Source organism: Bartonella sp. AP30XZML (assembly GCF_042195945.1).
Classification (GTDB): domain Bacteria; phylum Pseudomonadota; class Alphaproteobacteria; order Rhizobiales; family Rhizobiaceae; genus Bartonella.
Genome location: NZ_JBHIPJ010000027.1, coordinates 1 through 57,671, shown reverse-complemented (window position 1 = coordinate 57,671; position 57,671 = coordinate 1). Strand labels below are relative to the sequence as shown.

52 protein-coding genes, 2 tRNA genes and 2 pseudogenes (1 of these 56 running past the window's edge) are annotated in these 57,671 nt (G+C 35.7%); 29 read left to right on the top strand and 27 right to left on the bottom strand.

Translation table 11 applies throughout. The features are described from left to right. A protein-coding gene (locus tag ACFIL2_RS01750; RefSeq protein ID WP_375680297.1) for a UbiH/UbiF family hydroxylase crosses the window boundary here: on the bottom strand, positions 1-745 show its 5' portion. Its footprint begins 482 nt before the window's first position; the window shows 745 of its 1,227 coding nt (coding positions 1-745); its start codon is at positions 743-745; the stop codon falls past the left edge of the window. Between the two features lie 185 nt (positions 746-930). On the opposite strand from ACFIL2_RS01750, the gene pcsA reads away from it, so the two are divergent. The 3 genes from pcsA to ACFIL2_RS01735 are packed head-to-tail and all read left to right on the top strand — an operon-like array spanning position 931 to position 3,227. Continuing rightward, a complete protein-coding gene (gene pcsA / locus ACFIL2_RS01745) occupies positions 931-1,749 on the top strand; it encodes a phosphatidylcholine synthase (protein WP_375634087.1) in 819 nt (272 codons plus the stop codon). Positions 1,750-1,770: 21 nt separating this feature from the next. Next, the gene (locus ACFIL2_RS01740; RefSeq protein ID WP_375680296.1) at positions 1,771-2,817 is read left to right on the top strand and encodes an enoyl-CoA hydratase/isomerase family protein; all 1,047 of its coding nucleotides are present in this window, start codon (positions 1,771-1,773) and stop codon (positions 2,815-2,817) included. Beyond that, the gene (locus ACFIL2_RS01735) at positions 2,814-3,227 is read left to right on the top strand and encodes a DUF6163 family protein (RefSeq protein WP_375634091.1); all 414 of its coding nucleotides are present in this window, start codon (positions 2,814-2,816) and stop codon (positions 3,225-3,227) included. Before ACFIL2_RS01740 ends, ACFIL2_RS01735 begins: the two co-directional genes overlap by 4 nt. Before the next feature lie 233 nt (positions 3,228-3,460). Here ACFIL2_RS01735 and ACFIL2_RS01730 read toward each other — a convergent pair. The 9 genes and pseudogenes from ACFIL2_RS01730 to ACFIL2_RS01690 all read right to left on the bottom strand — a co-directional run bounded on the left by ACFIL2_RS01730 (position 3,461) and on the right by ACFIL2_RS01690 (position 12,601). Then, a pseudogene (locus ACFIL2_RS01730) lies at positions 3,461-3,796 on the bottom strand (hypothetical protein). A gap of 108 nt (positions 3,797-3,904) precedes the next feature. After that, positions 3,905-4,714 (bottom strand): MBL fold metallo-hydrolase, encoded by an 810-nt coding sequence (locus ACFIL2_RS01725; RefSeq protein ID WP_375634092.1) that lies wholly within the window; start codon positions 4,712-4,714, stop codon positions 3,905-3,907. Positions 4,715-4,724: 10 nt separating this feature from the next. After that, on the bottom strand, positions 4,725-5,498 hold the full coding sequence (locus ACFIL2_RS01720) for a TatD family hydrolase (protein WP_375680295.1): 774 nt from the start codon (positions 5,496-5,498) through the stop codon (positions 4,725-4,727). Further along, the gene (gene metG / locus ACFIL2_RS01715) at positions 5,488-7,047 is read right to left on the bottom strand and encodes a methionine--tRNA ligase (protein WP_375634096.1); all 1,560 of its coding nucleotides are present in this window, start codon (positions 7,045-7,047) and stop codon (positions 5,488-5,490) included. Before metG ends, ACFIL2_RS01720 begins: the two co-directional genes overlap by 11 nt. 76 nt (positions 7,048-7,123) lie before the next feature. Next, positions 7,124-8,167, bottom strand: coding sequence for a DNA polymerase III subunit delta' (locus tag ACFIL2_RS01710; RefSeq protein WP_375634097.1), 1,044 nt, complete (start codon positions 8,165-8,167; stop codon positions 7,124-7,126). Next, positions 8,164-8,808 carry a dTMP kinase gene (gene tmk / locus ACFIL2_RS01705; protein ID WP_375634099.1) on the bottom strand — a complete coding sequence of 215 codons (645 nt, stop codon included), beginning with the start codon at positions 8,806-8,808 and terminating at the stop codon, positions 8,164-8,166. Before tmk ends, ACFIL2_RS01710 begins: the two co-directional genes overlap by 4 nt. A 28-nt stretch (positions 8,809-8,836) precedes the next feature. After that, positions 8,837-10,000 (bottom strand): D-alanyl-D-alanine carboxypeptidase family protein, encoded by a 1,164-nt coding sequence (locus tag ACFIL2_RS01700; protein ID WP_375634161.1) that lies wholly within the window; start codon positions 9,998-10,000, stop codon positions 8,837-8,839. Between the two features lie 1,090 nt (positions 10,001-11,090). Further along, complete coding sequence (locus tag ACFIL2_RS01695; protein ID WP_375634100.1) at positions 11,091-11,990, bottom strand: septal ring lytic transglycosylase RlpA family protein; 900 nt, start codon at positions 11,988-11,990, stop codon at positions 11,091-11,093. Positions 11,991-12,525: 535 nt separating this feature from the next. Beyond that, positions 12,526-12,601, bottom strand: a tRNA-Lys gene (locus ACFIL2_RS01690). Positions 12,602-13,802: 1,201 nt separating this feature from the next. On the opposite strand from ACFIL2_RS01690, the gene lexA reads away from it, so the two are divergent. Next, on the top strand, positions 13,803-14,507 hold the full coding sequence (gene lexA, locus ACFIL2_RS01685) for a transcriptional repressor LexA (RefSeq protein WP_375634102.1): 705 nt from the start codon (positions 13,803-13,805) through the stop codon (positions 14,505-14,507). A 461-nt stretch (positions 14,508-14,968) separates the two neighbouring features. Beyond that, positions 14,969-16,282: a 30S ribosomal protein S12 methylthiotransferase RimO gene (gene rimO, locus ACFIL2_RS01680; protein ID WP_375680294.1), complete on the top strand. Its 1,314-nt coding sequence runs from the start codon at positions 14,969-14,971 to the stop codon at positions 16,280-16,282. 537 nt (positions 16,283-16,819) lie between these two features. On the opposite strand, the gene ttcA is transcribed toward rimO, so the two are convergent. The 4 genes and pseudogenes from ttcA to ACFIL2_RS01660 all read right to left on the bottom strand — a co-directional run bounded on the left by ttcA (position 16,820) and on the right by ACFIL2_RS01660 (position 20,409). Beyond that, on the bottom strand, positions 16,820-17,695 hold the full coding sequence (gene ttcA / locus ACFIL2_RS01675; RefSeq protein ID WP_375634106.1) for a tRNA 2-thiocytidine(32) synthetase TtcA: 876 nt from the start codon (positions 17,693-17,695) through the stop codon (positions 16,820-16,822). A gap of 268 nt (positions 17,696-17,963) precedes the next feature. Beyond that, positions 17,964-18,581, bottom strand: a complete 618-nt coding sequence (gene rpsD / locus ACFIL2_RS01670; RefSeq protein WP_273722651.1) for a 30S ribosomal protein S4 — start codon at positions 18,579-18,581, stop codon at positions 17,964-17,966. A 170-nt stretch (positions 18,582-18,751) separates the two neighbouring features. Next, a complete protein-coding gene (gene murI, locus ACFIL2_RS01665) occupies positions 18,752-19,579 on the bottom strand; it encodes a glutamate racemase (protein ID WP_375634652.1) in 828 nt (275 codons plus the stop codon). After that, positions 19,572-20,409 (bottom strand): annotated as a pseudogene (locus ACFIL2_RS01660) (RNA methyltransferase). The gene murI and the pseudogene ACFIL2_RS01660 overlap by 8 nt, the downstream one beginning before the upstream one ends. 303 nt (positions 20,410-20,712) lie before the next feature. Between ACFIL2_RS01660 and sfsA the strand changes: the two are divergent. From sfsA to radC, 3 genes are read left to right on the top strand one after another with little or no spacing between them, the layout of a single operon-like run. Continuing rightward, positions 20,713-21,429 (top strand): DNA/RNA nuclease SfsA, encoded by a 717-nt coding sequence (sfsA, locus tag ACFIL2_RS01655; RefSeq protein ID WP_375634651.1) that lies wholly within the window; start codon positions 20,713-20,715, stop codon positions 21,427-21,429. Then, a complete protein-coding gene (gene map, locus ACFIL2_RS01650) occupies positions 21,422-22,252 on the top strand; it encodes a type I methionyl aminopeptidase (RefSeq protein WP_375634112.1) in 831 nt (276 codons plus the stop codon). Before sfsA ends, map begins: the two co-directional genes overlap by 8 nt. Positions 22,253-22,269: 17 nt before the next feature. Then, positions 22,270-23,064, top strand: a complete 795-nt coding sequence (gene radC, locus ACFIL2_RS01645; protein WP_375613419.1) for a DNA repair protein RadC — start codon at positions 22,270-22,272, stop codon at positions 23,062-23,064. Positions 23,065-23,108: 44 nt separating this feature from the next. Here the strand turns inward: radC and ACFIL2_RS01640 are convergent, their stop codons facing one another. From ACFIL2_RS01640 to ACFIL2_RS01625, 4 genes are all read right to left on the bottom strand, one after another. Beyond that, positions 23,109-23,321, bottom strand: a complete 213-nt coding sequence (locus ACFIL2_RS01640) for a DUF3126 family protein (protein WP_375621268.1) — start codon at positions 23,319-23,321, stop codon at positions 23,109-23,111. Between the two features lie 618 nt (positions 23,322-23,939). Beyond that, positions 23,940-24,713, bottom strand: coding sequence for an alpha/beta fold hydrolase (locus ACFIL2_RS01635; protein WP_375634114.1), 774 nt, complete (start codon positions 24,711-24,713; stop codon positions 23,940-23,942). After that, on the bottom strand, positions 24,710-25,222 hold the full coding sequence (locus ACFIL2_RS01630; protein ID WP_375634116.1) for a DUF192 domain-containing protein: 513 nt from the start codon (positions 25,220-25,222) through the stop codon (positions 24,710-24,712). Before ACFIL2_RS01630 ends, ACFIL2_RS01635 begins: the two co-directional genes overlap by 4 nt. 248 nt (positions 25,223-25,470) lie before the next feature. After that, positions 25,471-26,046 (bottom strand): cold-shock protein, encoded by a 576-nt coding sequence (locus ACFIL2_RS01625; protein ID WP_375634118.1) that lies wholly within the window; start codon positions 26,044-26,046, stop codon positions 25,471-25,473. 323 nt (positions 26,047-26,369) lie between these two features. Between ACFIL2_RS01625 and ACFIL2_RS01620 the strand changes: the two genes are divergently transcribed. The 5 genes from ACFIL2_RS01620 (at position 26,370) to ACFIL2_RS01600 (ending at position 31,229) form a co-directional block, all read left to right on the top strand. Beyond that, positions 26,370-27,503, top strand: coding sequence for an ABC transporter substrate-binding protein (locus tag ACFIL2_RS01620; RefSeq protein WP_375634120.1), 1,134 nt, complete (start codon positions 26,370-26,372; stop codon positions 27,501-27,503). A 115-nt stretch (positions 27,504-27,618) separates the two neighbouring features. Next, entirely contained in the window at positions 27,619-28,695 is a 1,077-nt protein-coding gene (locus ACFIL2_RS01615) for a branched-chain amino acid ABC transporter permease (protein WP_375680293.1), read from the top strand. Further along, positions 28,695-29,753: a branched-chain amino acid ABC transporter permease gene (locus ACFIL2_RS01610; RefSeq protein ID WP_375613416.1), complete on the top strand. Its 1,059-nt coding sequence runs from the start codon at positions 28,695-28,697 to the stop codon at positions 29,751-29,753. The genes ACFIL2_RS01615 and ACFIL2_RS01610 overlap by 1 nt, the downstream gene beginning before the upstream one ends. Then, positions 29,750-30,532 carry an ABC transporter ATP-binding protein gene (locus ACFIL2_RS01605; RefSeq protein WP_375611930.1) on the top strand — a complete coding sequence of 261 codons (783 nt, stop codon included), beginning with the start codon at positions 29,750-29,752 and terminating at the stop codon, positions 30,530-30,532. Before ACFIL2_RS01610 ends, ACFIL2_RS01605 begins: the two co-directional genes overlap by 4 nt. Further along, the gene (locus tag ACFIL2_RS01600) at positions 30,519-31,229 is read left to right on the top strand and encodes an ABC transporter ATP-binding protein (protein WP_375639680.1); all 711 of its coding nucleotides are present in this window, start codon (positions 30,519-30,521) and stop codon (positions 31,227-31,229) included. The genes ACFIL2_RS01605 and ACFIL2_RS01600 overlap by 14 nt, the downstream gene beginning before the upstream one ends. A gap of 94 nt (positions 31,230-31,323) precedes the next feature. Here the strand turns inward: ACFIL2_RS01600 and gatA are convergent, their stop codons facing one another. Together gatA and gatC are read right to left on the bottom strand one after the other, a co-directional pair. Beyond that, positions 31,324-32,808: an Asp-tRNA(Asn)/Glu-tRNA(Gln) amidotransferase subunit GatA gene (gene gatA, locus ACFIL2_RS01595; RefSeq protein WP_375639679.1), complete on the bottom strand. Its 1,485-nt coding sequence runs from the start codon at positions 32,806-32,808 to the stop codon at positions 31,324-31,326. Between the two features lie 31 nt (positions 32,809-32,839). Continuing rightward, entirely contained in the window at positions 32,840-33,127 is a 288-nt protein-coding gene (gene gatC, locus ACFIL2_RS01590) for an Asp-tRNA(Asn)/Glu-tRNA(Gln) amidotransferase subunit GatC (RefSeq protein WP_375606898.1), read from the bottom strand. A gap of 147 nt (positions 33,128-33,274) precedes the next feature. Between gatC and ruvX the strand changes: the two genes are divergently transcribed. Beyond that, positions 33,275-33,754, top strand: a complete 480-nt coding sequence (ruvX, locus tag ACFIL2_RS01585; protein WP_375611932.1) for a Holliday junction resolvase RuvX — start codon at positions 33,275-33,277, stop codon at positions 33,752-33,754. Here ruvX and ACFIL2_RS01580 read toward each other — a convergent pair. Further along, positions 33,739-35,358 carry an acyl-CoA dehydrogenase family protein gene (locus tag ACFIL2_RS01580; protein ID WP_375621277.1) on the bottom strand — a complete coding sequence of 540 codons (1,620 nt, stop codon included), beginning with the start codon at positions 35,356-35,358 and terminating at the stop codon, positions 33,739-33,741. The genes ruvX and ACFIL2_RS01580 overlap by 16 nt on opposite strands. A gap of 125 nt (positions 35,359-35,483) precedes the next feature. On the opposite strand from ACFIL2_RS01580, the gene ACFIL2_RS01575 reads away from it, so the two are divergent. From ACFIL2_RS01575 to dprA, 4 genes are read left to right on the top strand one after another with little or no spacing between them, the layout of a single operon-like run. Beyond that, a complete protein-coding gene (locus tag ACFIL2_RS01575) occupies positions 35,484-36,449 on the top strand; it encodes an aspartate carbamoyltransferase catalytic subunit (protein WP_375680292.1) in 966 nt (321 codons plus the stop codon). Continuing rightward, positions 36,446-37,747: a dihydroorotase gene (locus ACFIL2_RS01570; protein WP_375639675.1), complete on the top strand. Its 1,302-nt coding sequence runs from the start codon at positions 36,446-36,448 to the stop codon at positions 37,745-37,747. Before ACFIL2_RS01575 ends, ACFIL2_RS01570 begins: the two co-directional genes overlap by 4 nt. An 11-nt stretch (positions 37,748-37,758) precedes the next feature. Then, on the top strand, positions 37,759-38,391 hold the full coding sequence (gene plsY / locus ACFIL2_RS01565) for a glycerol-3-phosphate 1-O-acyltransferase PlsY (protein ID WP_375634134.1): 633 nt from the start codon (positions 37,759-37,761) through the stop codon (positions 38,389-38,391). Then, a complete protein-coding gene (gene dprA, locus ACFIL2_RS01560) occupies positions 38,348-39,583 on the top strand; it encodes a DNA-processing protein DprA (RefSeq protein ID WP_375680291.1) in 1,236 nt (411 codons plus the stop codon). The genes plsY and dprA overlap by 44 nt, the downstream gene beginning before the upstream one ends. Here dprA and ACFIL2_RS01555 read toward each other — a convergent pair. After that, positions 39,513-39,719 carry a hypothetical protein gene (locus ACFIL2_RS01555; RefSeq protein WP_005773510.1) on the bottom strand — a complete coding sequence of 69 codons (207 nt, stop codon included), beginning with the start codon at positions 39,717-39,719 and terminating at the stop codon, positions 39,513-39,515. The genes dprA and ACFIL2_RS01555 overlap by 71 nt on opposite strands. Before the next feature lie 264 nt (positions 39,720-39,983). Between ACFIL2_RS01555 and topA the strand changes: the two genes are divergently transcribed. From topA to ACFIL2_RS01520, 7 genes are all read left to right on the top strand, one after another. Then, entirely contained in the window at positions 39,984-42,557 is a 2,574-nt protein-coding gene (gene topA / locus ACFIL2_RS01550; protein ID WP_375634137.1) for a type I DNA topoisomerase, read from the top strand. A 3-nt stretch (positions 42,558-42,560) separates the two neighbouring features. Next, on the top strand, positions 42,561-44,837 hold the full coding sequence (gene rnr / locus ACFIL2_RS01545; protein ID WP_375680290.1) for a ribonuclease R: 2,277 nt from the start codon (positions 42,561-42,563) through the stop codon (positions 44,835-44,837). Positions 44,838-45,113: 276 nt separating this feature from the next. Continuing rightward, the gene (locus tag ACFIL2_RS01540; RefSeq protein WP_375634141.1) at positions 45,114-46,286 is read left to right on the top strand and encodes an MFS transporter; all 1,173 of its coding nucleotides are present in this window, start codon (positions 45,114-45,116) and stop codon (positions 46,284-46,286) included. A 102-nt stretch (positions 46,287-46,388) separates the two neighbouring features. Next, entirely contained in the window at positions 46,389-46,556 is a 168-nt protein-coding gene (gene rpmG, locus ACFIL2_RS01535) for a 50S ribosomal protein L33 (protein ID WP_004864083.1), read from the top strand. A 331-nt stretch (positions 46,557-46,887) separates the two neighbouring features. Then, positions 46,888-47,451: a thermonuclease family protein gene (locus ACFIL2_RS01530; RefSeq protein ID WP_375634143.1), complete on the top strand. Its 564-nt coding sequence runs from the start codon at positions 46,888-46,890 to the stop codon at positions 47,449-47,451. Positions 47,452-47,479: 28 nt separating this feature from the next. Next, positions 47,480-48,109, top strand: coding sequence for a uracil-DNA glycosylase family protein (locus ACFIL2_RS01525; protein WP_375634145.1), 630 nt, complete (start codon positions 47,480-47,482; stop codon positions 48,107-48,109). 21 nt (positions 48,110-48,130) lie between these two features. Then, complete coding sequence (locus tag ACFIL2_RS01520; RefSeq protein WP_375608344.1) at positions 48,131-48,622, top strand: Lrp/AsnC family transcriptional regulator; 492 nt, start codon at positions 48,131-48,133, stop codon at positions 48,620-48,622. Between the two features lie 48 nt (positions 48,623-48,670). On the opposite strand, the gene cobT is transcribed toward ACFIL2_RS01520, so the two are convergent. The 3 genes from cobT to glpD form a co-directional block, all read right to left on the bottom strand. Next, on the bottom strand, positions 48,671-49,657 hold the full coding sequence (cobT, locus tag ACFIL2_RS01515) for a nicotinate-nucleotide--dimethylbenzimidazole phosphoribosyltransferase (protein ID WP_375634147.1): 987 nt from the start codon (positions 49,655-49,657) through the stop codon (positions 48,671-48,673). Positions 49,658-50,048: 391 nt separating this feature from the next. Further along, complete coding sequence (gene dusA / locus ACFIL2_RS01510) at positions 50,049-51,029, bottom strand: tRNA dihydrouridine(20/20a) synthase DusA (RefSeq protein WP_375634149.1); 981 nt, start codon at positions 51,027-51,029, stop codon at positions 50,049-50,051. A gap of 697 nt (positions 51,030-51,726) precedes the next feature. After that, positions 51,727-53,256: a glycerol-3-phosphate dehydrogenase gene (glpD, locus tag ACFIL2_RS01505; protein WP_375634151.1), complete on the bottom strand. Its 1,530-nt coding sequence runs from the start codon at positions 53,254-53,256 to the stop codon at positions 51,727-51,729. 345 nt (positions 53,257-53,601) lie between these two features. Between glpD and ACFIL2_RS01500 the strand changes: the two genes are divergently transcribed. The 4 genes from ACFIL2_RS01500 to ACFIL2_RS01485 all read left to right on the top strand — a co-directional run bounded on the left by ACFIL2_RS01500 (position 53,602) and on the right by ACFIL2_RS01485 (position 56,859). After that, entirely contained in the window at positions 53,602-54,474 is an 873-nt protein-coding gene (locus ACFIL2_RS01500; protein ID WP_375634153.1) for a DsbA family protein, read from the top strand. 242 nt (positions 54,475-54,716) lie between these two features. Further along, complete coding sequence (gene accB, locus ACFIL2_RS01495; protein ID WP_375634155.1) at positions 54,717-55,214, top strand: acetyl-CoA carboxylase biotin carboxyl carrier protein; 498 nt, start codon at positions 54,717-54,719, stop codon at positions 55,212-55,214. A gap of 14 nt (positions 55,215-55,228) precedes the next feature. Continuing rightward, the gene (accC, locus tag ACFIL2_RS01490) at positions 55,229-56,587 is read left to right on the top strand and encodes an acetyl-CoA carboxylase biotin carboxylase subunit (RefSeq protein ID WP_375634157.1); all 1,359 of its coding nucleotides are present in this window, start codon (positions 55,229-55,231) and stop codon (positions 56,585-56,587) included. A gap of 196 nt (positions 56,588-56,783) precedes the next feature. Then, positions 56,784-56,859: transfer RNA gene (locus tag ACFIL2_RS01485), tRNA-Thr, on the top strand. A 100-nt stretch (positions 56,860-56,959) separates the two neighbouring features. On the opposite strand, the gene ACFIL2_RS01480 is transcribed toward ACFIL2_RS01485, so the two are convergent. Beyond that, on the bottom strand, positions 56,960-57,328 hold the full coding sequence (locus ACFIL2_RS01480) for a helix-turn-helix domain-containing protein (RefSeq protein ID WP_375679158.1): 369 nt from the start codon (positions 57,326-57,328) through the stop codon (positions 56,960-56,962). A 148-nt stretch (positions 57,329-57,476) separates the two neighbouring features. Further along, on the bottom strand, positions 57,477-57,671 hold a 195-nt coding region (locus tag ACFIL2_RS01475; protein WP_375646039.1), incomplete at its 5' end, for a hypothetical protein.

Sequence of the window (57,671 nt, the reverse complement as noted above, 5' to 3'; positions counted from 1 at the left end):
CGATCATTTTTGCAATTGTTTTTGGTTCTATATTTAATAATTCCTCAGCGCGGGAAGGATGAACAACCCATACAAGACTAGATCTTCGTCCTGGTAGTGGAACCTGTGTAAATGGACCGTGTTCTGTATGAAATTCAGTTGATGTATTTTGATGAGAAAACTCATGAGAAAAGTTGAGAACAAGTGCTTTTTGTGGATAATTCCACTGTTTCACACTTATCCCTGCTGCGGCACGTGTAAGAGAGTGACGTCCATCAGCTGCAACAACAAGTGGTGCTTGAATAATTCTATGATCAGCAAGAGTAATGCATACATGGTTTTTTGTGTGATGAACAGATTTGGCAGCAGAAACAAATCTTGTAATATTGGGCGTATGTGTAACAGCGTCGACTAAAGCACTGTTCAATTTTACATTAGGTATATTATAGCCAAAAGCTTTTTCGCCAATTTCAGTAGAAGAAAAATGCACCGTAGGAGCATGCACAATTCTAGAAGTTATATCTATAATTCTCATGGACGATAAAGCAGCTGCATGTTTTTGAAGATTGTCCCAAATATTGAGTTTTTGAAGCGTGCGTATTGCGGGCATCATAAGAGCCGTTGTCCGTAACTCATCTGTATGAGCAGGGGGTCCAACAAGAAAAACAAAAAGCCCCTTATGTGCAAGACTCAGCGCGGCTAACATTCCGACAGGACCTGCACCAATAACAGCAATATCTTTATGCTCTTCCTTTTCAAATATCAAAACGATTTGAACCTTTATTCATTGAGAAAATATTTTAACATTTCCAAATGATCTCTCTCTTTTTATTATATGAAGCTCTTCTATTATTATAGTATGTAATAAATAATGCGATATAAAAAAGTAACCTTTTTATGATTTTTTTAAATGCTGAGTTATATCATCGTTAAAAAATGGCGTATTGATAGATGGTTGAAGACTTTAAAAACGAGGATAAGAAAACCTTGAAACGTAAATTAACAAAGAAAATCAAAACAAATGCTAAATTATTACGCCATAAAAAAGTAACAATGCCACAAGCAAAGGCCTTTTCCGTTCATTTACTAACAGCTTCGGGATCATTTTTAGCGTTTCTTTCTCTTATATCAGCCTCTCAAAAAGAATGGACAGCTATGTTCTGTTGGCTTGGGCTTGCTCTTCTCGTTGATGGTATAGATGGACCAATTGCACGCAAACTTGATGTTAAATACGTTCTTCCAACATGGTCTGGAGAGCTGTTAGATAATATTATTGATTACGTGACTTATGTCCTAATTCCTGCCTTTGCACTCTATCAAAGTGGTTTCATGGGGGTAGGGTTATCATTTTCATTGAGTGCAATTATTGTTATTTCATCTGCTATTTATTATGCAGATACTAGTATGAAAACCAAAGAAAACTTTTTTAAAGGATTTCCTGTTGTTTGGAATATGATGATTTTTACGCTTTTTGTCGTCAGACCAGGAGAGTGGATTACTTTTATCATTATTGTTTTATCGGCGATTATATCTTTTTTGCCAATTTATTTTATTCATCCAGTAAGAGTCCTTCGTTTACGTAGAATTAATTTTCCCATTTTTCTCTTATGGTGTTTTTTTGGTGTTTCTGCCTTCTTTTATCAACTAGAGGCTCCCTATTGGGTTAAAATAGGAATTTCGGTAACAGGAATTTATATATATTGTATTGGCGCAATCATGCAAACATTTCCTAAACTTGGGGAAAAAAGTATAAAAAAAACAATGAAATAATTGTTTTAAGAAGGGTGTGAGATGCAAATTAATTTTGGAGCAGATGATGATATTTCTTTTACGAAAGAAGGGCGTGCTGGTATTATAAAGCTCACACGTCCTTCAGCATTAAACGCTCTTAATCAACGAATGATTTCAGCTTTAAAAAAAGCTCTCAGAACATGGGAAATAGATGATAATGTTTTTTGTGTCTTAATTGAAGGGGAGGGGCGTGCTTTTTGTGCTGGTGGAGATGTTGTAGAAATCTATCATATGGGGAAAAGTACTGCTGCTTGTCAATACTTTAGGAATGAATATAGTTTAAATGCTTATATCAAACATTTTTCAAAGCCCTACATTTCTTTCTTAAACGGTATTTGGATGGGAGGTGGGGTAGGTATTTCTCTCTATGGCTCGCATCGAATTGTTACAGAAAATACAGTTTTTGCTATGCCAGAAGGTGCGATTGGATTTTTTCCAGATGTAGGTGCAAGTTTTTTCTTACCATCTCTTCCCAATCATTTTGGTATCTATCTTGCATTAACGGGCGCATGTATAAAGTGGGGAGATTGCTTAAATTTAGGATTAGCAACACACGCCGTTGCTGAAACTGAATTCGATATGATTAGAAAAGCTGTTATTGAGCAAGGAGATCCTACTTTAGCTTTAAACGAGCGAGCAATTACAAAAGACTATGAAACAAGTCATGAAATACGTTGTATTATTAACACTTGTTTTAGTGCCCATACCTTAGAAGAATGTCTTGAGTTGCTACATAAAAAAAGCAATGAAGATGTTTTATTTGCTAAAGAATGTTATGATATTTTGCAGTCACGTTCTCCGACAAGTTTAAAAGTTATCTGGAAACAAATGAAACAAAATTCATCTCAAACGTTGGAAGATTGTATGAAAATTGAAAACCGCATAGCGTATCATATGCTTCATTCACATGATTTTTATGAAGGTATACGTGCTATGTTAATCGATAAGGATAAAAGACCTCAATGGCAACCAGATAAACTTTCAAATGTGACAGATGAAATGGTAGATTCTTACTTCCAACCTGTTGAACAAGAGTTATTATTGTGAAAAATAATTCTCACAAACAGATTTCAAAAATCAATTTAATCTATAACTGTTACTTACGGTTTTTGGCACTTATTTGCTTAGTTCTAGGTATTTGTTATTGGATACGCCTTGTTGGTGTTTTTCCAGGTATTCTATGGCGTTTTGATCTTATGCCTTGGCAGTGGCAATTTACATCAGCTATATTGGCTATTCTCTATCCTATTGCCTTAGTTGGACTTTGGATGTATTCACTATGGGGTATCATTGTGTGGTGTATTGCAGCGTTGATTGAAGCAATAACAATATATTATTCCGATTTTATTTATCAGCCATTTGTACCATTATTTCATGGAATATTGTTTTTAGCTTTTATAGTACTACAAATTGTGATTATTTTTTTTAAAAGAGTAAAAAATAAAAAAACATTGTGATTAAAATTTTCGAGCCAGAATAACAGGCTCGATTTTCGATCTTAGTTAACTTAAGTAGCTCATTTTAAAGCTTCGTTCCTCAAAACGCTGATACTAGCTATACTTCCCCATAAAGTTCCATAATATATATTATGCGATAATATGATAAAGAAAACCCTACTTTAAAACATCATCATATAAAATAAAATTTGGTCTTTAAGGTATATACCTTAAAGACCAAAAATTAAGAAAAATTACTGTACTATTTTACAACGCTTCATACGTGCAAGATCACTTAAAACAGCATTACGATTATTTAAAGCCGAAATTTCATTAAAAACAAAGCAGGTACAAATACAACACTTACCGCTGCTAAAGCCACGTTTTTATTTCTTGCTTTAGAACGCTCTGTAATTGTATCATTAATCTGACGTTTATTAGCAAAAAACTCCCGTTGAATATCGGCACAATTCATTGATCCGTCATGTAATGTTGTCGTTGCAATATTTTTTTTCTAAACGCCCCCCACATGCTGTCAAGGAAACCGCTAAAACCACAATACATACACCCCGCTTAAAATTCTTATACATAAAAGCCTCATTTTTGACATAAAAACACTAAATATGTCAAAAATGAAATAAAATAAAGGATAAATTTAAAAGTGTTTTATTTAACTTAAAATATTGCGCATAATAAGCTTACGCATCTGTTTCAAAAGTAAGACCTTGATATGCAGGTTTTACATAGGATGGAACGTAATTTATTACCTTATTGTAATCCAGCGATCTGTCCATATGTGTGAGTATTGCTTGTTTTGGCTTTAAATATTCTATCCACTGTAATGCTTGATCAACAGAAAAATGACTCGGATGGGATTTAAATTGAAGAGCTTCAATGATGAGAACATCTAAATCCATTAATTTGGATAAAGTTTTTTCAGGAAATTTACTAACATCCGTACAATAGGCAACATTCCCAATCCGAAAACCTAAGGAATGAATGTTTCCGTGGTGTTGTAAATGTGTATTGACACTTATTTCTCCGCCCTGCCCCTGAATAATAAATTGGCTATCTTCATTGATAAGATGTTCTTTTAAAATGGGAGAATAAGATGAATCTTTTAGAGTTTGAAAACAATATCCAAAAGCACTTTTGAGATGCTCTAGTGTAAATCTGTCGGCATAGATATCTATTAAACGTTTTTGTGCAAGTGCATAGCTGCGTAAATCATCAATACCGTGGATATGGTCTGCATGAGAATGCGTGTAAAGAGCAGCATCAAGATGGCTTACACGCGCATCGATCATTTGTGAGCGAAAATCTGGACCTGTATCAATAACGATCGTTGTTTTGTCTCCAGAAGGTTTAATACGTTCAACTAATAAAGAACTTCTGTAGCGTTTATTTTTAGGGTTATTCGGATCACATGTTCCCCAATCACCATTAGGTCTTGGCACTCCTGGAGAAGGACCACAACCTAATATTGTAAATCGGTATTGATCACACATATCTTTTGCCTTATTTCATTTTGCTAAATAAACGAAAAGCATTACGCGTTGTTATTTGAGCTATTTCTTCAATGCTTAAGCCAATTGTTTCAGCCAAAACAGCTGCTGTATAACATACAAAAGATGGTTCATTTGTTTTGCCCCGATGGGGATTAGGTGCTAAGAATGGAGCATCTGTTTCCACTAACAAATGCTCATGGGGCACAATTTTTGCTATTTCACGGATTTCAAGTGCGTTTTTAAAAGTAAGAATACCCGAAAAAGAAATATAACCACCAAGTTCAATTCCAGCACGAGCAAGTTGCATTCCAGACGAATAACAATGAAGGATAAAGGGAAAAGCTCCTTCTTTTATCTGTTCACGTAATATTTTCTCCATATCGATATCGGCATTGCGTGAATGTATAACAAGAGGAATCTGTGTTTCTCGAGAAGCAATGATATGTTCTTGAAAAACTTTCTTTTGCTCTTCTGGTGTAGAGTAATCATAATGATAATCAAGGCCCCCTTCCCCAAACGCAACAATTTTAGGGTAATTCGAGAGCTGTATAAGCTTTTCCGCTGTAATATTTTGTTCTTCATGCGCGTGATTGGGGTGTGTTCCAACGGAACAAAAGACTTGATCATAGCTTTGCGCAATGGCTAACAGTTTATCTAACTTATGAACATGGGTTGAAATTGTTATCATACGTTTAACGTCAGCATCTAAAGCCCGTTGGATAACATTATCCAAATCTTGTGAAAAGTCTTCAAAATCAAGATGACAATGTGTATCAATCAACATGATGAGTGTCTTCTTTCTTCAAGATATAACGAGGAAAAATTGGTTCTGGTGGTGGAAGATTAAGCCCTTCTTGAATTTTTGAATGACTTATATGATACAATAACCGATCATCTTCAGCAACCGCAAGGCTATCAAGAAGTTTCGCAGCTGATTGGGGGATGAAAGGCAAAAGCATAATTCCTATTCTCCGCAAGATTTCTACAGTTATATAAAGAACTGTAGAAAATCGCTCTCGATCATTTTTACGTAAACTCCAAGGTTGTTCGTTGGCAAAATAACGATTGGCATCTGCTACAATTGAAAAAATAGCTGAAAGTGCTAAATGCATACTATAAGAACACATAGTTTGGTGTACAGTTTCAAGTACTTGAAGAGATTGTTCTAAAAGCTGTTTATCTTGAGCTAAAAATGAAGCTGGTTTCGGGACTTGTGCATTACAATTTTTGGCAATCATAGACAAACAGCGCTGTGCTAAATTACCAAGATCGTTAGCAAGATCAGCATTAATACGGTTCACAAGGCTTTCATGACTATAACTACCATCTTGTCCGAATGGCACTTCACGGAGAAGGAAATAACGGACCTGATCAAGACCATAATGATCAACCATTTCAAAAGGATCAACGACATTTCCAATAGATTTTGACATTTTTGCACCACGATTAAGTAAAAAACCATGTGCAAAAATATTTTTAGGCAATTCAATTCCAGCAGACATTAAAAATGCCGGCCAATAGACTGCATGAAAACGAATAATATCCTTACCAATAATATGCGTATTTGCAGGCCAAAAATCACGTTTTTTTGAATTTTCATTGAAAAAACCTATTGCTGATAGATAATTTGTAAGCGCATCAACCCAGACATACATCACGTGCTTTGGATTCTCAGGAACAGCAATTCCCCAGTTAAAACTTGCGCGTGAAATAGAGATATCTTTTAAACCTGATTTGATAAAACTTATAATTTCATTACGCCGCTCAAATGGAGCAATAAAATCAGGATGTTTTTCATAATATTCAAGAAGAGCCTTTTCATAATGAGAAAGTCTAAAAAAATAACTTTCTTCTTCATTCCATTCAACTGGAGAGCCTAATTCTTTCTCACGACGGATGTTGTCTGCTCCAATTTCCGTATCTTTTTCTTCATAATAGGCTTCTTGGCGAACCGAATACCACCCCGTATAACGACCGAGATAAATATCGCCATTTGCTTCCATCTTTTTCCAAATTTCTTGACAAGCTTGATAATGGCGTTCTTCTGTCGTACGGATAAAATCATCGTTAGAACAATTTAATACTGCAAGCATTTTTTGAAACACCGCACTATTACGATCTGCAAGTTGCTGAGGTGTCATGCCTAATGCAGCTGCTGTTTGTTGCATCTTGAGACCATGCTCATCTGTACCAGAAAGAAAAAATACATTTTTTCCGTTTAACCGTTGAAAGCGGGCTAAAACATCGCTTGCAATGGCACTATAAGCATGTCCAATATGTGGAGCACCATTAGGATAAAAAATGGGAGTTGTTATGTAATATGTGTCACGCATGTCATACTCGTTGTAAAACGCTATAAATAGAAGATATAATGACATAACGCTTGTTCATCGCATTGTCACGGAAAAACTAATTCTCATGAATGATCTTATGAACTTTAAAAAGTAAGTTAATAACAAACTGCTTTTTATCGAGATTAAACAGTTGTATTTCCTCTATTTCTTGATGAATCTCCTGCCATTTTTCCGCATATTTTTTTGAGAGAAATAAGTCTCCCTTTTCAACGAGCATGATAGCTTTTTTTTGAATTTTATTAAGAATTTCATCACAAAATTGTTGAAATTGGAATGTAGAAGAAGTAGATGAAAATGTTTGTGCAAGAGTATGTACAATTGTTGCGTTACAAACAGGTTTCTCTAGGAGAGCATCAATTGTTTTAATAATTTCAAGACCGCCATGGCAAATAAGTAAAGCGGCTTTTCGAGGGCTTCCTTTAGATTTTTTAATAATCATTTCAATTGTTTTTTCATCAGGTAAATCCTGATCGGCGAAAATATGTATAATAACTTTTTTCATTTCATCGTTATTCAACGGACGAAAAGAAATTTTTTGACACCGTGAATGGATTGTTGGAAGCAATTTTCCTGAAGAATGTGCGATAATAACAAATAACGTTTTTGTAGGTGGTTCTTCAAGTATTTTGAGAATTGCATTCGCTGCATTTCTATTCATATCATCTGCAGAATCAATAATAACAATACGCCATCCATTATCTTGTGATGTTCGGCTTAAAAAATGCATAATATCACGGATATCATCAACGAGTATTCCTGTTTTAAACTTTTGCGTTTTCACATCAAATCGACGTGAAATATACAAAAGACCAGGGTGACTTCCTTGTGTAATTTGGCGCCATGGGGTAGAATAAGGATCGGGTTTCAAGAAAGCACTCTGTTGAAAACTTAAAATGTTCCAAGCAAGATGAAAGGCTAATGTAGCCTTTCCAATCCCATATTCTCCTTCAAATAATAATGCATGATGCAAACGCTCTTCTTTAAGCATTTGTGTCAAAAAATGACGCACATCCTCATGACCAAAGATAACATTGTTCTGGGATGGTGATAAAATTGTATCAATATCATCATATTGGCGTAAGGTATTTAAATTACTCATGAAAGCTGATCCAACAATACCTGATGACAAATATTTTTTATTTGATGAGCAATAGCTTCTACTGAGCCAGTGGCATCAATGACTCGAAATCTATGGGGTTCTTGTTTGGCCAATTGAAGAAAAGCCTGACGCCTTTGTTCTTGAATTTCCAACTGATCTTTTTCAAAATAATCAATTTCTTCTGTTTTTTTTCTTCGCAAATTTGCACGCTTCATACCACACATTGCTGGCATATCTAATAAAAATGTTAAATGAGGCAAAATACCATTGAGCGCAATACACTCTAAAACAGAAAGAAAAGAAGAACTGACTCTATTATTGAGTCCTTGATAAACGCGTGTAGAATCAATAAAGCGGTCACATAAAACGATTTTACCTTTTTGCAAAGAAGGTGCGATAACCTCAGTAACATGGTCGACACGTGCAGCTGTAAACAAAACAGCTTCAATCAACGGTCCATACTGTCGCGCCTGCCCCGACAACAAAATATGCCGGATTGCTTCTGCTCCTGGCGTTCCTCCTGGTTCTCGTGTTGTGACAACATCATAACCTTGGTGAGAGAGAGACTCAGCAAGTAAAGAAATCTGCACCGTTTTCCCTACCCCGTCCCCTCCTTCGAATGTAATAAAATAACCTGACACGTATGATCTTAACCTTATTAGCGCGTAACTATAAATATTTCCGTAACCATCCAATTGTTATTTCATAGAATGCACTTTTTACTTTTGCAAAGAAACTTCCTTCCCAAACATTCATTCCGGCAAAAACTGGTTTTTCCAGAAGAACCTTTTTATCTTCTAAAATTTGAATAACGCCAACTGATTGCCCAGAAACGATGGGAGCTTTCAATGGACCATGATATTTAATTTTTGCTTTAACATTTACTTTTTTTTCATTCGAAAGCATAAAACTTATTGGTGTTTTAACAATGAGTGGAACAAAATTTTTCTTACCACCATAAACAGCAGCACGACCAACTATTTCTCCTTTTCTGAAAATCGTTTTGAGATCAAAAGCCGTCATTCCCCATTGAAGAATGCGTTCTATTTCTTTTGTATATTTTTTACCATCTTGCAAACCATTGATTGCTAAAAAAAGACGTCGATGATTTTTAGAAATAGTGGCAACCATTGAAAAACCTTCTTTTTCACTGTAACCAAAACCAAATCCTTCTACACCAATTTCCTTAGAAATAAGAGGGTTTTTGTTACGTTGAAAAATATTATTCCATGTAAAATGAGACTCACAATAAAGTGCATAATAATCCGGATATTCCTGAACAATATGACGTGCTAATATAATCATATCACGCACAGTTACAAATTGTCCCTCTTCGGGTAGCCCTGTTGCATTAACAAAATGACTCTGAGATAATCCAATCATTTTTGCGCGCTGATTCATCAGTTTTACAAAATGATCTTCATGTCCTGATATTCCTTCAGCAAGAATAATAGCAGCATCATTTCCATTGACAATAATTAAACCACGCAACAGATCAGAAACACTGATTTCTGTTTTTATCTTTGCAAACATAGTGGTTGTACCAGAAGGTGCTCCACCCTTGCGCCAAGCATTTTCACTGACCTTAAATTTCTGCGTACTTTTTAATAATCCTTTTTTTAATTGATGAAATACAACTTCTGCTGTCATCAATTTTACTAATGAAGCAGGAAAAAAAGGAATAGCACTTTGTTTTTCATAGAGTACTGTCTCTGTATCATCATCGAGTAATAACAATTGGTATGCGGGAGTTTGAAAATCTTGTGCTCTCCCCCACGTATCAAATGCCAATACTCCCCATAATATCAATAAGATCCTTAATGCTGTATACATAGCTGCTCCTCCCATCCCAAAGATCAACATAAAGAATCTTATATAGGAAAAAACTTTTTGATTTCTGAAAATTGAGGAATTATTTACAACTCATAAAAAGATTTTATTTTCATTTAGCTTTAGAAAAAATAATATGACACGTTTTTTATCTTCTATATAGGTTCAGTTTAACATTTTAAATGTATGAGAGACAAAAGATTTTTTCATATTTTTATTGATAGTATTTTGATTTGTTATGATAAATTATCATTTTAAAATTGAAGCTAACTCAAAGATACTGTAAGATTCTCTCATCCCCTCTTCTCATATTTAATTCATTAAAAATCGCTTACTTACGGGTCATAAGTAGGGTTCGTATATGGATAAAAATTATTAAAAAAGAGAGTAAAAATACTTCTTATCAACCTCTCAAGTGTTAAGAATTATCGCACAAAACATTGGGGACTTGCAAAGTGTATGATGGTGTCGATTTATATCTTCATAAGTGTAAAGATGCTGATATCTAAAGGCGTTAACAGTTATACCATTCACAGGCGCTGTCGTAAAATAGGCTTGTAGCGTGTTAAAGTATGTCTCTTTTAAATAAGTCCATGAATTGGCAATGTAAGTGTATTTTGTTTGAGACGCTCTGTTTTTCGTGAGGGAACTTACTCCATTAAAGAACATGATAAACAAAAGCATGAGATAATGCATAATCTTTTCATAAGATATTACCGTAGATACTTTAGAAAGATACAAGGACGAATCAAAAGAAAATATTTTTTTACTTGTTAAGCTTTTTATTCCTCTCAAATCGATTGTACAAGTTGTTTTAGAGATTACAAAAACAGACTTATACAATAATCTACCTTCGTCCAGCAAAAGCTATTACAGCAAGAAAAGTACACGCTTTATTAAGCAAGCAATATCATAAAACGACGAATAGGCCAGCAATGGAGTGGAAAGTCCGTACTAAACTTATAATGATAGAACCCAACCACGCTTTTTGAAAAGGACAACGCGCTTTAAGATAAAAATCCTACACTAAATCCGTAATTTCTTACCTTTTTTACTAAAAAATTATATAGATAAAAAATCAATGCATTTTTTCTTAAAATAGTTGTAGCCAATTAACCTTTGTTTTTTTGTTTAGCTTATTTATAGAAGCAACTTGATCGAATGGTATCGGCTTATCAACCATGATAGGACCAATTTCTGGCAATTTAACTGCAACAGTTTTATTACGTTGTTCTTGTTCAACAGCAGCTGCTTTAGCTAATTCTTTTTTGTTCCCTGTATTGCGCTGCTCTTTTAACAAAACAGTTTCTCTTTTTTTCGCAACATTTTCCGACGCTAATGAATATGGGGCAGCATTTCCAGGAGTATAAGAGGACATTAAATATGCAGCATCATAATAGCCAACAGGTGCTTCAGCAATATATTCTACTTTAACATCTGCGACCCCCCTATCTACATACCCCAGTATTGTCGCAGCTTGCCTTGATAAATCAATGATTCTGTCTTTCATAAAAGGTCCGCGATCATTCACTCTAACAACGATTGAAGATCCATTTTTTAAATTAGTAACACGAGCATAGCTAGGTAAAGGCATTGTAGGATGAGCAGCAGTCAAAAGATTCATGTCATAAATTTCACCATTGGCAGTTAAACGTCCATGAAAATCTGAACCATACCAAGATGCTTCGCCAACACGTTTATAAGTTGGATCACTTTGAGGATAATACCACTTTCCTTTTATTTGATAAGGTTTACCAACAATCACTCGTCCACGCTTTTTTTCTTCTGATTGATTCTTCTTATTGGATACTTGTTGAGGTAGTACAGAAGTGTTTACGTTAATTGGTTTATTATGATAGGAATCTTTTATTGAAAAATTCATAGTTTGGCTTGCGCAACAAGATACCAGTGACTGAGAAATGACAATCATAGAAAACAATTGAAGTGTTGGTTTAATCATAAAAGTAATTTTCTTTTTTCTATTTGAAGGCATCTATTCAGTCCACTTATTTCTGTTAAGTACTACTGTAAAAACCACGTCACGCTTTTGTACGCAACGGAAGAATTTACGTTTTTAAATGATTCCCCTCGCGTATATACCACTCTTGAATTGGCCCCTTTTACCAAGGAATTAACGTATTGTTAATCTTTTTATGGTTTTCATACGAAATAAATGTAGTCTAGTAGATATTAAAAAGATTAAAAGTTAAACAAATCAACATCTTATAGAAAATTCATTTCATAATATAAGTGTGAATAAGTGGTGATTTTAGCAACTGTTTTGCGAATCATGTAATGCAGTGGATATTAAAAAAAACACCTATGGATTGAGAAAATTAGAAACCACATGTGCTGCCAACGCAGGTACAACCCTATCCATAAGCTTAAAGCTCTTTTTTGTTGGAAAGGAGACAGCATAACATCGCTCTATTCCAAAACAGCTGATAAAAATAGAATCAATAAAAACTTCAAAAAGAATCAAAAAAAGATTCTTAAATTTTTTATAGCCTATTGATATTACTTAAATTTGGTGAGCGCGCAGGGATTCGAACCCTGGACCTACTGATTAAAAGTCAGTTGCTCTACCAGCTGAGCTACGCGCTCTCACAAAAGCTATCTAGTTTGCATACTATCTAGTTTGCAGAAAGTGAAGAGAACATACGGTTGACTTTCCATTTGGTCAACACCTTTTGAAAAAAAATATTATTATTTTCTTCAGTTATCAATAATTTTCCGTTTTCGCCCCTTTACTTCATCATTGTATAAGTACTCTTTAATCTTCTTTTTGAAGTTTCAATAAAGGAAAAATTTCACTGCAAAATATTGCATAGATTCGAAGCGTTAAAATTATGAGAAATACCCCCTTCCCCTCACATGGGTTGTTGAGCATAATGGGTAGAGAAGAAAAAATACCTTTTATTATAATATTATTTTTATATCTTAGTGTTCAATTTTCAAATATGAATACAGCTTTATAAGATAATATATTGATTTATAATAATTTATCATTTTTCACTTGAGTGAAAAGTCTCAAATAATGTAAGTTTTTCTCATTTCAAATCTTTTTTATATTGAAACAATAAAAAGCATTTTCTTGACCGATATAAGTGAGAGAATAAAACTATAAAAAAGAAATGAAAATACCTTTTATGCCTCCTTTTAATAACCAAAAATTATCGCAACATTAGGGGTCATGAAAATAGTATATAGCGGTTGACACGTTAGACTTGAAAATGGAACAATGAGCAACAATGGCTTTGAGAGTATGATTTTTGTTCATGTATAATGAATAATAACGAAAGCCAATTTATCCTATAGAATAAAGTAGATATGAAGCAAAATTTAGTCTCATTGAAAATATCCCGAATGACTATAAATTATGCTCACTATTAGAGCTGTAGATAATTTTACTAAGAATAAAAAAGCAGAAATAATATGCAGTATGCAAAATGATTTTAAGTGTTCTGAATATATAGAATGCCTTCTAGTTAACTTTTTTATATTAAAATTTACAAAATACGTAGATATATTTTTAGAAGAAAAGGATAATACTAGTCACAAAATTTAGTATTGGATAATTCAGTCAGAACTATAAAGTATATTTATACATTATTTAATATTAATGTATATATACAGTATATAAATAACAATTTAAATATATCTATAAATAAAAATATTAATTTATTAAATTGATAAGATCAAAAACAAAGAAAATAATTTTGATTTGGCGATAAAAATTGTAAAAGTGCTATATATAAATGTATTTTTACTTTACTAATTTTTATTATTTTGATTGGAATATTGAATGTTAACATGTAAACAATATGAGCTACTCTTGTTTATTCATAACCATATAAAAGAAACTGGTGTTCCTCCTTCTTTTGAAGAAATGAAAAATGCATTAGAACTTTCTTCAAAGTCTGGTATTCATAAGCTCATTATAGCCTTAGAACAACGAGGTTTTATACGTCGCTTGCCCAATCGTGCTCGTGCTGTGGAGGTGATTCGACTCCCTGAAAAAATAACATTTAACCTTTCTTTAGCACGTAAAATTTCTCCCAGTATGATAGAAAGAAAGAAAAGAGAAATATCAAAAAGTTTGAGTCCCTTTGATGAAGAAGAAAAAAAAAATATCACCATTCCTATTATGGGACGTATTTCTGCAAGCGTACCCGCCTCTGCTATACTGCAACAAATAAACAGCCTTTCTCTTCCACTCGATATGGTTAATACAGGTGAGCACTACGCATTAGAAGTTAAAGATGATTCTATGATGGAGGCTGGTATCCTTGATAAAGATACGATCATTGTGAAACGTCAAAATACAGCAATAACAGGTGAAATTATTGTTGCGTTTATTGATAAAAAAGAAGCCACATTAAAACGTTATCGACGCAAAGGAGCTTCTATTGCATTAGAAGCTGCAAATCCTCATTATGAAGTACGGACATACGAATCCGAGCGTGTAGAAATACAAGGCAAACTTACCGGTCTTATTCGAAAATATTAAAAAATAAACCTTATAGTACGCGATAGATATCGCAGTAAGAAACTGTTGAGCATTTTTTTATTGTGCCACACGCAATTGACTTCTTCTCCACAGCCAAAGGATGCCCCCAATTAGGTTTATAAACAATCCAGATCCTTATCGAGCGGGTTTCACTTTCCCCTTCCTCTCCATGTCCTTCTCTTACGCAAGGCTTGACAAGTAAGTTTTAAAATATTCACCACGTACTTTGAAAAGAACTTAAATGCTTTGAAGGAAGCAGCCTTATATCATCATCCTCAATGACGGAATTTTACGATATAATAAGACAAAATTGTATGCATGCATAAAAACATATAAAATTTTGTAGAAAAAAATCAAATAACTTTGTAACAGATTGTATTGCATAGGTATAAAAATAAAGAACATTATTTTTAAGTTAATAAAAGCGTAACTCAATCATTCATAGTAATTGTAGGATCATTATGGTAGCACCTCGTATTAGTTTTGTCTCCCTCGGATGCCCAAAAGCACTCGTAGATTCTGAGCGAATTATTACACGCCTTCGCTCTGAAGGGTATGATATTTCACGTCAACATCAAGGAGCTGATGTCGTTATTGTGAATACCTGTGGTTTTCTTGACTCGGCAAGGAGAGAATCATTAGCCAATATTGATGAAGCTCTTAAAAAAAATGGAAAAGTTATTGTAACAGGGTGTCTTGGTGCTGATCCTGATGCTATTCGCCAAACATATCCTAATGTATTGGCTATTACAAAACCGCAAGCTTATGAAAGCGTTATAGAAGCTGTTCATATAGCAATTCCTCCTGTTCATGATCCTTTTCTTGATTTAGTTCCTCCCCAAGGTATTCGTTTAACACCTCGCCATTACGCCTACTTAAAGATTTCTGAAGGATGCTCTAATCGGTGTAGTTTTTGTATCATCCCTACTTTGCGTGGTGATCTCACTTCACGTCCCATCAGCGATGTTCTTCGTGAAGCTGAAAAACTCGTGCAAGCGGGTGTAAAAGAACTTTTGGTTATTTCACAAGATACGAGTGCTTATGGTATTGATCTTAAATATCTCGAAAATTCTTGGAAAGATCGTACAATCAAAACGAAATTCTTTGATCTTTGTCGTGAACTAGGCGATATGGGTATTTGGATACGTATGCATTACGTTTATCCTTATCCCCATGTTGATGAAGTTATCGAACTTATGGCTGCAAAAAAAATTCTTCCTTATCTGGATATACCTTTTCAGCATGCATCACCGACTGTTTTGCATCACATGAAGCGTCCCGCACTTATGGAAAAAACAAATCGTAGAATTGAAAAATGGCGGAAAATATGTCCAGATCTTACTTTGCGATCAACATTTATCGTTGGTTTTCCTGGTGAAACGAATGAAGATTTTAATATACTTCTAGAATGGCTAGAAGAAGCAAAAATTGAACGCGCGGGGTGCTTTAAATATGAAGAAGTAAAAGGAGCTGCCGCAAATGATTTGGGATTAGAAAATATTCCTGAAGAGGTGAAAGAAAACCGCTGGCATCGTTTTATGGCAAGACAACAACAAATTTCTACACATCTTTTAAAGAAAAAAATTGGAAAAAGACTCCGAGTGCTTATCGATGAAAGTCAAGGAAAAGTTGCCAAAGGACGTAGTCAGTACGATGCTCCAGAAATAGATGGTGTTGTCCATATATCATCACGACGCCCACTGCGTGTTGGTGAATTTGTCACCGTTAAAATCGAACAATCGGATGCCTATGACCTTTATGGTATAGCAGTTTAAAAATTTAACTCCTTCCCTGTCCTCAATGATGAAGATTTCTATTAGCATCGGTTTATAAAAAGATCAGCTACTCACAATCGAACTTGATCACTTATATAGCTCACTTCATGAGAATTTACGAGCAATCCTTGCTCTGAATGTTTGCTATACACTCCCAAAATACAAAGCAGTTATATATTCTCTTAATTTAATGCCTTAAATGAGCTTTAAATGGCGGTGACAGCGGCGCAAAAGAATAAAATCCACAAGGTTCACCATTTTTAATTAACAAAAGAGCAAATCGACAACCGTACTATTTTCCCATTTTTCATATTACGACAGTCATTGGTTAGTGAAAGGAAACTTTTTTCAAGAGTGTTTTATGCACACAAGAATTTCCTTTGTGATATGCAGGCAGATGTTTTTTATAGATGCAATATAAGAGAATTTGAAACAAAACAATCTGACGGTATTTAAATTAAAAAACAATAATTATCATTATAAATAAGTATCTTATCGTAAATTCTTTGAACTTATTTTTTTAATATCTAATTTTTATTAACACGTTTTAAAATCAAAGAATTTCTTATCAAGCAAATGACTTGGGCGTACATTTGTTAAAGCGCGAATCATCGTATCTTTACGTCCTGGCATTTGTCTTTCTATATTTTTCAGCATTTCTTTCATTGCATTACGTTGTAATCCATCTTGACTACCGCAAAGATTACAAGGAATAATTGGAAATTGCATTTCTTGAGAAAATTTTTCCATATCTTCCTCAGCAGCATAAACAAGAGGACGTAACACAAAAAGATCTCCTTCATCATTTTTAAGTTTTCCAGGCATAGCAGCTAATCGACCACCATGAAACAAATTCATAAAAAATGTTTCTAAAACATCATCACGATGATGACCTAAAACTAATGCAGAACATCCCTCTTCACGTGCAATACGATAGAGATTACCACGTCGTAATCGAGAACAAAGTGAACAATATGTCTGCGACTCTGCCAATTTATCTGTAACAATGGAATAAGTATCCTGATATTCAATACGATATGGAATTTTATAAGAACTTAAAAAATCTGGAAGAATATGCTTAGGAAATCCTGGTTGCCCTTGATCAAGATTACAGGCAAGAATTTCAACGGATAAAAGACCTCGCCACTTTAAGTCTAAAAGAAGCGCTAATAAACCATAAGAGTCTTTTCCACCCGATAAAGCAACAAGCCATTTTTTCCCTGTAGAGAGCATAGAAAAATCATCCAAAGCTTGTCGCATATGACGTAAAAGTCGTTTGCGCAATTTATTAAATTCTACGCTTGAAGGAGCAACACGAAACATTGGATGACAATTATCTGCTTCGCTTATTAAAGGATCATCTCTCCCTTTGTTTTCTTCTATTGCCTGATATTCAACTGAAACATCATTCATAATACCATATCCTGCACAATAAACGGCTCGTTTTGCAAAGATAAAAACAAATATTAAAGCAAGCTTACATTTATGTTTTTTGAATTTATAAATTAGATACATAAAAAAGAAATGGAACTATACAAATTTATGACTATAAAAACATAGCAATAAACTTAATATAGAACCATTTACAAAAAGAACTTATTAACTTCAAATATTGTAAGAATAACACAATATTTTGAAGTTATCATAATAGAAGAGAGAAATAATTTCTCTTACAGAAAAATTATCGAGAATAAAATTCAACAACCAAATTAGGTTCCATTTGCACAGCATAAGGAACATCTGCAAAAGCAGGAATACGTGTAAAGGTTGCTTTCATCTGTTTATGATCTGCTTCAATATAATCAGGGACATCACGTTCTGCCAATTGCACTGATTCTAACACTAAAACAAGTTGTTTCGATTTTTCCCGAACCTCAATAACATCACCTGGTTTACAACGATAAGATTGAATGTTTGTGCGCCGCCCATTGACATTAACATGACCGTGATTGATAAATTGGCGAGAAGCAAAAATCGTAGGTACGAATTTTGCACGATAAACAACAGCATCCAAACGTGATTCTAACAGACCGATAAGATTTTCGCCAGTATCGCCCCGTCGACGAGCTGCCTCTTCATAGGTTTTATGAAATTGTTTTTCTGAAATATCTCCATAAAACCCTTTCAATTTCTGTTTAGCGCGCAACTGAACCCCATAGTCAGAAAGTTTTCCTTTACGACGCTGTCCATGCTGACCTGGACCATAATCACGACGATTGACAGGAGATTTTGGACGCCCCCAAATATTTTCTCCCATACGACGGTCAATTTTATACTTTGTTGTTTCGCGTTTACTCATCGCATTTCCTTATAAAATAAAACACGAGATCTTAAGACCCCAAGGAAACGCGCCCTCCTCTGCCTTTAAATACTAAAGACTGACAGAATACCTTAACATATCAATATGCAAAGTTATCCACGGGACACGTCAATTAATGCTATTTTCTTGAAAAAATAGCTAGATCATCATTATTGGTCTCGTAACCCAAAGTCAACTCCTTTCATGAGTTTTAAGCCAAATCCTTTAAACAAATTCTCCGTTAAAGAAGTGATATTTTTCGATGTCAACAACGCAAAATCTTGATATTTCTTTATATATTGATGGTGTATCTTTCCCGACAATGGTAATAAAGATCTGATATGTTTGGCGATCGCTTTCGCCGGATCAATCCACTCAACGGACCATAAAGCATGTTCACGAAAGAAATTAATCAAAAAAGGATAATGTGTGCAGGCTAAAACAATAACATCCGTATATTGTCCATTTTTTTCCACAAAACATGGCAGGATTTCTTTTCTTAACTCTTCTGAATCGATAGATTTTTCCCGTAAATAATCTTCAGCAAGTCCAGCCAGCTTTTTACTTCCTACAAGCTGAACATGACACTGTCTAGCAAAAGAGTTAATTAATTCATTTGTATAAGCACGTTTAACTGTTCCAGGAGTCGCTAATACGGAAATAAAACCAGATTTTGTTTGTTCAGCAGCTGATTTAATTGCAGGAACCGTTCCTACAAAAGGGATATGAGGAAAATTCTGTCGTAAATCTGCTATCATCAGTGTAGAAACAGTGTTGCAAGCAATCACACATAAAGCTGGATTGTAACGTGTTAAAAGATTTGTAAAAATCTTCAAAATACGCTCTTTCAAAATATTTTCTTTCCAATTTCCATAAGGAAATCCTGCATCATCAGCAACATAGATAAATTGCATGTCAGGGATAAGAACACGCGCTTCCCTGAACACTGTTAAACCACCAATACCGCTATCAAAAAAAAGAACAGGTCGTTCATCCATTAGTTTTCACACTTATTTTTAATTTTTTTACGATCACGCTCTTCCGGTGCTCTACTCCCCCGTGGATATTGTGGCGAAAAATGATCCAAAGAAGATATAATGCCTCGCAATAAACGAACCTCAGGTTCACTAAAGTTAGCGCGCGTAAAAACAGAGCGCAAATTTGCAAGCATTACTTCTTTACGTTCTGGTGGTCTAAAATACCCACGGATATTCAAAGCCTCTTCTAACTGAGATAAAAAACCATGGAATATTGTTTTATTTGCAGGTTCCATCTCTGCTGCACGAAATGCCGTATCGCTGACATTCTCTAAACCAGTTTTCATCCATTCGTAAGACATTAAAAGAACCGCTTGCGCAATATTAAGTGACGCAAAAGCAGGATTAACTGGAAAAGTAATAATTTCATCAACAAGGCTGATTTCATCATTTTCTAGTCCCCATCTCTCTCTTCCAAAGACAATCCCGGTCTTATGTCCGATACTTTCACGCTGACGTAATACGCTTGCTGCTTCGACAGCACTTTTTACAGTTTTAAATCCACATCTTTCACGTGCTGTTGTGGCAAAAACATAGTGTAAATCTGCAATTGAATCACGCAATGTGTTAAAAATTACAGCATTGTTAATGACATGATCAGCTTTACTTGCAGCAGCTCTAGCTTTTTCATTTGGAAACATTTCTCGAGGTTTGACTAATCGAAGCTTAGAAAGCCCAAAATTTGCCATTGCCCTTGCGACCATACCAATGTTTTCAGGAAGCTGCGGTTCAACTAAAATAATAATGGGACCATTTGTTAAATTTTCACGATTCCTATTCGTTCCTGCCATCAATTTTACCTAGTTTCACTTAAACTATCTCCCTCTCCACTGTTTTTACGAAACCTTTTTCACAATACTCTAATGCTGTTTAATAATAAATTATAGATAATCTATCTTTTCATTCAAAGATAATAGTTTCTAAACCTAATAATAAATTTTAAAAGCCATTAAAGTGAACGATGGAATTTATAACAATTTATATAAGATATCGTAGCGTTTTTTACATCAATTTTATCTTTTTTTAATAGGGAACAGCCCCTGTAAATCATAATCTCAGTTGAATTATGAAATCATAAATCCTAAAAAAGGGATATGCACTTTATTCCCAAACTTTTTCCTGCAAAGCTTATCCGTCGTTATAAACGTTTTCTTGCGGATGTTCAACAAGATGATCAGCATGTCCTCACCGTGTCTGTACCTAATACAGGATCAATGCTTGAATTAACAGCTTTCAACACCAATATTTGGCTTTCTTATCATAACAACATCAAACGAAAATATGCCTATCAATTAGAAATTATTGAAGCCGATAATACTTTGGTTGGCATTAATACTTCTTTACCCAATAAACTTGCGTTAGAAGCAATTCAAAACGGATTACTACCAGAATTAAGTGGATATAAAACAATTTTAAAAGAACAACGCTATGGGACACAATCACGAATTGACTTTCTTTTACGTGATGACATTCTTCCTGATTGTTACCTAGAAGTCAAAAATGTTCATTTTATTCGTCAGAAAGGATTAGCAGAATTTCCTGATAGCGAAACAAAACGTGGTGCACGTCACCTTGATGAGCTCGTAGGAGTTGTACAACAAGGAAAACGAGCTGCTATGCTTTATATTATTCAACGAGAAGATTGCTCAGCTTTTACAATTTGTCATGATCTTGATCCACTCTATGGACGTAAGTTTGATTTAGCATTAAAATCAGGAGTAGAATGTTATGCTGTAAAGTGTCATGTAAGTGTAGAAGGCATTTTTCCGATTCAGAGAGTAAAAATAGAAAATAGAAGAAACAATGACTGAGTATATCGAATATAATAAAATCCCTTTAAAATTTAATGGAAAAATCCGCATTTTCGATGATTATGCTTTTGCTAAAATGCGTGAAGTTGGTCGTATTGCTGCAGAATGCCTTGATGCGCTTACAGATATTATTAAGCCGGGCGTTACTACGCAAGAAATAGATGATTTTGTATTTATTTTTGGAGCTAAGCGAGGAGCACTTCCTGCTGATCTAAATTATCATGGATACAGCCATTCATGCTGTACATCTATCAATCACGTTGTCTGCCATGGCATTCCCAATAAAAGACCTTTGCAAGAAGGTGATATTGTAAATGTTGATGTAACCTTTATCCTTGATGGTTGGCATGGGGATTCAAGCCGAATGTATCCTGTTGGAAAAATTAGGCGTGCAGCAGAACGCTTGCTAAAAATAACCTATGAAAGTCTTATGCAAGGAATCGCTGTCGTTAAGCCTGGAGCAACGACAGGTGATATTGGGGCAGCCATTCAACAGTATGCTGAATCTGAACGCTGTTCAATTGTGAGAGATTTTTGCGGACATGGTATCGGCCAGCTTTTTCATGATGCTCCCAATATCCTCCATTATGGAACCCCTGGAGAAGGAGTTGAATTAAAACAAGGTATGATGTTTACAATTGAGCCTATGATTAACCTTGGTAAACCACAAGTTAAGATTTTATCTGACGGTTGGACTGCTGTTACCCGTGACCGCTCTCTGACAGCACAATATGAACATACAATTGGTGTTACAAATGAAGGGTATGAAATATTTACACAATCTCCTAAAAATATTTTTTATATTCCAAATTCGCATACCTAACGCAATGTAGAGATGTTATGGCTAAAAAATTAAATCAAAAGGAAGATACTCAAAGTAATCACTTTGCATTAACATCGAGTTCTCCACTCACCCCAGTATCAGAAAGAAAAAGTGAAGAGCCTCAGAAAAACGCACAGCTTCATAAACATTATCAAGGCCATCGTGAACGTCTTCGGAAGCGCTATTTAAAGTCAAAAGGAAATGCAATTGAAGATTATGAATATCTTGAATTATTGCTTTTTCGCACAATACCCCGTGCAAACACAAAACCCATAGCTAAAAATTTGATAGCACGTTTTGGTTCATTAGCTGATGTGTTGGGAGCGGATATTCACCGACTTCAAGAAATTCCAGGATGTGGTCCCGCCACTGCAGTTGATTTAAAAATTATTTCAGATGTTGCTGGACGTCTTGCTCGTGCGCAATTGTTTAAGCGCGATATTTTTTCATCATGGGATAAAGTGTTAGCGTATTGTAAAGCTGTTATGGCTCACGAAACACGTGAACAATTTCGTATTTTGTTTCTTGATAAGAAAAACGGCTTACTTGCTGATGAGGTACAACAAACTGGAACCATTGATCATACCCCTGTTTATCCTCGTGAAGTTATTTCTCGAGCTTTAGAGTTATCCGCATCAGGACTTATCTTAGTCCACAATCACCCTTCTGGCGATTCCACCCCCTCTAATGCAGATATAACAATGACATATAGATTAAAAGATGCAGCAAATGCATTAGGAATTATTATCCATGACCATCTTATTATTGCACGAAATAACCATACGAGTTTTAAAGCGTTAAAACTTATATAAATCTTATGGGATAAAAAAGACTTCATTCAACTATGAATAACGAATCAATTTTCTAAATCAATATCTAATATAGCCATTGAGAAATTATAGGAGAGCTCATCTTCATCTTCATCTCGATAGATAATGCCTAAAAACTCATCTCCCATATAAACCTCACAAGAATCACTCTTTTTAGGCCGTGCTCTGACTTGCAATGCTGAGTTTTGGAATATATTTTTAAAATAATTATCAAGTTTTTTTATTTCATCAGCATTCACTATGCTCTCCTGTTTTTTGAAACGATTAAAATAATTGCGTGTCGTGCAAATAAGACACTCTTATGATTCTGTAACGTCAGTAAAAAAGCATAATCTGAATATTTACTTAATATTACATATATTCACAACGTTCTTTATGCATTCATAAAGAACGTTTACAAAAGGAGTCTATCATTATTAAATATACCCGTATAGATTAAAAAATGGCAAAAAAAACTGTATATTTTTAATAATTTTACTTTATCTCCAATTTTAGCATCTGTATTTAAAACGCATATTCGTAAAAATAAATTGATCAATAATTTATAATTTTGTTTATTTTATAAAAAATACAAATAAAAATATTTTTTTATTTAAAACTACATTTTTTAGCAAAAAATATTTATTACATCATTCGAAAATAATTCTTTTTAATAACCTTTAAATTATAATTATCTAATCTTAGAAGAATTACGTCTCTGGAAAATATACAAAATAAGCTAATAAGAGTTTATTTTTCTTTTCATTTTTTATAAAAACTTATGTCACAACAGAAAGATTTTTTAATAAGCTTTTTTCAATTTATACGAAATAAAAATATTGGGTATTTCTGTAAATTCTAAAAGCTATGAAGAGTTCTTATTTTATAGGATAACGAGAAAGAAAATCGATAACGCCTTTTTTATAAACTTTATCGCCTACAGCAAACATATGATCTCGATCAGGAATTGATAAAGCTTTACCACAAGGCAACAAGGCTGCCAATGGCTCTGCATCACCGCCAATTTCATCTAATGAACCAACGGCAACAAGTGCTGGTTGTTTGATTTTGTAAACTTCAGACACCGTTAACTCCTGTTTTGATGTAATGATACAAGCAGCAAGAGCACGCCTATCGCTTTTCGTTTGATCTGCAAATTTACGGAACATTAAACCGCGCGTATTGGTAATAGTGGAAATATCTTCTGTTAAAAGGGCCTCAGCAACAGGCTCCCAATTTCCTGCTCCCGTCACCATACCAATACCTAAACCACCAAAAATAACACTGTGTACATATGTTGGATGCAAAAGAGCCATGAAAGCACTAATACGAGCCCCCATAGAATATCCCATAACATGGGCTTTAGATAACTCTAAATGCTGCAGTAACTTTACTGCGTCGCCAGCCATAGCTTGAGGTGTATAAAAGACAGGATCATAACTTTTAACTGAATCTCCGTGACCGCGATTATCAAGAGCAATAACACGATATCCTGCTTCAGTGAGAATACGAAACCAACCCGTTGCATACCAATTCACCCGTGCAGAAGATCCAAAACCATGGATCAACAAAATAGGCGCGCCCTGCCCTTCTTCTCGATAAGCAAATCGCAAACCATTATATTCAAAAAAACGAATATCTTCAGCGGTCATTTTTTATTGCACTTTCCACAAAGTACAGGATGAATAACACGTTGTCCTTTTTGTATCTTTTTTTTAGAAACTTCACCAGCGTTAATTTCAAGTGCAAAAGCTGCAGGAACTTCTGATGAAATGGTATTTGTTGAAAGTGGAGAAGTATTTTCAATAATCGATACAATAATTCCCTCAGAGTTTAAGAAAATCATATCTAAAGGTAAAGGCGTATTTGCCATCCACATAAAAATTTTCTGCTCATCTCCCGATCGAGAACTTTTTAGCTGCTTAAAGAGCATTGCACGATCGCGTGGAAAATCAGTTCGATACATTAAACCAGCTGCTGCTTGAGATGGCGTAAAAGCAATCTCTACCTTATAAAAAACCGAACCTTGCTTTGTATGTATTTCTAAAGGAATTGGATGCACAGGAATCTCTATGGGCTCCTTTGCTACAACAACACGCATATCTAACATAAAAAGCATCACCAATAAAACAATATGCCCCTTTTTAAAAGGCTTTAACATTCTTGTCTCCACCACAGAAAAATTTTAAATTTTGTTTCTAAATAAAAGGTACCAGAGTTTAAAAGTCAAAAAAAGAGGATTGCTTCCTTGTTATTTTCTAGTTTCTTTCAACGTAATATGCGAAATTTTCTTCATTTGGTTTATGGATTCACGAGAGCCATATTTTCTTTAAAAATCTACCTCTATAGCAATTTACGGAACAACAATCTTTAAAAATATAGAAAACATACTGATTTCACTCGTGAAATTCAATGCGTAGCTAAAGGAATGCCTATGTCCGGATAAATCTCTGCTGTCATTAAACCTTTTTCTCCTTTACCAAAACGTACAAGAACAACTTGGCCAGAACGAAGCTCTGCTAAACCAAAACGGCGCAATGTTTCCATATGAATAAAAATATCTTCTGTTCCTTGCCCACGGCTAAGAAAACCGTATCCTTTGTCACGATTAAACCATTTAACAATTGCTCGTTCTAGTCCACTTTCTGGAGTAACAACAACATGGGTACGGGCAGGAACTTCTGATGGATGAATTGCTGAAGAACAATCTATGGATTTCACCTGAACACACTTTAACCCTCGTTCAGTTTTTTCCACAGCACAAATGACTTTAGCTCCCTCTAAAGCTGTTTGAAAACCATCCCTTCGCATTACCGTAACATGCAATAATATATCGGGAAAATGAGGTAAATCAGGTACAATAAATCCATACCCCTTACTACCATCAAACCACTTAATGACACCACTGATTTCGATAATCTCCCCACAAGCACCTATACTATCCTCAGATGGGGAACAACCCTTTAATGCATCCTTACTCGTCATAATAACGTGATCCTGTAGCTTATAAATTGTACGATATTGATTCTCTAAGTTTAAGTAAACATTGCTCTTGTATCAACACGCAAGCCCCAAGATAAGATTTCCCCACATTGTCGTATCTTCTATGTTAATGTCAGAGAATATCAACATGAATATTTATAAAACTATTTGATTGTACACTTAACATACCTTACAAGGGGTGCCCTACAAAAGAGGTCATATAAAAGTTTTTTTACATAATGATATTTTGATTAATGTGTAACTTGCATGATGAAGAAGTTCAATATAAGGTGAAAAAACGACAATTCAATTAAGGAAAATGCGCAATGCAATTGAAGAAAATCCTTACGATAATCGCAGCATTTATGGCATTTACAGCAAATGTTTATGCGAGTGAACCTATTAAGATTGGTGTTTATCTTCCATTAAGTGGTCAAAATGCATTTGGAGGTCAGCTTGAAATTAGAGGTATAGAATTAGCCCATAAAAAAGTTCCAGAAATTTTAGGACGTAAAGTGGAACTTGTTATTATTGATAACAAATCTGATAAAGTAGAAGCGGCTAATGCTGTTATGCGTTTAACAGCAAGTGAAAAAGTGAGTGGAATCATTGGTAGCTATGGTTCTTCACTCTCGTTAGCAGGTGGTGAAATATCTGAAAAGGCAAAAACTCCAACCATTGCAACGTCCTCAACAAGTCCCCTTGTTACACAGGGTAAAAAATATTACTTTCGTGCTTGCTTTATTGATTCCTATCAAGGAGTAGGAATCGCAACTTATGTAAGCCAAACTTTACACGCAAAAAAGGCTGCTATCCTTAAAGATATTTCAAGCGATTATGCTATTGGTCTTGCAAGTTATTTTACGCGTGCTTTCAAAAAATTAGGTGGTGAAGTTATCTCAAATTTAAATTATAATTCTGGAGATCAGGACTTTTCAGCTGTTCTCACGCAAATTATCGCCCAGAAACCTGATATCTTATTCATTCCATCTTACTTTTCTGAAGGTGCTATCATCATGAAACAAGCACGAGAATTAGGGGCGAAGTTTCAAATTATGGGTGGAGATGCTATGGATAATCCAGAAACCATTACGATTGCAGGAAAAGCTGCAGAAGGTTTCTTACATACGACACTTCCCTATAGTGAGTATATGCCAAATATGTCAGTAGCTGCGCAAGAATTCACAAAAGAATGGAAAAAAGCTTACCCGGACAAAGAGCCAAATATCAATTCTGTTTTGGGATACACGAGTTATATGATGTTTATGAAGGCTATTGAAAATGCTGGTAGCACTGATCGTGAAAAAATTACTATCGCACTTAGCAAATTAAAAGATTTTCCTACCCCCTTTGGGGATATGTCAATGGATGAAAATCATAACCCTAAAATTCCTATTGGTATCATTAAAATACAGGATGGAAAACGTGTTTATTTAGAAGAAGTTAAACCTGCTTTTTAATTAAAAAGTTTTATTTACTAAAATGCAAGAATTGGTTGAGGATTTTTTTTCTCAACCAAAAACTTAGAAATTTCTTATTATCCTATGTAAATTAACAAATGTGGAAGGATGAGAGATGAGCACTGAAATGTTCATCCAGTACTTTTTTAATGCACTGGCATTGGGATCTCTTTATGGGCTTATTGCTATTGGCTACACCATGGTCTACGGTATACTGAGACTCATTAATTTTGCTCACGGTGATATCTTTATGCTGGGAGCATATTTTGTTTTCTTTTCCACAATTGGCTTTATGCCTGCTTGGGCAGCTTTTCTTCTTTTGTTTTTTGCTGCTCTTGTTTATTATTCGGTCTTTATAGGCTTTAAAAGGCGTCCTCCAATTTATTGGATTGCTGCTTTTTTAATTCTTGCGCTAGGATTTGTTTATTATTTTAAAATTTCCCCGCAAGACTTTACACCGATTTGGGTTTTAGCTCTTTGTTTTTCCATTTTTATTACAAGTGCTGTGGGTGTTGCTGTTGATCAATTTGCTTATAAACCTCTACGCCATGCTCCGCGTATTTCGGCACTTATCGGTGCAATTGGTGTTTCTTTTTTTATTGAAAATCTTGCTACTGTACTCTTTAGTGGTGTTCCGAAAGGTGTACAACAGCCAGACTTTCTTGTAACACCATTTTTATGGCATCTAGGATCAGGAGCAGATGGTATCATCAGAATTGCTCCCATGTCTCTGATCGTTCCCTTTGTGTCATTAATTCTTATTTTATTACTATTATGGATTATCCATAAAACAAAACCGGGTCTTGCTATGCGCGCAATCTCCCATGATATTGAAACAACACGTTTGATGGGTGTGTCTGTCAATAAAGTTATTGCGTTTACATTTGGAATAGGCTCAGCTCTTGCCGCCATAGCAGGCATTATGTGGTCTTTACGTTATCCTCAAATTCAGCCTTATATGGGTGTTCTTCCTGGTCTCAAAGCATTTATTGCTGCTGTTATCGGAGGTATTGGTTCGATACCAGGAGCAATGTTGGGAGGATTGTTATTAGGGTTTATTGAAATTATGATTATCGCATTTTCCCCCGCGCTATCTGGATATCGAGATGCCTTCGCTTTCATTTTATTGATTCTGATTCTATTGATATTGCCCACAGGATTAATGGGTAAAAGAAATCAGGAGAAAATCTAATGGCAAAGTCAGCGACAACTGTTTTATCGTGTATAAGTGTTTTAGTTCTCATAGGTTTTTTATTTTATGCTGATAGCCATTTTAATGACTATACGCTTCGTATCATCAATCTGATTGCTATTAATGCGATATTGGCAATTTCGCTTAATTTGATTTACGGTTTCACAGGTATGTTTTCTCTTGGACATGCTGGATTTATGGCTATTGGTGCTTATGTTTGCGCAATTTTACTTCTTTCCCCTGAACAAAAAGAAATGATGTGGATTCTTGAGCCTATTGCTGAACCATTATATCATTTGCAGTTACCTTTTTTTATCGCTGTTGTCGTAAGTGGTTTGTGTGCTGCTGTTGTAGGTTTATTAATTGCTTTACCAATATTGCGTCTTGGTGGCGATTATCTTGGAATTGCAACATTAGGTTTTGCGGAAATTATTCGCATTGTCATTACGAACGCAACATCGCTCACAAATGGCTCTTTGGGAATCAAAGGAATACCTCAAAATGCAACATTATGGTGGAACTATGGTTGGCTAGCATTTACAGTTCTCTTTATTGTCCTCTTACTGCAAAGTAATACTGGTAACGTATTACGTGCTATTCGTGATGATGAAATAGCTGCGAAAACTATGGGAATTAATGCTTTTTTCTACCGTAGTTTTTCCTTTACTGTTGGAGCATTTTTTGCAGGTATAGGTGGCGCATTAATGGCGGCTCTTATTTCAACCATTGATCCAAAAATGTTTAATTTTCTTCTGACTTTTAATATTTTAATGATTGTTGTTGCTGGTGGTCTCGGTTCAATTACAGGGAGCATTATTGGCAGCATTATTATTACAGTCATGCTTGAATGGCTTCGTATTATTGAAAGTCCATTTGACTTAGGTTTTATACATATTCCAGAAACCCCAGGGCTTCGTATGGTTGTTTTTTCTCTTTTATTGCTGGTAATTATCTTGTTTTGGAGAAAAGGGTTAATGGGACAACGAGAATTTTCATGGAATGGAATTTATAGCTTTTTGACACGCAAAAAGCTTTCTAATACTGAGGGAAAGCTATGAACGACAATATCCTTTCACTCAATAATATTGTAATGCGTTTTGGCGGATTAGTTGCTGTAAATAATGTTAATATGGCAATTAAACGAGGAAGTATTACTGGATTAATTGGTCCCAATGGTGCTGGAAAAACAACAGTTTTCAATATGATTTCTGGATTTTATGCTCCTACAAGCGGCATCATTCTTTTTGATGAGAAAAAAATTTCTGGAGCGTCTCCTTATATTATCTGTAGAAGCCATATTGCCAGAACATTTCAAAATATTCGTCTTTTCTCAGGGTTAACGGTTTTGCAGAATGTTATGGTAGGAGCGCATGTTCGACAAAAATATCCTTGGTTTTCTTCAGCTCTCTTTTTTTCAAAAGCAATAAAAGAAAAGAAGGAAGTTTATAAAAATTCCTTGGAGCTCCTTGAACAGCTACAACTTGATCATCTTGCCAATCAATCGGCAACAGCTTTACCTTATGGTGTGCAACGACGTCTAGAAATTGCACGTGCGTTAGCCACAAAGCCCAAATTGCTTCTTCTTGATGAACCTGTTGCTGGCATGAATCCACAAGAAAGTGAAGATCTTAGAAAATTCATAGCAAAAGTGCAAAAAGACTTTGATCTTACAATTCTTCTTATTGAGCACGATATGAAAGTGGTTATGGGGCTTTGCCAACATATTTTGGTTATGGAATATGGCTGTTGCATTGCCAGTGGTACACCAGATGAAATTCGTAATAACCCTAAAGTTATTGAAGCTTATCTTGGCGGAGATGTTTATGGATATTCTTAAAATAAAAAATCTTTACGTTCATTATGGCGCCATTAAAGCTGTCCAAAATCTTTCTATGTCCATAAAGCGGGGCAGTATTGTCACTTTAATTGGAGCCAATGGTGCAGGAAAAAGCAGTATTGTACGTTCTATTACAGGGCTTAATCGCTCTGTTTATGGAGAAATTACCTATAATGGCAAATCTATTATTAAAAAATCACCAGAAGAGATTTTGCGATTAGGGATTGCTCTAAGCCCTGAAGGACGACGTATCATGCCCCATCTCACTGTTTTAGAGAATCTTCATCTAGGCGCTTATATTCGTCACGATAAGCAGGGAATTTCCCGTGATATTGAATGGATATTTGACCTTTTTCCGCGCCTACGTGAAAGAACAAAACAGTTGGGAGGAACAATGTCAGGTGGTGAACAACAGATGGTTGCTGTGGGCCGTGCACTCATGAGCAATCCTGATATGGTCATATTAGATGAACCCTCGTTGGGGTTAGCACCACTTCTCGTTCGAGAAATTTTTTCGATTATTCGAAAAATTAATGATATGGGGAAAACTGTTCTTCTTATTGAACAAAATGCATTTGCTGCACTTTCCATAGCTGACTATGCTTATATTTTAGAGGTAGGACATATTTTATTTCACGGTGAAGGAAAAACTATGCTCTCTGATTCGCGTGTTAAAGAAGCCTATCTTGGTGGGTAAGACTACGAATTAAGGAAATAGAGCTCATCCCTCCACCATTTAAAAAAGCATTTCTCATTAAGTATGAGAAATGCTCCTTTGTGAATTTTGACTATTACATCCACCATTTTTCTGCACTGAATATTCCTGCTTCTTGTTCAATAATGTGCGCTATCTGAAAAATGACTTCTTCAGAAAAAGGTTTACCAATCAATTGCAATCCTAGAGGTAAACCATTTGATGACAGACCAGCAGGAACAGAAATTCCTGGTAATCCAGCCATATTAACTGGTACAGTAAAAATATCATTAAGATACATTGCTACAGCATCATTTTTTATTTTTTCATCAGCAATACCAAAAGCAGATGTTGGTGTTGCTGGTGTCAAAATAGCATCAATGCCTGAAGCAAAACATTGATCAAAATCACGTTTTACGAGTGTTCTTACTTTTTGAGCTCTTAAATAACAGGCATCATAATAACCTGATGAAAGAACATAAGTCCCAACCAGAATGCGCCGTTTGACTTCATCACCAAAACCAACAGAACGCGTATTTTCATACATCTCAATGATGTCTTTCCCAGGCATGCGCAAACCAAAACGCACACCATCATAACGCGCTAAATTAGAAGAGGCTTCTGCAGGAGCTATAATGTAATAAGAAGGTAGAGCATATTTTGTATGGGGCAAAGAAATATCTTTAATCTCAGCACCTGCTTCTTTTAACCAATTTATTCCTTTTTGCCAAAGCTCAATAATTTCTGGAGACATTCCATCCACATGATATTCTTTTGGAATACCGATTTTCATTCCTTTGATTGATTGACCAAGATAACTTTCATAATCAGGAACTGGTAAATTGACGGAAGTAGAATCTTTTTCATCAAAAGAGGCCATTGATCTGAGTAAGATAGCACAATCACGAACATCTCTAGCAACAGGTCCAGCTTGATCAAGAGATGAAGCAAACGCGACAACGCCCCATCGCGAACAACGTCCATAAGTTGGCTTTATTCCTACAGTTCCAGTAAAAGCTGCTGGTTGACGTATTGAGCCACCTGTATCGGTTGCAGTTGCACCAGCACAAATTTGTGCAGCAACAGCGGCTGCGGATCCCCCCGAAGAACCACCGGGTACGAGTTTTTCATTTGAGCCTTTTTTTCTCCATGGACTAATAACGGGACCATAATATGATGTTTCGTTGGATGAGCCCATAGCAAACTCATCCATATTAAGTTTTCCTAACATCACAGCACCATCTTGCCATAAATTAGCCGTGACAGTTGATTCATAGTGCGGTTTAAAACCATCAAGGATATTTGAACAGGCTTGAGTATGAACACCATAGGTTGCAAAAAGATCTTTAATCCCCAAGGGAATTCCTTCCAAAAGCCCTCCTTGCCCTTTCGCTAAGCGACTGTCTGATTCAGCAGCCATTTTCATTGCCTGTTCTGCTGTTATTGTTACATAAGCATTCAAAGTTGGATTCGCCAACTCTATTGCTTGTAAATAAGCTTCCGTTAATTCTATTGCTTTGAGATTTTTCTTTGTTAGAGCATCACGAGCTTGCGCAATTGTGAGAGTTGTTAAATCAGTCATATTGGTTCTCAAATTTCAAAAATATAAAAAGTTACTCAACAATTTTTGAGACAAGAAAAAAATTTTCTTCTGTAACAGGGGCATTGGCTACAATATCTGCTGCTTTATCGCCATCTGTCACACTATCTTCACGCATTCGTAGTGTCATCGGCATCACAGATGTTAATGGCTCAACTCCACTGACATCAACTTCATTCAATTGCTCTACAAAACCTAAAATAGCATTGAATTTTTTTGTCACAGGTTCTATCTCATCATCGTGGAGGGCAATCCTTGCTAAATGTGCTATCCGCTTGACTGTCTCTTGATCAACAGACATACTCTTTACGCCTTTCTGCTTTTTTGTTTATTTATTGATCTTTATTCTGGCTATACAAGGCTGCACTTGTAAGTGCAAGAATATTAGATAACATGAATAAAGAATATAACTATAGATCTGAAACATTAAAAAACGTATTATACCTTTATGACTGTTATTAATATAGATGAAGTTATAAAACATCTTTTGCCTAGACAAACAATAGCAGGCTTAGATTTAGGGACAAAAACTATCGGAATTGCGATTTCTGATATGGGGCTGACTGTCTCAAATCCGCGTCCTGTACTACAGCGAAAAAAATTTACAGAAGATGCTTACACACTTATTAAAATTTTTGACCGTGAAAATGTAGGCGTTATTATCATTGGCTTACCTCTTAACATGAATGGAAGCAGTGGCTCTCGTGTTCAAGCAACCAGAGCTTTTGTGAGCAATATGAAAGCTTATACAAAAATTCCATTTGTTTTTTGGGACGAACGTTTATCAACAATTGCTGCGGAACGGTCTCTTTTAGAAATGAATGTATCGCGCGCTAAAAGAGCAAGCCGTATTGATTCGGCAGCCGCCGCTTTTATATTGCAAGGTGCTCTCAATAGAATTCAAAACTTTCATCATATGGAAGGATAGAGGACATTGAGCAAATGCCCTGCATTATATCGTGCAATGAGCATCCCGTAAGAAGATCTCCATTGTCCCCCAAGGCGGCTTTCCATATAGGCATTCGCAACATGTTCTATGTCTGTAGAACGTAATGCTGCTGCTGCTGCTGCATAAGCTACTTGTTCAACAAAAAATCTTCCTGCACCTTCATTTGCTGATGCCATATCACCTGCTGACTTAATAATTTCAATTGCTCGGGGTCCCGCTGGTCCAATATCAAGAGCAATTTTTTCCAACAATTTCTGAAACAATCCCGGTGCTTTTTCAGCAATAAGAATGGCATCCTTTACCAATTGATTAGCAGAACTATTTCTCACAATTCGCGCAGGCCCATTATGCAACATTTGTGATAATGGATTATTCTCTATAAAACTTTCAATACCAAGTTGTGCAATAATTTCACCAATAATAGGCACAACCAATTGACTTACATGATAAGCAATAATAGGTGTCATAATGCGGGCAAAAGCTGCTTCAGAACGATCATTTGCTGCATTGTCAAATGCTCTCGCTAAACGCAAAACCAATGCTTGTGAGGCAGCTATATCTAATGCAATATCTGCAAAAATACGTTCTGTCAGTGGAGGTAAAGGCTGATTGGGCATTTTTTTCCGGAAAAAATCCATACCAAATTGAAGAGCCGCTCGTAAAACACCTGCCGATATGACAGATTGATCGAAACGCATCATCGTCTCGATATCTTTAATAACTTTAAGCCCTTCTCCAGCATTTCCCAAAAGCCAGCCATAACTGCCTTGGAAGTCGACAACCCCCTCTGGTGTTAACAGTTCTCCAGAACGCTGAATTAAATGACGAATCGATATAGATCCATTTAATGCGCCATTTTCTTGTATGCGTGGAATAAAAAAACAACTTAAATGACCATCTAAATCTGCACTAACAAGATATCCGTCAGCGGTAGGATTAATAACGTTGGTTTTTACAACATTTAAACGATATAGATCACGTTCCATACTTTCATCGAAAGAAATTTTCTTAACACTTGGAAAATTGAAAGCGTATTTTTCAATATCGTCAAATGCACAAGTTAGAGAAGCTGCCTTTTTATGATGAATAGGCTTTGATGAGGAATCATATTGGCGTGATAAAAGTACATTTTGCCATTTTTTGAAGAGCTCAATATCACTAATTAAAACAGCAATAGCTGCACTCGTTATGATAACTTCATTCAAATGTCCTGTTTCTAAACCAGCAGATAAAGCTAAACGAATCGCACGTGCTTGATAGCGTACTCCATTTTCTGAGCTCGTATTTTCCCAAAGCGAGGTAACCAAACCTGCTTGTCTAGAATATTGTTGAAGAGCTTGATAGGAAGAATGGATCTCTAATCTTTCTGTTGGTTGCCCCCATTCATCATTATAGCATAGTAAAGGCTTATAATGATTCGCTAAGCAAGAAAGTTTCCATGCTTCTCGACTCGCGGCAAAATCCCCTATTTCTTCAAAACTTGCTAACAAAAACTTAGGCAAAGTAGAAGCAATACGAAACATAAGCGTATCGCTAAGAAATGTATTTTTTCGACGAGTATTTTGCGCAGATACAGCACTCATAGGTATATTCCTACATTCAAATCATTCATATCATAGACTATTTGTCTTTTTAGAGTTAAGAAACATTTATCATATTCAAACAAATGCTTGTTTAACCTGTTTAGAGAGAGATAAAGAAGAATGCTATGATGCAAAATAAATTTTTTCCACTTTTCCCTCATCAACATCTTTTAGCTATTAAAGATCTGAGTGTACAAGATCTTAATACATTGCTTGATCGTGCAGAAGCAAATGTTATCCTTTCTAACAAAATTGATAAAATAAAATCTACTTTGCATGGACGGACTCAAATTAATCTCTTTTTTGAAGCCTCTACGCGAACACAATCTTCTTTTGAATTAGCGGGTAAAAGGCTAGGTGCACACGTGATGAGTCTTGCGATCGGCAACTCATCTGTAAAAAAGGGAGAAACATTACTTGATACTGCTACAACTCTCAATGCGATGAAGCCAGATATACTGATTTTTCGCCATAACAGTGCAGGAGCGGCAGCTTTATTAGCGCAAAAAGTTGATTGTTGTGTTATTAATGCAGGTGATGGTGCCCACGAACATCCAACCCAAGCTTTATTAGATGCTCTAACCATTAAAAAGGCAAAAGGTCGTATTGAAGGATTAACTGTTGCGATTTGCGGAGATATCTTACACTCACGTGTTGCCCGTTCCAATATCCTGTGTCTCAATGCTTTGGGTGCTCGTGTTCGTGCTGTTGCTCCCTCAACACTCTTACCCGCAGAAATCGCTCATATGAGTGTTGAGGTTTTTAACACGATGAAAGAAGGTCTTAAAAATGCTGACGTTATCATGATGTTGCGCTTACAGCATGAACGGATGACAGGCTCTTTTATTCCTTCTACGCGTGAATATTTCCATTATTTTGGCTTACATAAAGAAAATTTAGCCTATGCCAAAAATGATTCTATTATTCTGCACCCTGGCCCAATAAACCGTGGTGTAGAGATTGCATCCGATATAGCAGATGGACCACAAAGTATGATTCATACGCAAGTAGAAATGGGAATTGCAGTGCGTATGGCTGTCATGGAGGCTCTATTAGATTCACGCGCAAAGATCAGTGGAGAAAAAAAATGATAAAACCAGTTGTTTTTCAAAATGCTCGTATTATTGATCCTTCGCGCGCAATCGATGAAATTGGTACAGTTATTGTTGAAAATGGACGAATTATAGCCGCTGGAAAAGAAGCTCTGAATCAGGGATTCCCTGAAGAAGCAGAAGTTATTAACGCACAAAACAAAGCAATTCTCCCTGGACTCGTTGATGCGCGCGTTTTTGTTGAAGAATTAGGGAATGAACATTGTGAAACAATTACATCAGCAAGTTACGCGGCCGCAGCAGGTGGTATTACTTCCTTTCTTATGATGCCAAACACGCATCCAGTTATTGATAATGTAGCACTCGTTAAATTTATTACGCATACAGCACAGGAAATGTCATTGGTCAATATTTATCCCGTTGCTTCAATCACACAAGGTTTCAACGGACAAGAAATAACCGAATTTGGTTTGCTCAAAGATGCTGGAGCCGTTGCCTTTAGTGAAGGAAAAAAAACACTTCAAAATTCATCTGTTATGCGGCGTGCAATGACTTATGCACGTGATTTTGATGTTCCATTGATACATGAAACGCAAGATAAAGATCTTACAGGGCAAGGTGTGATGAATGAAGGACTGCTTGCCAGTTGGCTTGGTCTTTCTGGCATCCCTCGCGAAGCAGAAGTTATCCCTCTTGAAAGAGATCTGCGATTAGCAGTATTAACGCAAACACGCTATCATGCTGCTCAAATATCGACAGCACTCTCTGCTGATGCACTTCGTTTAGGTAAAAAACGCAGTGAGAAAATTTCAGCGGGTGTATCTATTAATCATTTATCTTTCAATGAAAATGACATTGGTGAATATCGCACCTCTTTTCGCTTAATGCCCCCATTGCGTACAGAAGAAGACCGTATAGCAATGATTGAAGCAATAAAGGATGGGATTATAGATGTTATTGTCTCTTCTCATGATCCTCAGAGTATCGACACAAAACATTTACCATTTAATGACGCGGCAGTTGGCGCTATTGGTATGGAGACCTTATTGAGCGCAGCCTTACGCCTTTATCATAATGAGAGCCTATCTCTTCTACGGATAACGGAACTTTTGTCAACGGCGCCTGCAAAGCTCTTTGGACTCAATGCAGGAACACTCAAAAAAGGGGCTCATGCAAACCTTATTGTGGTTGATCTTGAAGAACCATGGGTTGTTTCGAAAGAGAAGCTCTATTCACGTTCAAAAAATACCCCTTTTGAGAATGCACGTTTTCAAGGACGCGTGCTCCAGACCTTTGTGAAAGGGAAAAACGTTTTTAAACTTGATCAACAAATTTAATGAGATTCTTAATGAATGAAGCAGAAATATTTTTTCAATCCACTCCATGGTTTATTTTCCTCATATCTTATCTCATTGGCTCGATTCCATTTGGTCTTCTTTTAACGAAATTGTTCAAAATTGGTGATATAAGAACAATCGGTTCCGGCAATATTGGAGCAACAAATGTTTTACGAACAGGAAATAAAAAGCTTGCTGCTCTAACACTTCTTTGTGATATGTTGAAAGGAACTATCGTTGTTTTCGTTATAAAGTTTTTTAGTGATCCGCTAGACAATAGTATCCTTGTTTCTCTAGCAGGCTTTTTTGTTTTCTTAGGACATCTTTTCCCCGTATGGCTTAAATTTAAAGGTGGCAAAGGTGTTGCTACCTATCTAGGAGTCTGCTTAGGAATCTATTGGCCTGCAGCAATTATTTTTATTATTGTATGGATAACGATTTTTCTCCTCATGCGTTATTCTTCATTATCTGCGCTTATTGCTGTTACGATCACACCGATATTTGTTTTTTATTTTTCCGCTTCTTATTTCTATTGTATGCTGATTGTGATGAGCGTATTTGTGTTTATAAAACATTCTGCAAATATCGGTAGATTATTAATTGGGGAAGAAAGTAAGATTGGCACGCAACACGGAGATAAATAAAGGAATCCTGCTTACTGATCGTCAACGTCTAAGCTGGTTACGGTTATTGCGTAGTGAAAATATTGGAGCTGTTAGTTTTCGCAATCTCATTGATCATTATAAAACAGCAGAAAAAGCTCTGGCAGCACTGCCAGAGCTTAGTAGAAAAGGTGGTGGTTCTGCATCTATTAAAATAGCAAGCTTAGAAGATGCAGAAAAAGAAATACAAAAAGCTAAAAAATTAGGTGTCCGGTTTATCGGTATGGGAGAACCAGATTATCCAGCTTTTCTTAAGATTACAGAAGCCCCTCCGCCGCTTATTGCTATCAAAGGTAATGTTTCAATTTTTCAAAAAACTTCTATTGGAATTATAGGTTCTCGAAATGCTTCAGCTGCTGGAAAAAAGCTTACGGCTCAATTTGCACGTTTTCTCGGAGAAGCAGACTTTGTAACAATTTCTGGGCTCGCTCGTGGAATTGATAGCGTTGCGCATCAAGCAAGTTTAAAAACAGGAACTGTTGCAGTCATGGCTGGAGGAATTGATCATATCTATCCTCCTGAAAATAAAAAGTTGCATGAAGATATTATTGCCAACGGTGGAGCCATCATCAGCGAAATGCCCATTTCTTGGAAGCCGCGTGCTATCGATTTTCCAAGAAGAAACCGTATTATTGCAGCTCTATCACTTGGTCTCTTGGTTGTAGAAGCAGCCCTGCGCTCAGGGTCCTTAATTACCGCACGTCAAGCAGCTGAAATGGGACGGTTAATTTTTGCCATTCCCGGTTCTCCACTTGATCCAAGATCTGTTGGTACAAACAATCTTATCAAAGACGGTGCTCTACTCACCACACATCCTTCTGACATTATAGAAACACTTACGCCATTAATTTTACCGCTTCCAAATTCGCAACTCAATTTTTTTGAGGAACCATCCTCTTTACAACTTGAAAAGGAGAATTTTAATTTAGCAGATGAAAAAAACAGCAGCCTCTCTTTAGCAGATGATGATGATACAGCACGTGCAGCAGTTTTCTCCGCTCTTTCAACAACGCCAATCGACTTAGACACACTCAGTATCCACTCCGGTGTTTCACTCCCAACTCTCTACCTCTTGTTGGTAGAACTCGAGCTTGCTGGAAAGCTTATTCGACACTCTGGTGGTTGTGTGTCATTGTCGAATCTTGATCTTCCCCAAGAGCCTCAGCACTATTAATAATGCTTTGCCCTTCTTTGGCAACCATATCCAAAAGCAATGCTAAAAGCGGACTGTGCGCCTGACGCGCCATCTGATTCATTTGCTTTGACATGTCTGTAATATATTGGATAACTTTTAAATGATTTATAAACATAATCCTCTATCCTTGAGCATTTCCCCTCCTACCTCTCAATAGACGTTATCTTAGTATTTCGCCGTATGTTTTTGTAATAACAGTGGAAAATAAATCGTGTAATTCTATATAGGGTGTACTCTAATAATGACAATCATAAGTTGTACAATATTCATGTTTTTTATATGGCTAATATTTTTTTATGTGCTCTTAAGCAATTGGCATTAGCTATTCGCGTAAAAGGCGTTTATAAAAAAATTTTTATTTCAATATTTGGGTAAAATTATGAATATCGTTATCGTTGAATCTCCAGCAAAAGCAAAAACAATTAATAAATATCTTGGGTCTCAATACAAAGTTGTCGCATCATTTGGACATGTTCGTGATTTGCCTGCAAAAGATGGTTCTGTTTTACCGGATCAAGATTTTTCTATGAAATGGGATATAGATTCTGCTGCCGCTAAACGTTTAAATGAAATAGCAAAAGCCGTTAAAGAAGCTGATAGCCTTATATTAGCAACAGACCCTGATCGTGAAGGGGAAGCTATTTCATGGCATATTCTGGATGTTCTCCGTCAAAAAAAAGTTTTAAAAGATAAACCTATTAAAAGAGTTGTCTTCAATGCCATCACCAAAAAGTCTGTGCTTGATGCTATGAACAATCCACGTGATATTGATACATCACTTGTAGATGCTTATCTTGCACGTCGCGCTCTTGATTATCTCGTTGGTTTTACACTTTCACCTGTTTTATGGCGTAAACTCCCTGGTGCGCGTTCAGCAGGACGCGTTCAATCGGTTGCTTTGCGTATTATTTGTGATCGTGAATCAGAAATAGAACATTTTATCAAAGAAGATTATTGGTCCATTACAACACAGTTAAAAACCATCCGAAATGATAGTTTCCAAGCAAGATTGACAATGTTTAATCAAAGAAAAATAGGCAAGCTTGATATTCAATCTCAAGAACAAGCAGACCAAATTCGCTTTATGTTGGAGCAAGCCCAATACCATACACTCAGTGTTGAAGCAAAACCTACAAAGAGAAATCCTTTTCCTCCATTTACAACCTCCACACTACAACAAGCAGCTTCTTCAAAATTAGGATTTTCAGCTTCTCGCACTATGCAAATTGCCCAAAAACTTTATGAAGGCATTGAAATTAATGGTGAAACGGCAGGGCTTATTACTTATATGCGTACCGATGGTGTGCAGATAGCACCTGAGGCTATTGATTCAGCAAGAAAAGTTATTCATGAAACTTTCGGAAAAGACTATATTCCTGAAAAGCCACGTTTTTATTCAACAAAGGCAAAAAATGCACAGGAAGCACACGAAGCGATCCGTCCAACAGATTTTCAACGCAATCCTAGTCAAGTCCGTAATTTTCTCGATAGCGATCAAGCAAAGCTCTATGAGCTGATATGGAAGCGTGCTATTGCCAGCCAAATGCGCTCTGCTGAAATTGAACGTACAACTGTTGAAATTGAAGCACAGACAGGAGAAAACTGTGCAAATCTACGGGCAACAGGATCTGTTATTCGCTTTGATGGCTTTATTTCCGTCTACACGGATCAACGAGACGAAGAAAATAATGAAGAAAATGAAACAACACGTTTACCACAAATAAACACTGGTGAAGCACTTACAAAAGAAAAAGTTGAATCTGTACAACATACCACAGAGCCCCCTGCTCGTTATTCTGAAGCTTCATTAATTAAAAAGCTTGAGGAGTTAGGAATTGGTCGTCCTTCAACTTATGCATCCACATTGGCGACATTGTGTGACCGTGGATATATTGTCATTGATAAACGAAAGCTTATTCCCGATGCCAAGGGACGTATTGTTACAGCCTTTCTTGAAAATTTTTTTAATCGCTATGTAGAATATGGTTTCACAGCAGATCTTGAAGAAAAGCTGGATCTTATCTCTGATGGCAAACTTTCTTGGAAAGACGTATTGCGAGATTTTTGGGATGGATTTAATGCATCTATTATCAATATCCAAGAACTCCGTATAACTAATGTTCTTGATGCTTTAAATGTAACATTAGCACCTCTCGCCTTTCCTGAACGCGAAGATGGAAGTGATGTACGTTCCTGTCCTCTTTGTAAAAATGGTCAATTATCATTAAAACTTGGGCGTTATGGTGCTTTTGTTGGCTGTTCCAATTATCCCGAATGTAAATACACACGCCAACTTGGTACAGATACTGGAGAAGAGAATGAAGCTGTACGCAATGATGAACCTGTTATACTTGGTATTGCCCCTGAAACAGGAAAAGAGATCTCTCTTCGTAATGGCCGGTTTGGTCCCTATATTCAACTTGGTGAAAGCAAAGAAGTTAAGCGTGCAGGATTACCAAAAGAATGGCAGGCAGAAAATGTAACCCTTGATAAAGCCTTGGCTTTACTATCCCTTCCCCGTGAAATTGGCATTCATCCTGAAACTGGAAAAACAATCACGGCTACGATTGGACGATATGGTCCCTATCTTAGCCATAACGGAAAATCTGCGCGCCTTCTTCATGCAGATGAAGTTTTTGATATTGGTATCAATCGCGCTGTTACAGTATTAGCAGAACAACAAGAAAACAAAACCAGGCAAAGCAGAACAACACCTGAAGCATTGGCAACATTAGGAGAGCATCCCGAAGGAGGAACCATTACCGTGCGCAACGGGCGTTATGGTCCTTATGTCAATTGGGGTAAAATTAATGCAACATTGCCAAAAGATAAAGATCCCATTAGTGTAACTCTTCCAGAGGCACTAGAACTTATATCGGCTAAAGCATCGAGTAAAAAAACAACTTCAAAAAGAGCTTCTTCTAAAACAAAAGCAAAAATAAAAGAGACATAAATTTTGGCTAAAGGTGAAAAAAACATAAAATATCTCTCTTCATTCAAGGGGAAAACTTTTCCCAATAAGGAAGCAATCCTTTCCTTTATAATTGAGAATCCTAACCACTCAAGTAAACGAGAAATCGCTAAAGCTTTTAACTTAAAAGGCGATTCTCGTATCTGGCTTAGAGATATGTTACGTGAGTTAAAGGATCAAAATCTCATATCTAAACACCACAAAAGAGCAATAAACAAAGGAAAATTACCCCCTGTTACTTTAGTGAAAATTAGTGGACGTGATAAAGATGGAAGTTTTATTGCACAACCTCTTGAATGGGAAGATTCTCCAAAGCCCAATATTGAAATACACTCTTTTCATCACATAAAAGGAAGTAATATTGGTGTTGGAGATCATATTCTTGTAAAAGTTTTTCGAAATAAAAATTCTGAAAGCTCAAGTCATCCTTATACGGGACGAATTATTCGTAAAATTGACGTATCTCCCAAAAGCGCATTTGCTATTGTACGAAAATTGGAAAATAATCAATGGCGCCTTGATCCTATAGACCGCAAAACCAATGAACTCATTGTTGAAATGTCTCCAGAAATGAAGATTCAAATTGGTGATCTCGTTGAAGTCGAAATAAAAAAAAATACTGGTTACGGATTAAAGAGCGCAAAAATAAAGAATGTTTTAGGGCACATTAAGAGTGAGAAAACACTCTCAATGATAGCGCTTCTTTCGAAAGGAATTCCTTATATTTTTCCTGAAAGTGTTCTTGAGCAAGCCAAACATATCAAAGCTGCCAATATGGATAATCGTGAAGATTGGCAACAATTACCCTTTATTACAATTGATCCACCAGATGCAAAAGACCATGATGATGCAATTTATGCAACCAAGGATAAGGATCCAGCAAATAATGATGGTTGGATTATTATTGTAGCCATTGCAGATGTTTCTTATTATATCAAAACAGGAAGCGCTTTAGATAAAGAAGCATTGAAACGTGGAAATTCTGTTTATTTTCCCGATACCGTTGTGCCAATGTTACCTGAACGCCTTTCTCATGATTTATGTTCTCTGCGTGAAGGAAAAGAAAGACCAGCTTTAGCCGTTCGTATGATTTTTGATGCAAACGGTAATAAACGAAAACATAGTTTTCATCGTACTATGATTCGTGTAAGAGCCAAACTTTCTTATCAAGAAGTACAATTGGCAATTGAAGGTAATATAAATGAAAAAATAGCTCCTCTTTTTGAGAGCATTTTGCACCCCTTATGGGAAGTCTATGCATGCCTTAAAGCTGCGCGAAATCGTCGCCAACCACTAGAATTAGAAATTGCAGAAAAAAAGATTATTCTTGATCAAAATGGATGCATAAAAGATGTTGTGAGTGAAACACAATTAGAAGCGCATCGTTTAATTGAAGAGTTTATGATACAAGCCAATATTGCAGCTTCTGAAACATTAAAACAACATCACCAGCCGCTCATTTATCGTATTCATGAAAAACCTTCTCTTGCTAAGCAAGAAATACTTCGGAGCTTTCTTCAAAGTTTGGGGATACCACTCTCCCGCGGAAGCGAACTTACCTCAGCGCGCCTTAATAGAATTTTAGAAAAGGTCGCTCATACTCAACAACAAGAACTAGTCAATCAAGTTATTTTGCGTTCACAATCACAAGCAGAGTACAACCCTAAAAATAGTGGCCATTTTGGTTTGAATTTGCAGAACTATACACATTTTACATCACCAATCCGTCGTTATGCTGATCTCATTATTCATCGAGCACTCATTAAAGCTCTCAAATTAGGAAATGATCAATTAACAGATACACAAGAACAAAATCTTGCAGAAATTGCTACGCAAGTTTCTTTATACGAACGCCGTGCAATGATGGCTGAAAGAGAAACGATAGATCGGCTTGTTGCTCACTATTTAACGAATAAAATCGGTCGTATTTTTACAGGCCGCATTTCCGGAGTTACAAAAGCAGGTCTTTTTATCTCACTTGATAAACTCAATACAGATGGTTTTGTCCATATTTCTACACTTAAAAATGATTATTATCATTTTGATGAAGCACAACATGTTCTTGTAGGACAGCGTAGCCATAAAGGCTATCAGCTCAGTGATGTTGTAGAAGTAAAACTTATAACGGTACAACCTTTTGCTGGCGCTTTATGCTTTGAACTGTTAACAAAACCTCGTCCAATAAAATTTTCACCGACATCCTACCATAAAAACAAATTAAAAAAACAAAAGTATACTCTTTATGGGAAAAGAAAAAATTAAGCTTCTTGCCCTCAATTAAATAGAATATGAATAATAAATTCAATTTAAGAAATGACTTATATTATATAATATTTATATTATTTTATATATACAATATTCTTTCTCTAGTATACAAGAGGATAAATTTTATTATTAAGTCTATAATAACCATATAAAAATCTTGCAGTTTTTTATACTTAGAAAATGAGAGAAACTGCAAAGGATAGTTTTGGCTTCCTTTCATTTCAGCTCATCTTTTCATTGTTTAAATAAACAAGAGTACCTTAAGCCATTCTCATGAAAAAAAAACCTTTTGACTCTCAAAATAATTCTTTGCGTGCAATTATTGCCGCTATTGCAACCATTGGCACTGTTGGAACAGCATTGGCAATGGGAACACAACTTGTTTCTCTTCTTATGGCAGAGAAAGGACTTTCCAACAGTACAATCGGCTATAGTGGAACAGTTGGTGGAATCGCCACAATTATTGCAGCTATTTTTACGTCTCGAATCGCCTTATGCTTAGGAATCGCTCAAACAATATTGTTTATGATGGCGATAGGATCTTTAAGTTTTTTAGGATTCTATTTTTTTGATCCCATATGGGTTTGGTTTATTTTAAAGTTTATATTACATTTCAGCATGACAGTTATGTTTATCCTGTCAGAGTTTTGGATCAACAGTTATGCTCCCCCCAAAAAACGCGGTTTGATCCTTTCTATTTATGCTATTGTCTTAGGATTAGGGTTTATAATAGGTCTAACGCTGCTAGCAAAAGTGGGAACACAAGGATTTATTCCTTTTGCTGTTGGATATAGCCTTATTATGCTTGCTACTATACCAATTCTTACCGCTTGGAAATTAAGTCCAGAATTTCAAAAAAATCAATATATGCCATTTTTTCGTTATCTTTTTCACGTTCCAAGTGCAATGATGGCGGTCCTTGTTTACGGGGCCATTCAAATGGGCGTATTAACTCTTATAATACCCTTTAGTTTATCCATTGGTTATAATGAGAATGAAGCAGCACATTTTATGGCAACCCTTGCACTTGGGAATATTTTCCTCTTAATTCCTATCAGCATTATAAGCGACTACGCCAAAGATCGACGCTACCCACTGATGAGTTGCGCTATTCTAGGTTTTATAGGAACTTTTATAGTACCATGGATTCTTCAATATCCATGGATTCTGATGCTTGATTTGTTTTTTCTGGGTGGTGTATCAGCGAGCCTTTATACAATTAGTCTTGCACATTTAGGAGCCCGTCTCAAGGGGCAAGAACTTGCTGCTGCTAATTCTGCTTTTATTTTTTGTTATGGAATTGGTATGCTCATCGGACCGACCTTTATCGGAAAATCCATGGATATCTTTAAACCCTTTGGTTTTTCAATAGCCATGGCTGTTTTTTTCGGTTTATATGTCATTTTGGTGTTTGTCCAACTTATGAGAAAATTAATCAGCTCTTGACTTTTTTGAGAACATCCGTAGTGTTGCCGGAAAATCTGATGATGTCGGAAATAAATTTTGACAGAAATAATATTTTTTCAGTATAAATAGGGTATTTACATTATGGCTAAAGCAGCAACCATTAAGATCAAGCTTTTATCAACTGCAGATACTGGTTTTTTCTATGTAACAAAGAAAAACAGCCGTACAATGACAGATAAAATGAGCAAGCGTAAATATGATCCAGTTGTAAAAAAGCACGTTGAATTTAAAGAAACAAAAATTAAATAAATAAAATTATTATTAAATTGATAGATTTTATACTCCAAAAGAAATGTGGGAGTATTGCTCTTCAAAGTTATTTTTTGAGGGGTGTTTTTTTATTTCCTTAAGTTTAAAAAGTTTACTTTAAACTTTGTATGTTTTGTACGGATTTGGATAAGTTGATTTATTATTTAAGTTGCTTACATATATTTTGCATGAGTATTTGATTATTGTGATATCTAACGAAAATTTTGTCATTAAAACGAGACATTGTTTCGTCATATGAATAAAGCTTCTCGGATGAATTATAAACAATACTAAAATAGAGTTATAGTAATGTTAGCAGTTTCTTTATTTCATGAAAAAATCTTTTTCTCATTTTGATCTAAGAATCTTTAATCTAAAAGTTATCGGTTTCAGTATTTTTGTCGCTGCTAGCATTCTTATCATTATGTCAACTTATTTTAAGCAGACTCAACGGTTGCCTCAAAAAGAAAATTTTTCTTCTCAAAACTCTGTTAAAGGAAATGCTTTAATCATTGATGGCGATACCATTATGATTTCTTCAATTAAGATTCGACTAGCTGGAATTGATGCTCCTGAACTCCACCAATTTTGTGGAAAAAAGGAAGCACGCTACCCTTGTGGGCTTGAAGCAAAGAAATATTTAGAACTATTATTAAAAAATCAAATTGTTACATGTCACTGGCAAAAAACAGATAAATATCGCCGTATTCTTGCAACATGTAAAACAAAACAAGTTAGCAATATCAACGCAACACTTGTACATAATGGTTGGGCTGTAAATTATTATGAATACCCCAAAGAAGAGCAAGAAGCTAGGAAGAAAAAGAAAGGAATATGGGTATCAAGTTTTCAACGACCAAAAGAATGGCGCAAAGCAAATCCTCGCACAGAATAAGAAAAATATTTTTTAATTTTATTTACTAATGAAACAATGTAGCCCAATTATCAAACTTGAAAAAGAGATCTATTCCTGTCGTGTTTGCGTCCAACAACCCCATTATTTTCCTCCTCTTCCTCATGAACCAAACCCTGTCGTTTATTTATCCGATACTGCTTCGATTGCAATTGCAGGCCAAGCACCAGGGTTGCGTGTCCATGAAACTTCTATCCCTTTTAATGATCGCTCTGGTGAAAAATTGCGTAATTGGCTGGGTGTCACGAAAGAAGAATTTTATAATAAATCTCTTTTTGCTATTGTTCCTATGGGATTTTGTTTTCCAGGTTATGACAAAAATAAAGCTGATTTACCACCAAGACGGGAATGTCGAGAAATATGGCATGAAAAGATATTTCAGGCAATGCCTCAAATAAAGCTTGTTCTTGCTATTGGCAGTTATGCGCAAAAGTGGCACATTACAGAATTAAAACATAAAACCGTTTCTGCAACTGTTGGTGATTGGAGAAATATTCTTTCCATTCCTCAACCTCGAGGCTATAATGTTATGCCTTTGCCTCATCCGTCATGGCGAAATACTTCTTGGTTACAGAAAAAACCATGGTTTAACGATGAGCTTATTGTATATCTGCGTCGTTTAGTGCGTAAATTTTTATAAATTAAAATATTGAGAAAAAATATGGATCGTCTTGACCGAAAAATTTTACATCTTTTGCAAGAAAATGCGACACTTTCTGTTGCTGATATTGCTAAAAAAGTGGGGCTTTCTACCACTCCTTGCTGGCGTAGAATTCAAAAACTTGAAGAAGATGGCGTCATTCAACGTCGTGTTGCTGTTCTTTCTCCAGAAAAAGTAAACGCACACGTCACTGTTTTTGTGTCTATTCGCACAAATACACATAGTCATGAATGGTTTAAGCGTTTTTCAAAAATTGTGCAAGAATTCCGTGAAGTCATTGAATTTTATCGAATGAGTGGAGATATTGACTATTTATTGCGTGTTGTTGTGCCCAACATTGAAGCTTATGATCTTTTTTATAAAAAATTAATTTCTAAAATTGACATCCGTGATGTCTCTTCTTCTTTCGCAATGGAACAGATTAAATATACAACAGAACTTCCACTTAATTATATTAAATTACACGACAAGACGCATGAACAAAGCTCTTAAGATTTTTTATATCCGTCTTATGATCTTTTAGGCATTCAAACTTTCTTGTTAAAAAACCACCATTTGTGCATGTGTTAAAACAGCAGCTTTGACAATACCAGCTGCTATAGCTGCTCCTGTCCCTTCACCAAGACGCATCCCCAAATCTAGAAGTGGTTCTTTGCCAATTTTTTTTAAAAGTTTACGATGAGCTGTCTCAGAAGAAACATGTCCAACAAGGGTATGATCAAGAGCTTTTGGATGCATTTTATAAAGAACCGCTGCTGCTGCTGTTGCCACAAAACCATCTAAAATAACGGGTATTTTTTCTATTCTTGCTGCTAAAATAGCACCAACCATAGCAGCAATCTCACGTCCTCCTAAGCGACGCATTATCTCAAAAGGATCATTAAAATAATCCTTATGCAAAGAAATGGCTGTCTTAACCGCTGCAATTTTACGCTGATAAAAATCACCTTCTGATTCCATACCATTTCCTGTCCATTCTTCCACTTCCCCTCCAAACAATGCTAAGCATAAAGCTGAAGCTATTGTTGTGTTTCCAATTCCCATTTCTCCAATACATAAAAGATCTGTCCCACCCGCAATGGATTCCATTCCAAATGCCATTGTAGCAGCCGCACTCCGCTCATCCATTGCGGCATCCTTCGTAATATTCATTGTTGGATATTCCAATGCTAAATCAAAAATTTTTAATCCAAGATCATAAGCAATACAAATTTGATTGATAGCAGCTCCACCAGAGGCAAAATTTTCTACCATTTTTTGTGTCATAGATTGTGGAAATGGTGTAATATTCTCCTCTACAATACCATGGTTTCCAGAAAAAATAGCAACCAAAGGTCGCGTTACGATAGGTTTTTCTGTACCCCTCCACCCCGCATACCAAACAGCAATATCTCCTAGTTTTCCCAATGTTCCTTGCTCTTTTGTTAAGTTTTTTTGCCATTTTTTTGCCAAAATTATAGAAAACTCATCAGCAACAGGTAAATTTGTAAGCAAAGCACGAAAATCATCAAATGGACTAGCGATCATAAGGATACCTTTTAAAATCTACAATGTTTATGAAAATCACGTCATATATACAGGATATGAATAATTTATTGTTTTTTTAACAGTGCTTTAAAAATGTTAAATACTATGAAAGCAATAATTTCTACATTCTATTTTCTACCCCAATAACAAACGTGCAAGATTCAAAATGTTATTAATATCTTATGACTACTTTACAGTGATACCCTTAAGCTATTTTTTATTTAATAGGCATAATCAGCATGCCGTTTAATATATAAATTCTAACATTCTTATTCATAATAAAAGTTATAAACTTTCAAAAACTTATAAAATTGAAGGGATCAAAATTATCGCAAAGAAATCAAAACGCAAAGGATCTCAACTTTAATATATGTTAATTGTCTGACTGTTATTAAATGAGAGCATAAAAAGCTTCTTTTAAAGTACATATATCTGCGTTTGGTTTTGTCGCATCATTTGATAGTATTTGCCGCCATCGACGTGCACCACCCCGCCCATGAAATAAACCAATCATGTGACGCGTCACATGAGAAAGCCGTCCCCCCGATGCAATATGTCGAGCCGCATAATCACACATAACCTCAATAAGATCACTCTCACTTAGACTATTCTGCGACTCACCATAGAGTTCAAAATCAATATGTTTTAACAAAGTTGGATCATGATAAACTTGGCGACCAACCATGACAGCATCACAGAAAGTTAAGTGTTCTTTGATCTCATCAATCGATTTAATTCCACCATTTATCCCAATGAATTTATGAGGATATTGACCTTTTAATTTGTAAACCCTTTCATAATTAAGGGGCGGAATATTGCGATTTTCTTTCGGACTCAATCCTTGTAGCCATGCCTTGCGTGCATGTATCCAGAGCGCATCACATCCAGCATTCCAAACCTGATTAGCCAAAAGATCTAACGCTAACTCTTCATCTTGTTCGTCCACTCCAATCCGACATTTGACAGTTACAGGTATAGTAACCTCTCGTTTCATTGCTTCTACTGCATTTGCCACAATGTCTGGATGTAGCATCAAACAAGCTCCAAAGACCCCTGCTTGAACACGATTTGATGGGCAACCAACATTGAGATTTATTTCGTTGTAGCCAAAATCCTCAGCAATTCGTGCAGCTTCTGCTAACTTTTTCGGATCTGCCCCCCCTAATTGTAATGCAACTGGACGTTCTTTGTCGCTAAAAGCCAACAATTGTTCACGAACACCATGAATGACAGCATCTGCTACCATCATTTCCGTATAAAGGAGAGCTTTTTTCGTTAAAAGACGATAAAAAAACCTGCAATGTCGGTCTGTCCAGTCCAACATTGGTGCTACTGCAAATTTTATAGGCGATGGAAGGTTGTAAAATATCATGAGGGTATTACTCTCATGTCCCTATAGCTCTCTCTTTATACATAAAAAAATACTTACTTTTAGTTTACGGAAAATTTTATTCTCTTATACTATCATGAGTATAATAACAGCTCATTATTTCCAATTGATATCAAGGTTTACTACAATCAATCATGCCAAAACACAATATCGCATTTCTCATAGATTAGTGTTCAGGTATATAAACATGAAAAAAGAAGATTTTTACTATAATATAAAAATCTCATTTATAAGTTCTTCTTACGCTCTTCAAGCCTCTCCCCTTACATGATTTAGTACAGCGTTTAAGATAATAAATGCTAAACTAACACATTATACAATTTTTCATGATCGATTTAATTTTCTTTAGATTTTTTTAACTCATTGTGCAAATAAACGATACAGAAAGTAGCTTTATCTTCTCCTAAAGAAGAAAAAACCTTATTTCACACGAATCTAATTATAAATTATTTTTTATCAATGAGTTCTTTTTGGTGATATTCTTAGATTTCACTTTATAAGATAGACAAATTTCATCTTAAATATTCTATCTAATTTTGCCATTTTGTGATTCTTTCAAAAAAAAACTAAAATCAGGGTATAGACAACCATTGCCTTTTTAATATCTATAACTAATATCAGTATCTCTCGAAGGAAAATATTTTACAATATTGCAGATACAATTTGTAAAATGAAATGATCATAAACGTTGTTCAATCTCTTGTTGGCTTTGCATATAGGAAGAAAGAGTATCAACCTCTTGTTCATTAAATAGGAGCCCCAGTTTTGAACGACGCCATAACACATCTTCACATACTTTAGCCCATTCTTTTTCCATCAACCATTTTACTTCTACTTCATAAAGCCCATGTCCAAAATTTTTTCCTTTATTTGCCTTACCATGTGCAAAGATCACCAATGCTTCCGTACCGTAGGAGCGTGCAAGCCTGCGATGTGTAAAAGCATCTAAATCTGGCATTAAAAGAGCAATCCTATTTTCGATTGTATCTAATTTGTTATAGGGAAAATCACCCCCTGGAAGTACTGCCTTAGCCGTCCATGATGCTCCCTTTTTACCAAGCTCTTTTTCAACAAATTTCATCGCATCTTCAGCCAACTTACGATAAGTTGTAATCTTTCCACCATAAAGATTAAGTATCTTTGGTGTCGTTCCTGTTCCCATTTCTTTTAAAACATAATCGCGCGTAATTTTTTGTGCTTTTGAAGCTCCATCATCATAGAGTGGACGAACTCCAGAGTAAGACCAGACAATCGTTTCAGGCAACACTGGTTGTATGAAATATTCACTGGCTGCTGCACAAATATAATCAATTTCTGTATCAGTAATATGAACGTCAGCCGGATCTCCTTGATAATTACAATCTGTTGTTCCAAGTAAGGTAAACTCTTCTTGATACGGAATAGCAAATATAATACGCCCATCACCATTTTGAAAAATATAAGCACGATCATGAGTATAAAGCTTGGGAACCAAAATATGAGAACCTCTAACAAGCCGTACTGGTGGATGTTCTTTACAATCTAATATGCTTGCCAAAACATGATCAATCCAAGGTCCTGTCATATTCGCGATATAAGAAGCTGTGACACTATATTCTTTGCTACTTAACTTGTCTTGAAGAAATATATGCCATTTATTGTCTTCTTTTTTTAAAGAGAGAACTTCTGTTCGTACTTTTATATCAGCTCCCCACTTTTCTGCATCACGAGCATTGCCAATAACTAAACGCGCATCATCTACTCTTGCATCAGAATATTCAAAACCTCTCTGATATTCTTTCTTCAGTGTAGAGCAAAATTTTTGTGAAAAATTAATCGTTTTACTGCGCCACAATTTCTGATTCCAATTCCCTAAATAATCATAAATAAAAAGTCCAAAACGCAACATCCAAGCAGGGCGCAATTCTTTATGATAAGGAAGGAGAAAACGCAAAGGACGCACAATATGTGGAGCCATACGTAAAATGATCTCGCGTTCTTTCAATGCTTCACGAACAAGTTTGAACTCATAGTGTTCAAGATAACGAAGCCCACCATGAATAAGCTTTGTTGACGCACTTGAGGTCCCAGATGCAAGATCGTTCATTTCAGCCAATCCCACTTTAAATCCGCGTCCTGCTGCATCTCTTGCCAATCCACAGCCGTTTATCCCTCCTCCAATGATAAACAGCTCATAATGTGTTGTAGTTTTCATAATTTCACTTTTCATTATTTAATTTTGTTTCTCAGTATTCAATAAAGCAACAGGAAAAAATAATACAAGTGTTCTTCATTGTATTATCAACGTACTTTTTCTTAAAATAAACACGCACAAAAAGCTTTTGATATCCTTATACATCAAAACAACATTTGACAAATTAAAGAGAATTTTTTTATCTTTTACAAAACATAATCCTTGCCAAGCCAAGGTTCATCATATGAAATCTTTTTAGAGAAAAATTGATGTTTTTTCTCATTCTTAAAGATACACTATAACTAAATGCTTCATTGCACATAGATAGCACTTTTCATATAGTTCACTCAATGACACCCTAGAAAATGTGAAGGTATCCAAATGAATTATCACTCTCAAAACTCGAAAATAACACTTCTTTCAAAAATTTTAGTCATAGTTATGTCGAGTATTTTAATCTTTTTACCTTCTTTATCAAACGCAACGTCACGCTCAAAAACAGCAAATGATTTAAGCTTAGAAAAGCTTAAATCACAACTTTTAGAAGATTCTAGCTTTTTATCTAAGCTTAAAGAAAAAATGATACCACATACTGATTCTCATCATATTCAACAAATCGTCAGAGAGTATCTTCTTACTCATCCAGAAATTATGATTGAAATGCAGCTTATTCTTCAAGATAAGCTGGAAAAACAGAATGAATACGAAAACCAAAAACAAACTTCAGTCATTCATTCATTAGAAAAAGAGATTTTTCATTCTCCTCATGACGCTGTTTTGGGAAACCCAAATGGTAAAAGAGTGCTTGTCAATTTTTTTGATTACAACTGTGGATATTGTAAAATTTCCTATTCAAATATAGAAGACTTGATAAAAGAATATCCAGATTTAAAGGTTATTATCAAGGACTTACCAATTTTAAGCTCTGATTCTATGGCAGCCCATACTGTTGCCTACGCATTTCGAAAACAATTTCCAGAGAAATATCCTCAGTTTCACAAAACGCTTTTAATGTATCAGGGTCGTGCAAATGAAGCTAAAGCTATTAAAGTAGCTGTTTCATTAGGAGCAGATGAAAAAAAACTACATAATGCAATACAAGATCCCACTCTGCAAAACGCTTTTAAAGAAAACATTCAAATTGCCTCTGCACTTCATATTACGGGAACACCTTCTTACATCATTGGTGATAAAATATTCATCGGCGCTGCCAAACAGGATATTCTAAAACAAGCGATAGATAATACACAGTGAATACCTGATCCGTTTTAGGAAGAATACTGTAAATGAGGTAATTTTATGCTTTCTCTTTTTTGATAACAGGCTTATAAGTGCAATTTTGCGTAAAGCAGATACAAGTTTTAAATTGCAAAGTATAATGATTTAAAGGAAATAAAAATCTTTAAAGCCTCAAAAGATGTCATCCCTAATCTAGAGATATTCGGTCATAAAATGAGATAATGACGATCTTCATTGATCAAGGAGTTAGAAATAAAATGGCAACAAAAAAAATGGATTCGGCAAAAAACGCAATTGATACGAAAATTATTCGTGATCTTGCTGAAATTTTGAATGATACAAATTTAACGAACATTGAAGTTGAACAAGGGGAGCTTCGTATTTGTGTCTCACGCCAAAATACCTTAACTTCTTCTGAGCAAGCAATCTATGCTCCTGTTTCTACTCCTACTTTTTCTGTAACATCTTCTCCAGTTCCAACAGCTGAATCTCCTATACAATCTATCCAAGAAGATAGATCAAAAAACACAATAACCTCTCCAATGGTTGGAACAGCTTATCTTGCACCTTCACCAGGCGCGCAACCTTTTGTAGAAGTAGGGCAAAATGTTTCTGAAGGGGAGACATTACTTATTATTGAAGCCATGAAAACAATGAATCAAATTTCATCACCGCGCTCAGGTACGGTAACCACTGTTCTTGTCAAAGATGGTCAACCTGTTGAATTTGGTGAACCACTTATTATTGTTGAATAAAGCGAGGGGCAACCATGATTCGAAAAATCCTCATTGCTAATCGAGGAGAAATTGCTCTTCGCGTTTTACGTGCATGTAAAGAACTTGGCATAAAAACCGTGGCTGTTCACTCTACCGCTGATGCAGATGCAATGCATGTTCGTCTTGCTGACGAAAGTGTTTGTATTGGCCCTCCTCCCGCTCGTGATTCTTATTTGAGTATTCAGCAAATTATTGCTGCTTGTGAAATTACAGGAGCGGATGCTGTTCATCCAGGTTATGGCTTTCTTTCTGAAAATGCAAAATTTGCAGATGTTCTAGAAGCCCATGATATTACATTCATCGGTCCAACAGCTACTCACATCCGAATCATGGGCGATAAAATCGAAGCAAAGAAAACCGCCAAAAAACTTGGTATTCCTGTAGTTCCCGGTTCAGATGGAGCAGTCACTGAAGAATCAGATGCTTTACGCACTGCTCGTGAAATTGGTTATCCAGTTATTATAAAAGCTTCTGCAGGTGGTGGTGGACGTGGTATGAAAGTCGTTCATTCTGAACAAGAATTTTCTATAGCTCTCAAAACAACGCGTTCAGAAGCGAAAGCTGCTTTTGGTGATGACGCTGTTTACATAGAAAAATATTTAGAAAAACCCCGTCATATTGAAATTCAAGTCATAGGTGATGGTGCGGGAAATGCTATTCATTTAGGAGAACGCGATTGTTCACTTCAACGACGGCATCAAAAAGTATGGGAAGAAGCTACATCACCTGCACTTAATGAAACTGAACGGAAAAAAATTGGAAGTATTGTTGCAAATGCCTGTGCCCAACTTGGATATCGTGGAGCTGGTACTATTGAATTTCTTTATGAAAATGGCGAATTTTATTTTATTGAAATGAATACACGTTTACAAGTCGAGCATCCTGTAACTGAAGCAATTACAGGTATAGATTTAGTCCACGAACAAATCCATATTGCATCAGGCTGTAAGCTTTCAGTGACACAAGATGAAGTCTGTTTTTCTGGTCATGCCATTGAATGCCGTATTAATGCAGAAGATCCTATTAACTTTACGCCATCACCTGGAACCATTACACATTTTCATACACCTGGAGGTTTAGGGATTCGTGTTGATTCAGGCGCTTATTCAGGTTACCATATTCCTCCTTACTATGATAGCATGATTGGAAAGCTGATTGTTCATGGACGTACCCGTTTAGAATGTATGATGCGTTTACGGCGTGCTTTAGATGAATTTGTCGTCGATGGGATAAAAACTACACTGCCTCTTTTTCGCGATCTTATTAATAATCAAGATGTTGCTGATGGTAATTATAATATTCACTGGCTAGAAAATTACCTTGCTCATCAATCAAAGTCTTCAGATTCGTAATTCGATAGCAAAACGGTGCATTCTTATAAAAGATTCTATAAGATATCAACATAAGGATAGTTCCAACCTTGCTGTAAAAAGTGGAAAAAAGGAAATAAATTGGTTATTTTTTATATAGTTTTCTTTTAATATGCATAAAATTTAATAATTTTCTGTTTTCCTTTTTGTTAGTTTGTGCTAACTCCTACATGGTTATGCCCTTATAGCTCAGTTGGTAGAGCACCTGATTTGTAATCAGGGGGTCGGGAGTTCGAGTCTCTCTGGGGGCACCATGTTCTTTTTTATCCAAAATAAATTATTGATTTTCCATATATTTTTTACAGTGAGGGACGCGTAAATAAAAGTTAGGGAATAGGATTTTTCAACCTATCTCTATAGGACGCCTCTTTTTTTGCAAACTTTCTCAAGAAAGTCTTTTAATTCTGCTAAGTTTTGTCGTGAAAAATTCTCTAAATTTCTAACAAACTCACCAACAGCTTCACGTCTCAACGGATCAGAAGTCTTGATTGTAAAACTTTTGCGACAAGCATAAGCTGCTTTCCTTAAGAGTAAAGCCTTCTCTTTATCTAAACCATAAAGCTCTATGATTTTTTCCTCCAGTCCTACAGGAACAGATTTTTTGCCAATCTCGACAGAAGATAAAAATGATACAGATATGTCTAATTTCTTAGCCATATCTAAGAGGCGTTCGGAGTGATCAATGCGAAGTTTCCGTAAAATTTTACCAAAAGATGTAACCATATAAAAAGTCCTATTAGAGAAGAAATATTTTCTTCTGATTCTAACAAATCTTTTTATGATTTTCTTCAATTATTGCGAATCAAGAGTTCTTTTCGGGGTGTTTTTTTAGCAAAACCAGAGGTCCAAAGGGTCTCTATTCTAAGATGTTCTAACTTTTTGTTATCCATCTTTTGAGGTGTGATAAGATATTATCGAGTGCGTCCATAAGGCGGGCAAAATCGATAACAAACATAAAGACAATGAAGGCAATCCACTTCATAAAGCGTGACATCATCTTTAAGCCTTGATAGGTCTCTATCATCTCATGAAGAAGCTGTTGTTCTGTTTCTGTAAGATCTTTATC

Bases quoted from the DNA above. Each gene is read 5' to 3' on its own strand.
- pcsA (WP_375634087.1), top strand. From the start codon at position 931: ATGGTTGAAGACTTTAAAAACGAGGATAAGAAAACCTTGAAACGTAAA.
- ACFIL2_RS01740 (WP_375680296.1), top strand. From the start codon at position 1,771: ATGCAAATTAATTTTGGAGCAGATGATGATATTTCTTTTACGAAAGAA.
- ACFIL2_RS01725 (WP_375634092.1), bottom strand. From the start codon at position 4,714: ATGTGTGATCAATACCGATTTACAATATTAGGTTGTGGTCCTTCTCCA.
- ACFIL2_RS01720 (WP_375680295.1), bottom strand. From the start codon at position 5,498: ATGTTGATTGATACACATTGTCATCTTGATTTTGAAGACTTTTCACAA.
- metG (WP_375634096.1), bottom strand. From the start codon at position 7,047: ATGCGTGACACATATTACATAACAACTCCCATTTTTTATCCTAATGGT.
- ACFIL2_RS01710 (WP_375634097.1), bottom strand. From the start codon at position 8,167: ATGAGTAATTTAAATACCTTACGCCAATATGATGATATTGATACAATT.
- ACFIL2_RS01700 (WP_375634161.1), bottom strand. From the start codon at position 10,000: ATGTATACAGCATTAAGGATCTTATTGATATTATGGGGAGTATTGGCA.
- ACFIL2_RS01695 (WP_375634100.1), bottom strand. From the start codon at position 11,990: ATGCCTTCAAATAGAAAAAAGAAAATTACTTTTATGATTAAACCAACA.
- lexA (WP_375634102.1), top strand. From the start codon at position 13,803: ATGTTAACATGTAAACAATATGAGCTACTCTTGTTTATTCATAACCAT.
- rimO (WP_375680294.1), top strand. From the start codon at position 14,969: ATGGTAGCACCTCGTATTAGTTTTGTCTCCCTCGGATGCCCAAAAGCA.
- ttcA (WP_375634106.1), bottom strand. From the start codon at position 17,695: ATGAATGATGTTTCAGTTGAATATCAGGCAATAGAAGAAAACAAAGGG.
- rpsD (WP_273722651.1), bottom strand. From the start codon at position 18,581: ATGAGTAAACGCGAAACAACAAAGTATAAAATTGACCGTCGTATGGGA.
- murI (WP_375634652.1), bottom strand. From the start codon at position 19,579: ATGGATGAACGACCTGTTCTTTTTTTTGATAGCGGTATTGGTGGTTTA.
- sfsA (WP_375634651.1), top strand. From the start codon at position 20,713: ATGCACTTTATTCCCAAACTTTTTCCTGCAAAGCTTATCCGTCGTTAT.
- map (WP_375634112.1), top strand. From the start codon at position 21,422: ATGACTGAGTATATCGAATATAATAAAATCCCTTTAAAATTTAATGGA.
- radC (WP_375613419.1), top strand. From the start codon at position 22,270: ATGGCTAAAAAATTAAATCAAAAGGAAGATACTCAAAGTAATCACTTT.
- ACFIL2_RS01635 (WP_375634114.1), bottom strand. From the start codon at position 24,713: ATGACCGCTGAAGATATTCGTTTTTTTGAATATAATGGTTTGCGATTT.
- ACFIL2_RS01630 (WP_375634116.1), bottom strand. From the start codon at position 25,222: ATGTTAAAGCCTTTTAAAAAGGGGCATATTGTTTTATTGGTGATGCTT.
- ACFIL2_RS01625 (WP_375634118.1), bottom strand. From the start codon at position 26,046: ATGACGAGTAAGGATGCATTAAAGGGTTGTTCCCCATCTGAGGATAGT.
- ACFIL2_RS01620 (WP_375634120.1), top strand. From the start codon at position 26,370: ATGCAATTGAAGAAAATCCTTACGATAATCGCAGCATTTATGGCATTT.
- ACFIL2_RS01615 (WP_375680293.1), top strand. From the start codon at position 27,619: ATGAGCACTGAAATGTTCATCCAGTACTTTTTTAATGCACTGGCATTG.
- ACFIL2_RS01610 (WP_375613416.1), top strand. From the start codon at position 28,695: ATGGCAAAGTCAGCGACAACTGTTTTATCGTGTATAAGTGTTTTAGTT.
- ACFIL2_RS01605 (WP_375611930.1), top strand. From the start codon at position 29,750: ATGAACGACAATATCCTTTCACTCAATAATATTGTAATGCGTTTTGGC.
- ACFIL2_RS01600 (WP_375639680.1), top strand. From the start codon at position 30,519: ATGGATATTCTTAAAATAAAAAATCTTTACGTTCATTATGGCGCCATT.
- gatA (WP_375639679.1), bottom strand. From the start codon at position 32,808: ATGACTGATTTAACAACTCTCACAATTGCGCAAGCTCGTGATGCTCTA.
- gatC (WP_375606898.1), bottom strand. From the start codon at position 33,127: ATGTCTGTTGATCAAGAGACAGTCAAGCGGATAGCACATTTAGCAAGG.
- ruvX (WP_375611932.1), top strand. From the start codon at position 33,275: ATGACTGTTATTAATATAGATGAAGTTATAAAACATCTTTTGCCTAGA.
- ACFIL2_RS01580 (WP_375621277.1), bottom strand. From the start codon at position 35,358: ATGAGTGCTGTATCTGCGCAAAATACTCGTCGAAAAAATACATTTCTT.
- ACFIL2_RS01575 (WP_375680292.1), top strand. From the start codon at position 35,484: ATGATGCAAAATAAATTTTTTCCACTTTTCCCTCATCAACATCTTTTA.
- ACFIL2_RS01570 (WP_375639675.1), top strand. From the start codon at position 36,446: ATGATAAAACCAGTTGTTTTTCAAAATGCTCGTATTATTGATCCTTCG.
- plsY (WP_375634134.1), top strand. From the start codon at position 37,759: ATGAATGAAGCAGAAATATTTTTTCAATCCACTCCATGGTTTATTTTC.
- ACFIL2_RS01555 (WP_005773510.1), bottom strand. From the start codon at position 39,719: ATGTTTATAAATCATTTAAAAGTTATCCAATATATTACAGACATGTCA.
- topA (WP_375634137.1), top strand. From the start codon at position 39,984: ATGAATATCGTTATCGTTGAATCTCCAGCAAAAGCAAAAACAATTAAT.
- ACFIL2_RS01540 (WP_375634141.1), top strand. From the start codon at position 45,114: ATGAAAAAAAAACCTTTTGACTCTCAAAATAATTCTTTGCGTGCAATT.
- rpmG (WP_004864083.1), top strand. From the start codon at position 46,389: ATGGCTAAAGCAGCAACCATTAAGATCAAGCTTTTATCAACTGCAGAT.
- ACFIL2_RS01530 (WP_375634143.1), top strand. From the start codon at position 46,888: ATGAAAAAATCTTTTTCTCATTTTGATCTAAGAATCTTTAATCTAAAA.
- ACFIL2_RS01525 (WP_375634145.1), top strand. From the start codon at position 47,480: ATGAAACAATGTAGCCCAATTATCAAACTTGAAAAAGAGATCTATTCC.
- ACFIL2_RS01520 (WP_375608344.1), top strand. From the start codon at position 48,131: ATGGATCGTCTTGACCGAAAAATTTTACATCTTTTGCAAGAAAATGCG.
- cobT (WP_375634147.1), bottom strand. From the start codon at position 49,657: ATGATCGCTAGTCCATTTGATGATTTTCGTGCTTTGCTTACAAATTTA.
- dusA (WP_375634149.1), bottom strand. From the start codon at position 51,029: ATGATATTTTACAACCTTCCATCGCCTATAAAATTTGCAGTAGCACCA.
- glpD (WP_375634151.1), bottom strand. From the start codon at position 53,256: ATGAAAAGTGAAATTATGAAAACTACAACACATTATGAGCTGTTTATC.
- ACFIL2_RS01500 (WP_375634153.1), top strand. From the start codon at position 53,602: ATGAATTATCACTCTCAAAACTCGAAAATAACACTTCTTTCAAAAATT.
- accB (WP_375634155.1), top strand. From the start codon at position 54,717: ATGGCAACAAAAAAAATGGATTCGGCAAAAAACGCAATTGATACGAAA.
- accC (WP_375634157.1), top strand. From the start codon at position 55,229: ATGATTCGAAAAATCCTCATTGCTAATCGAGGAGAAATTGCTCTTCGC.
- ACFIL2_RS01480 (WP_375679158.1), bottom strand. From the start codon at position 57,328: ATGGTTACATCTTTTGGTAAAATTTTACGGAAACTTCGCATTGATCAC.